This window comes from Neorhizobium sp. S3-V5DH (genome assembly GCF_004343065.1).
Taxonomy (GTDB): Bacteria; Pseudomonadota; Alphaproteobacteria; order Rhizobiales; family Rhizobiaceae; genus Neorhizobium; species Neorhizobium huautlense.
Map to the genome: position 1 here is coordinate 1 of NZ_SMCL01000007.1, position 54862 is coordinate 54862.

Here is a 54862-nt window from a genome sequence, read left to right on the forward strand (position 1 = left end):
CGCTTTGCCCTCAGCCATTGCGGTGTTGCGATCACCCCAATGACAAACGAGGCCGGAGCATCATAACAGACGCTCCGGCCTCTCAATGTATAAGGCGGCCCGGAGGCCGCCTTTTCGAAATCAACGAGCAGAAAGCTTATTCTGCCGAAGCTTCGGCAGCCTTTGCGGCTTCGGCGGCTTCTGCAGCTGCCTTTGCTTCGGCGGCATCCGCTGCCGCCTTTTCGGCGGCAAGAGCCTGGGCTGCTGCAACCTTTTCGGCTTCGATACGTGCCTTCTCGTCGGCGACTGCCTGACGCTCGGCTTCGTTCAGCTTGCGGGCGCGGGTGCCGGTGTTCTCGACGATACGAGCCGACTTGCCGCGGCGGTCGCGGAGGTAGTAGAGCTTCGCACGACGGACCTTACCGCGACGAACGACTTCGACGCTCTCGACCATCGGGGAGTAAACCGGGAACACACGCTCGACGCCTTCGCCGTAGGAGATCTTGCGGACCGTGAAGCTTTCGTTCAGACCGCCACCGGAACGGGCGATGCAAACGCCTTCATAGGCCTGTACGCGGGTACGGTTGCCTTCCGTCACGCGAACGTTGACGCGGACCGTGTCGCCCGGAGAAAATTCTGGAAGCGTACGCTTGGCTGCAATCTTGGCGGCCTGTTCGGCCTCGAGCTGCTGAATGATGTTCATCGTCTCAAACCTTTGGTTCTTCTGAAACAGCCAGAGCGCTCGATGAATATTCCTTGGTCACGCCTCGGAATTTGCTATTAGGCAGAGCGGGTTCGCCATTCTTTGTTGCTGGTCGACGGGAGTTTTCCCATTTCCGGCTGCGCCAATACACGAAAGAGTCCCGTTTGTCATCCCGTTGATTGCGATTTTGTGACGGAAATGCCGCCTGCTTGCCGCCCGGCACCTCTGCCGTTATGTGGGGCTACGGGATGAGGAAACATCAATGACAATCACAATGATCATATTGCTCGCTGCGGCGGGTTTTCTGTCAGGCGCGGTGAATGCGATCGCCGGCGGCGGTACGTTCTTGACCTTCGGGGCCATGACGCTTGCCGGGGTGCCGCCGATTTCCGCCAATGCGACCTCCTCGATCGTTCAATTCCCGGGCTATATTACCTCGACCATCGCCTATTGGGACGAGATATCTCACCGCTGGCGTAGCGCCCTAATACTCGCCATCATATCCGTCGTCGGCGCATTCGCCGGCTCCTTCCTGCTCCTGTCGCTCGATAATCCATCTTTCCGTGAGATTGTGCCCTGGCTGCTCGCGGCCGCGACGGCCGTCTTTGCCGCCGGTCCGTGGCTGAAGCCGAAGGCATCGGCGGAACGGTCGGCCAACTCGCCGGCCTGCATCATCGGTCAGTTCCTGACGTCGATCTATGGCGGTTTCTTCGGCGCCGGCATGGGCATCATGATGCTGGCTGTGCTCGGCATCACGACCGGCGGCAGCTATCATCATCTCAACGCGCTGAAGAATATGCTGGCGGTATTGATCGCCGCCGTCGCCATCGTGGTCTTCGTCGGCGGCGGGGTCATCGCGTGGCCGGAAGCACTGGTGATGATTCCTGCCGGCGCACTTGGCGGTTACGCCGGGGTCTGGATGGCGCGGCGTATCTCGCAAGCCGTCTTGCGCTGGTGCGTGGTAGCCGTCGGGGTCGGGCTGACGGTCTATTATTTCGCGACCGGCTGATCGGAAAGGAGATCGGGGCGGCGTTCGGCGGTCAGCTTCCGCGCTTCCTCCAGCCGCCATTTCTCGATCGCGGCGTGGTTTCCGGAGGTCAGCACCGAGGGGATCTCGCGTCCTTCGAAGACCTGCGGCCGCGTATATTGCGGATGCTCCAGCAGCCCGTCCTCGAAACTCTCATGGGTGCCGGAAAGCGCATTTCCCATGACGCCGGGAAGCATACGGATCACCGCATCGAGCAGCGTCAGCGCCGCGGGTTCTCCGCCGGAAAGAATATAGTCGCCGATCGAAACCTCTTCGAGATTGCGCGCATCGATCACCCGCTGGTCGACGCCTTCGAACCGGCCGCAGACGATCACCACGCCATCTCCGGAAGCGAGTTCTCGAACTCTTTGCTGTGTCAGCGGTTTTCCGCGCGGGCTCATCAGCAGGCGAGGGCGGTTGTCGCCTCCCGAAACATGGTCGATCGCTTTGGCGAGAATGTCCGGTTTCAGGACCATGCCCGCACCTCCCCCGGCCGGGGTGTCGTCCACCGTCCGGTGCCGATCCTCCGCAAAATCCCGGATCTGGACGGTTTCAATCGACCACTGGCTGCGCTCCATGGCCTTTCCCGCGAGCGAAAAGCCGAGATGTCCGGGAAACATTTCCGGGTAGAGCGTCAGGACCGTCGCGCGAAAGCTCATTTCTTGCCCTTGCGGGGAAGCCCAGGCGCTGAGCCTTCGTCGGGGTTCTCGATGAGGCCCGCCGCCTCCGGGTCGATAAGGATCTTGCCGCTTTCAAGATCGATCTCCAGCACCGCGGCTTCGGAGAACGGGATCAGGGCCGGGCGGAGGCCGGGCCCTTTCAGCTCCAGGAGATCGCCAGCGCCGAAGTCGTATACGCCGCTCACCGTACCATAGCTCTTGCCGTGCTGGTCGACCGCTTCGAGGCCTTCGAGATCGGCATAGTAGAACTCGTCTTCCTCCAGTTCCTCGTCCGGCAGATTGTCGCGCTCGATAAAGAGTTCGAGGCCGTTCAGGCTTTCCGCGGAGCTACGGTCGTTGACGCCGCGAAACCGCACGATTACGACGTTCTTGGCTTCGCGGACCTCGAGAATCTCGAAGGCCCGGCCGTCGGCGCTATGCAGCTTGCCATAATCTCCCAGCGCTGTCGGATCGGCCGTGTAGGAGCGCACGCGGACCTCTCCCCTCAGACCTTGGGCAGCGCCTATCGTCGCCATCAGAACGGGGTTTTCGAGCTTGGTCATGCGGGTCGTTCCGGTTCCATTTGCGTTTCATTTAATCTCTGGGAGGCCAAAAGCAAACAGCAAAAGGGCAGCGCGTTGCCGCGCTGCCCTTTTCACGAAAAAATGGCCCGGAAAAGCTTATGCTTCGGCAGAAGCAGCGGCTGCGTCGGCGGCCTTTTGGGCACGCTCGGCGGCGCGTTCCTGGGCCTTCTTGCCAGGCTTTGCCTTTTCCGGATTGCTGCGGGTGTCGCGCTTTGCAATGCCGGCTTCGGCGAGGAAGCGCAGGACGCGGTCGGTCGGCTGTGCGCCCTTTGCGATCCATTCCTGGATGCGCTCGGCGTTCAGTTCGACGCGCTTTGCGTCGTCCTTGGCGAGCATCGGGTTCCATGCGCCGAGCTTTTCGAGGAAACGGCCATCGCGGGGCGAGCGAGCATCAGCAACGACGATGTGGTAGTACGGGCGCTTCTTGGAGCCGCCGCGGGCGAGACGAATCTTCAGGGACATTTTCTTACTCCTTAGTCTTTCCGTTGTCCGCCGGTGTCAGGCGGATTGTTTGGTGCCGCCATGTTCGGCGGCGATGGCTTCATGATGCCGGATGACTTCCTTGATGACGAAGTTCAGGAACTTCTCGGCGAAATCCGGGTCCAGATGGGCTTCCTTCGCCAGCCGGCGGAGGCGTTCGATCTGAAATTCCTCGCGCGCCGGGTCAGCCGGCGGCAGATCGTATTGGGCCTTCAGAAGGCCCACTTCCTTGGTGCAGCGGAAACGCTCCGCCAGCATGTGCACCAGCGCCGCGTCGATGTTGTCGATCGACTGGCGGTAGCTCGAAAGCCTGGCTTTGACGTCGGGATCAACCACGAACTTCCTCCCTGTCACTTCTTTTTCGGCAAGCCGGGAAGACCCGGAAAACCGCCGCCGAGGCCGGGCAATCCGCCCATTCCGCCGCCTGGAAGACCCGGCATCGAGCCGGGCTTGATACCTGCGGCCTGCGCCTGCTTCTGCAGTGCTTCAAGTTGCTTCGGATCGAGCTTGGACAGATCGGGCATGCCGCCCATTCCACCCATTCCGCCGCCAAGCCCCATCTTGGAGGCAAGGCCGCCCATCATCTGCTTCATCATGCCGCCCTTGCCCTTGCCGCCCATCATTTTCATCATGTCGGCCATCTGGCGGTGCATCTTCAGAAGCTTGTTGATTTCGGCAGCGTCCGTGCCGGAGCCGGCTGCGATACGCTTCTTGCGGCTGTGCTTCAGCATATCAGGGTTGGCGCGCTCGGCCTTGGTCATCGACTGTATGATGGCGATCTGGCGATCGAACATCTTGTCGTTCATGCCCGACGCGGCGAGCTTGTCCTTCATGCCGGCCATGCCCGGCATCATGCCCATGATGCCGCCCATGCCGCCGAGCGATTTCATCTGGCGAAGCTGGTCGGCGAGGTCATTCAGGTCGAACTTGCCCTTGGCCATCTTCTCGGCCATGGCGCGCGCCTTTTCGGCGTCGATATTTTCCGCAGCCTTTTCGACCAGCGAGACGATGTCGCCCATGCCGAGGATGCGGTCGGCGATGCGGCGAGGATGGAATTCTTCCATCTCCGTCATCTTTTCGCCGGTACCGATGAGCTTGATCGGCTTGCCGGTCACGGCACGCATCGAAAGCGCCGCACCACCGCGGCCGTCGCCGTCCATGCGGGTCAGAACGAGGCCTGTGATGCCGACGCGTTCGTCGAAATTGCGGGCGAGATTGACGGCGTCCTGACCGGTGAGGCTATCGGCGACGAGCAGGATCTCGTGCGGATTGGACTTCCGCTTAATCTCCGCCATCTCCTGCATCAGCGGCTCATCGATATGGGTGCGGCCGGCGGTGTCGAGGATGACGACGTCATGACCGCCGAGTTTGGCTGCCTGCACGGCGCGTGCTGCAATATCGGTCGGCGACTGGCCGGCAATGATCGGCAGCGTGTCGACGCCCGTCTGCGTACCGAGCTGACGAAGCTGTTCCTGGGCTGCCGGGCGGCGCGTGTCGAGCGACGCCATCAGCACTTTCTTCTTTTCTCGATCGGTCAGCCGCTTGGCGATCTTGCCGGTCGTGGTGGTCTTGCCCGAGCCTTGGAGGCCGACCATCATGATGACGACGGGAGCTACCGCATGCAGGTCAATGCCCACACCTTCCGAACCGAGCATTTCAACAAGCTCGTCATGGACGATCTTGACGACCATCTGACCGGGCTTGATCGATTTCAGAACTTCGGCGCCGACGGCCTTTTCCCGCACCTTGTCGGTAAAGGAGCGGACGACTTCCAGCGCCACGTCCGCTTCGAGAAGCGCACGCCGAACCTCGCGCAAGGCGGCGGAGACGTCCGCTTCGCTCAATGCGCCACGGCCAGTCAGTCCACTCAAGATGGAGCCAAGACGGTCCTGGAGGCTTTCGAACATCGTTTCTTCCTTTTCCACGTTTCGGGAGTGCCCGAAACGTCGGGTTTCTCCGCGACAAAAACAAGGCGCCACAGGAGGCGCAAAGCCAAAAAGCACCCGAGGGCGCAACGCGCTGTCGGATGTTGACCTCCGGGCTCGGTAAAATCGGCCCCGGTCGGCGGCTCCAAGTTCTCGACTTGTCAGCAGATCGCCGGCTTAAACAGGAAAAGGCGGCGAAAGTCAAGCTACACAGGCGCTGTAACATTTCCGCGACCCGTTACTCGTCGCTTGAAGCCGGCCATTGCCAATCCTATAGCTTTGGCATGAACCGTCGAAAATTTCTCAAATGGTCCGGTATCGGAGCGATCGCAGCGCTTGCGGGCGGCTTTGCGGCAAGGGGAGCCATGGCTGCGAACAAGTATTACTCAGGCCCGATCTCCGATCATTTTGACGGAACGCATTTCTTCAATCCGAACGGGGAGGACCCCGAAGGATTGCTCAATCTCCTTCGCTGGCAGCTCGGTGGCGGCAGGGTCGATTGGCCGGCTGCGTTTGCAAGCCCGCTTCCGCAAGCCATGCCGGAAACGAGGATATCGGGCGAAAGGCTGGTGGTCACCATGGTCGGCCATGCGTCGCTGCTCATCCAGGTCGCCGGGCTGAACATCCTGACCGATCCCGTCTGGAGTGATCGCGCCAGCCCCGTCTCCTTTGCCGGCCCGAAGCGGGTCAATCCGCCCGGCATCCGCATCGGCGACCTGCCGCCGATCGATGTGGTGCTCGTCACGCATAATCATTACGACCATCTGGACCTGGAAACGCTTTGGGTGCTGCAGGGACGCGACAAGCCGCAGTTCATCACCCCGCTCGGCAATGATGCGATCATCCGGTCGCATGTGCCGGATGCGACGATCACTGTCATGGATTGGGATGGGCGTGAAAACATCACGCCTGACGTCACATTCCACTGCGAGCCCTGTCATCACTGGTCGGCGCGAGGCATGGGAGATCGGCGAATGGCACTCTGGGCCGCCTTCGTGATCGAAACGCCGGCAGGCAAGATTTATCACATCGGCGACACCGGCTTTCACCAGGGCATCAATTATCGGGCCGCCAAGGAAAAACATGGCGGATTCCGACTGGCCAACCTGCCTTTCGGGGCCTACGAGCCGCGCTGGTTCATGAAAGCGCAGCACCAAAATCCGGAAGAGGCGGTGGAGGGCATGCTTTTTTGTGGTGCAGCCTCGGTAGCCGGCCATCATTGGGGCACGTTCCAGCTCACCAATGAGGGCATAGAGGAGCCGGTCGCCGCGCTTTACGCCGCGCTTGATGCGCAACGCATTTCCCGCGACCGTTTCCGGCCTCTCCGGCCGGGCGAGGTGTTCGAAGTTCCTGCGGTTTCCGCCTGAGGCCTCGAGGAACGGTTTGACGGCATCTTCGAAAACGCCGATAGGGTCTGCTCATGAACATTCAGACGTCGACTGAACAGCAGACACGCATCCAGCGCCTCAAGGCGCTCACCGATGCCGCCCATCATGGGCTCGACCAGCGCATCATGGCGGCGGAGCCGTTCGCCAGCCGCGAGCGCTACGGATTGTTTCTGGAGGTACAGCATTGCTTTCATGCGGATGTATCGCCGCTTTATCACTCTCCCGAGCTTGGCTCGTTGCTGCCCGATCTCGCCAGCCGTTGCCGGCTCGATGCCCTGCGGCGGGACATAACCGATCTCGCCGGCAGCGCCCCGCCGATTCTGACCCCTCGGACCGGACCGCTCGGCGTACCGGCGGCGCTTGGCTGGCTCTATGTGGCGGAAGGTTCGAACCTCGGAGCCGCGTTCCTTCTGAAGGAAGCCGAAAAGCTCGACCTGTCGGAAAAATTCGGTGCGCGCCATCTCGCCGGCCATCCCGACGGACGCGGCCTGCACTGGCGAACCTTTGTCGCCGCTTTTAACGGCCTCACCCTCTCCGAGGCCGATGAGGCTGACGCGGCTGAAGGTGCCAGAGCAGCGTTTCGGCGCGTCCATGCGCTGGTGGAAGAGACTTTCGCCTGACGCCTGCTTCAGATCAGTGATCCCGTCGAGCTCCGGGTTTTGCGGGATCGGTGGCCGCGATCCAGATGACATGCCGGGCGCCGCCGCGTTTGCCATTGGCACGGATATTGACGACCTCGGTCGAAAAGCCGCTCTGTTTCAGGCGTCGGGTAAAGCCCTCGTCCGGCCCGGATGACCATACCGCCAGAACACCGCCTGGCCGCAAAGCGTCGCGTGCCGCCCGCAGGCCGTAAGCGTCATAGAGGCGGTCGTTCGATGCCCGGGTCAAGCCATCGGGACCATTGTCGACATCCAGGAGGATGGCGTCGAACCTGCCCTGCGCGCCGCGAATGACGTCGCCCACGTCCCCCTGATGGATAAGCGTGCGCGGATCGTCGAGACAGCCGTGGAAAACGCCGGCCATCGGTCCACGTGCCCAGCCGATGACCGCAGGCACAAGTTCGGCAACAGTCACGGAGGCGTCGGGAGGCAATACCGACAACGCGGCCCGCAAGGTGAAACCCATGCCGAGTCCACCAATGAGGATGGCCGGACGTGGGCGGCCTGCGATTTTCTGATGGGCCAGAGTAGCGAGCGCTTCTTCGGATCCGCTCAGCCGGCTGTTCATCAACTCGTTGGAGCCCAGCATGATCGAGAATTCCTGGCCACGCTGCTTGAGCCGCAGTTCGCCGCCATTGCCCGGTATCTCTGCGCGATCCAGCTGAATCCAAGGTAACATCGATCAAAGCCCTGTTTGTGACGGCTCCCCTATCATGAGGGGCGAGGCTGCGCCATCGCCGAGAACCAAGGGAGCATTCGGCATGGGATGAAATATGCAGCAGCACCGACATTCGCGATCCGAGGGCTGAAGGGCCGAACGCCAGAGCCGTCCTCAATGCCCGCCGGAGCCGTGAGCGTTGATGATGGCATCCGCCTCCTTCCCATAAAGTTCCTCGAAATGATCGAAGGTCTTGGAATAGTAGCCAATACCCTGGGTGGCCGACCGCAGCGACCGTGTCAGCTCTTCCAGCGCCCCGCCGGGCACAAGAGCCCTGAAAATGTCCCAGCCTTTGGCATTTTCGTCGCGATCGAAACCCAGGACCTGTCCTTTCAGGGACGACACGAGGGTTACTATGCCTCCCGAAAAGATCGAAGGGATGTGGATCTCGACCCGTGAAACCGGCTGCATCAGCACAGCCGACGCCTGGGACAGGGCCTGGCGTGTGCCCATTTTTGCGGCCGCCCGGAATGCGAAGTCGGAACTGTCCACGGAGTGATACTGTCCGTCGGTCAAGGTCACGCCGACGTCTATGACCTGAAAGCCTAAAGGTCCCTTCTCCATCGCCTCGCGCGCACCCATCTCCACCGCCGGTATATAGTTTCGCGGTACCGTGCCGCCTTTGACGGTTTCGGCGAAGGTGAAACCACCGCCCCGTTCGTTCGGCTTTACGTCCAGATGGACATCGGCGAACTGACCGGCTCCGCCGGTCTGCTTGCGGTGGCGATAGTGCACGGTCGAAGGCTTGGATATGGTCTCGCGGTAAATCGGGTTCGGAACCTCGTCGGTCACTTCCACGCGAAACACCTCCGAGAGAGTGTTGCGTAGCTCGCGCAGATGCACCGGCCCTTGCACGCAGACCAGCATTGCGCCGGTACCCTCTTCCTGCATGACCTTGAGCCCGCGATCCGTCTCGGCAAGTTTCGCCAACGTTGCCGAAAGCTTTGTTTCATCGCGCTCGTTGACGGGAACCAGGATACGCTCCAGCATCGGCGTGGGTGGCGTCGCCCAATTGGGCGGGACAGCGGCTTGTCCGGAAGTCAGCAGCGCCGGAATGGGAATATGGTCGGATTTGACTGCCGCGAAGATGGAGCCTGCCTTGCTGGCGGCGCCGGCCACCTTGCCGTTGCCGTTTTCCTGGATGGGTCCCAGACCGGCGCCGTTTAACGGCGAGCCCTGCTTCAGACCGTCGATCATCGACCGGACGACAATAGTCTTCCCGACATTGGCTCTATGAAATGCATGAAAGCTAACGGCAGAGAGTCTTTCATTCTCCAGTCCCGCTGCCGCGGCAAGCCGAGCCTGAAGGGCGGCGACCTGGGGTGCTTCGTGCCGCAGCGCCTTCATCAATCGCATGACGCCGTTCGTATGAGAGGCTGCACCGAACATGACCGGGATCACCCGGTTTTCCTTCAGGATACGGGAAGCGATGCTGAACAGGGTATCGCTGGCAGGCTCGCGATCCTCGACCAATTCTTCGAGCAACCAATCGTCGAATTCCGAAAACTGTTCCAGCATCTCGGCCCGCGCTTCGTGTTCCCGCTCGAGGATGTTTTGCGGCAGCTCGACCAGCGAGGACGGTTGGCCCTCGCGATAGCGCCAGGCCCGTTCCGAGATCAGGTCGCAGCTGCCGATGACCTTCTCACCTTCGCGTATAGGCACTTGCCGTAGAACGAGCGGATGGTTCGAATAAGCCTGGAGCGCCGCAATCACGTCACGCAGCCGCCCGCGGGGTTCGTCCATTCGGTTGACGAAGAGGATACAAGGCGTGGCCGAAGCCTCGATGGCGCGCAGATAAGGTGCGGCCAGTACAGCATCGTCGGGGGAGGGCGAAACGCAAAGAATGCAGGCGTCACTTGCCAGCAGTGAATCCTGCGCAATCGCGAGCGCCTCGTTGGCACCGGGCGTATCGATCGCGCACCATGGTTCGTTGATGAATTCAAATTCTGCCAGGCTTAGATGGTAAGGAGAGCTGTACTTTCGGGGGGAGCCTTCCAGTGAGGCGAGTTTGGCGACGAGCGTGGATTTGCCCGTCTGCGATGGTCCCAATACCGTAAAGCAGCGCATCGGCGATCCTCCATTGCCAAAGCATGCACCAGAACACCAAGAATGCCTTCAACCGGGATAGCGTTCTAGATGGTTGCATTCATTCTTAAATATGAAGGGCAGTGGCGAGGTCCATAGTCGATCGGTCGATGGTTGGCGCTTTTGGTTCCCACTGGTATTTCTAACGCGTTTCCGCCATATACAGCCCGAACAGAGATGGAACTGATCCAATGAGTGCAATGGTCGAATTCGCGAGGATGAACGGGCTTGGCAACAAGATCCTGGTTGTCGACATGCGCGGCCGCACCGACAAGGTTACGCCCGAGGCTGCGGTTGCGCTCAATGCTGATCCGGCGACCCAGTTCGACCAGATCATGGCGATCCACCATCCGAAGGCCCAGGGCACCGACGCCTGGATCGACATCCTTAATTCCGACGGATCTAAGGCGCAGGCCTGCGGCAACGGCACGCGCTGTGTCGTACAGGCGCTAGCCGCCGAGACCGGCCGCAAGGCCTTCACCTTCCAGACGGTCGCCGGCATCCTCAACGCCGTCGAACACGAGGACGGGACGGTTTCCGTCGACATGGGTCGCCCCGTTTTTGAGTGGAACAGGATCCCGCTCGCCGAAGAGTTCTTCGATACGAGCCGTATCGAGCTGCAGATCGGGCCGATCGACGCTCCGGTGCTGCATTCGCCTTCGGCCATGTCGATGGGCAATCCACACGCTATCTTCTGGGTGGATCGCGATCCGATGGAATTCGACCTGGAGCGTTTCGGGCCGCTTCTGGAAAACCATCCAATGTTTCCGGAAAAGGCCAATATTACGCTGGCTCAGGTCACGTCGAATTCCTCGCTGCGGACCCGCACCTGGGAACGCGGCGCAGGGCTGACGCTCGCCTGTGGCTCGGCCGCCTGCGCATCTGCCGTTTCCGCCGCTCGCACGGGCCGCACTGGCCGAACGGTGACGATCGACGTTGCTTCCAGCCCAATCCGCCAGCCGCTCATCATCGAATGGCGCGAGGACGATCATGTCGTCATGACCGGCCCGGCCGAATGGGAATGGTCGGGCAAGGTCGACCCGGAGACGGGTTCCTTCACGCGGGACGAAGAGCCGGGAGTCCTGGCAAAATGAGCGGCGTCGAGGTCATCACCTTCGGCTGTCGGCTCAACACCTATGAATCGGAAGTGATGCGGGCCGAGGCCGAAAAGGCTGGGCTCAACAACGCGATCCTCGTCAATACCTGCGCCGTCACCGGCGAGGCCGTTCGCCAGGCCCGCCAGGCGATCCGCCGCGCCCGGCGCGAAAATCCGCATGCCCGCATCATCGTCACCGGCTGCGCCGCCCAGACGGAAAAGCAGACCTTTGCTGACATGGCTGAAGTGGATGCCGTGCTCGGCAACGAGGAGAAGCTGAAAAGCACGTCCTATCGCAGCCTGCCGGACTTCGGTGTCTCGGCGGAAGAGAAGCTCCGCGTCAACGACATCATGAGCGTCAAGGCAACCGCACCGCAGATGGTGAAGCACATCGACGGGCATGTGCGCGCCTTCATTCAGGTACAGAACGGCTGCGACCACCGCTGCACCTTCTGCATCATCCCCTATGGCCGCGGCAATTCCCGCTCGGTGCCGATGGGCGCCGTCGTCGAACAGGCCCGCAAACTCACTGAAAGCGGCTACTGCGAGATCGTGCTCACCGGCGTCGATGCCACAAGTTATGGCACCGACCTGCCAGGCCAGCCGTCGCTCGGATATCTTGCGAAAACGCTATTGCGCCAGGTGCCGGAAATCCTCCGTCTGCGCCTGTCCTCCATCGACAGCATCGAGGCGGACAAGCATCTTTGGGATCTCATCGCCGACGAGCCGCGCTTCATGCCGCACCTGCATCTGTCGCTGCAGCACGGCGATGATCTGATCCTCAAGCGGATGAAGCGCCGCCATTCGCGCGCCGAGGCTCTGGCCTTCGCCGAGCAGGCGCGGCGCTTGAGACCTGAGATCGCGTTTGGTGCAGACATGATCGCGGGGTTCCCGACCGAGACGGAAGAAATGTTCGAGAACGCCGCGAGGCTGGCCGAGGAGGCGGGCATCTCCTTCCTGCATGTCTTCCCCTACAGTCCACGGCCCGGAACGCCGGCGGCCCGGATGTCGCAACTCGACCGGGGGTTGATCAAGGATCGTGCAGCGCGTCTGCGTGGACGCGGGGAGGCGCTGCACCGCGCTCATCTCGACCGTATGATCGGGACGGAGCAAGTCATTGTCGTCGAGAACAACGGCAAGGCGCATACGGAAAACTTTTCTCTGGTGGCAGCGCCCGGCCTTGTTCCCCGCGACCTCAAGCGCGTTATCATTACCGGGCACAACGGCAAGCACCTCGAAATGCAGGTCGCGCCGGCCCTTGCCTCATCTCGGGCAGCATAACGGAAGACGGATCTCTTATGGCATTAAGCTTCATCAAACGCGTCTTCACCTTCGGCAAACCAGGCGAAGAGCAGGCACCTGAAGCGGAACGTCCGGAGGATCTGCGTTCGGTTGAGGCCGAACTCGAGCCAAAGTCGCGGCATGAAGACCTGCCGGTTTCGCCCGTCGATCCGGTCGCGCCAACGGAGATCGAAACCGCGGGCGGTCCGTCTGCGGACCGGGCGAGCGAGAATATCACGGAGCCCGAAGCCGATGATGAAACAGCGGCCATTCTTCCGGGCGTCGAAGCGGCACCTGATATCGGCATGGTACCGTTATCTTTGCTGCAGGCGGAAGCCGAAGCTGAGGAAGAAGAGGGTGTCGCATCCGTGGAAACACCGTCCTCTGTCCTGCCGGACATCTCCCCTCCTGTGGGGGATATTGCATCGGAAGAGGTTCCCGCCGAACCCATCCTCCCCAAAGGCTTCTCCACTGCTCGCCACGAACTCCAGCCCGCTCCAGTCGCCCCCGCGCCAAAACTTACCTGGTTCCAGCGACTGCGCGCTGGCCTTGCCCGTACTTCCTCGCAGCTCACAGGCCAGATCACGGCGCTCTTCACCAAGCGCAAGCTTGATGAAGATACGTTGGAGGAGCTGGAAGATCTGCTGATCCAGGCGGACCTCGGCGTGGAGACGGCGATGCGTATTACCGGCGCGCTTTCGTCCGAACGCTACGGCAAGGATGTCACGGGCGAAGATGTGTCCCGTATCATGGCGGCCGAGATCACCAAGGTGTTGTCGCCGGTCGCCAAGCCGTTGCAGCTCGACCTCAACCACAAGCCGCATGTCGTCCTCGTTGTCGGTGTCAACGGAACCGGCAAGACCACGACGATCGGAAAGCTAGCGGCAAAACTCTCCGGCTCGGGGCTCAAGGTCATGCTCGCCGCCGGCGATACTTTTCGTGCAGCGGCCATCGAGCAGCTGAAAATCTGGGCAGACCGGACGGGGTCCGAATTCATCGGCACGAAACTCGGCGCGGACGCCGCCGGCCTTGCCTATGATGCCTACGAGCAGGCACGTGCGAAGAAAAGCGACGTGCTGATCATCGATACGGCCGGCCGGCTGCAAAATCGCGCGGAACTGATGGCGGAACTCGAAAAGATCGTCCGCGTTCTTGGGAAGCTCGATCCGGATGCACCGCATACCGTGCTGCAGACCCTCGATGCCACGACCGGGCAAAATGCCCTGCAGCAGGTCGAAATCTTCCGCAACGTCGCTGGCGTCAGCGGCCTGATCATGACGAAACTGGACGGCACGGCGCGCGGCGGCATTCTTGTGGCCATCGCCGCCAAGCACAAGCTGCCGGTTTATTTCATCGGTGTGGGTGAAGGCGTGGACGATCTGGAGCCTTTTGAGGCGGGAGATTTTGCGCAGGCCATTGCCGGTTTGACGCATTGATGACACAGAAAGACGATTTGGCTTCTCAAACGAAAGCCTCGAAGTTGGGACCCATGCAGAGTATCGAAAGCGACATCACGCCGACCAAGGAAGAAAAGCAGCATCCGATGCTGAAGCTGGCGCTCGAAATCGGTCCGCTACTCGTCTTCTTTTTCGGCAACCTTCGGGGCGAATGGCTGGTGTCGAAATTTCCGGCGCTTTCAGCGATCGGCGGCCCCTTGCTCGTCGCGACGGCGCTTTTCATGATTGCGACCGTTATCTCGCTGGTCATTTCGAAGATCGTCTTCCATCACCTGCCGGTCATGCCTTTCGTTTCCGGCATTGTGGTGCTGGTCTTCGGTTCGCTGTCGATCTGGCTGCAGGACGAGACCTTCATCAAGATGAAGCCGACGATCGTCAATTCGCTCTTCGGCGTGACGCTGCTCATCGGTCTTATGTTCGGCAAGTCATTGCTCGGTTATGTCTTCAACGCAGCCTTCCAGCTCGATGAAACGGGTTGGAAGAAGCTCACGTTTCGATGGGGCCTGTTCTTTCTGGTGCTTGCGGTCATGAACGAGGTGGTCTGGCGCAATTTTTCCGATGCCGTCTGGATCAATTTCAAGGTCTGGGGCACGATGCCCATCACCATCGCCTTCACACTCGCCCAGATGCCGCTCATCATGCGACACACCATTACCGAACCTGTCGCGGAAACCGAAAAGTGACGGCAGCCGATCTTTCCGATTCCGGGTCGTTCTCCAGGCGCTGGCTGTATGCTGCGCTTGCCCTTTTCCTGCTGCAGGTCGCCGTGCTCTATGCAATGGGCCGAATCCCGATTTGCGAATGCGGCTATGTGAAGCTCTGGGAAGGGGGCGTGAATTCCAGCGGGAACTCGCAGCATCTTTCGGACTGGTACACCCCGTCCCACATCATCCACGGATTCCTTTTTTACGGTCTCGGCTGGGTTCTTTTCCGGCGCGCGCCGCTTACCGCGCGGCTGTCGCTTGCCGTGCTGATCGAGGCCGCATGGGAAGTGCTGGAAAACACGCCGATGGTGATCGACCGCTATCGGACGGCGACCATGGCGCTCGGTTATACCGGCGACAGCATCCTGAATTCTGCAATGGACACGGTCTTCATGGCGCTCGGCTTTTTCGCCGCTGCGCGCCTGCCGGTCTGGCTAACGGTCGCGATCGCCATCTTCTTCGAGCTTGCGACCGGATATATCATCCGCGACAACCTGACGCTCAACGTGTTGATGCTCGTCTGGCCGATCGACGCGGTGCGGGAGTGGCAGGCGGCGATGCCCTGATCAGCTGCCGGCGGCGGCCTTCTCGATCGCCGGCATGAGATCCTGGGACATGCTGCGCTCGTCGAAGGGGCCGACCTTCTTGTAGAGGATCGTGCCGTCCGGCCCGACCAGATAACTTTCCGGAATGCCGTAGACGCCCCAGTCGATTGCCGCCTTGCCGTTCGGGTCGACACCGATCGCCTTATAGGGATTGCCGAGCTCACCGAGGAAACGCAGCGCGTTGTCGTTGCGGTCCTTGTAGTTAATGCCAACGATCGTCAGCCGCCCGTCCTTCGCCAGTTCCTTCAGGATGGGATGCTCCTGCCGGCAGGGTACGCACCAGGAAGCGAAGACGTTCACCAGCGTCAGTTTGCCGGCAATCGCGGCATTGGTGAGCGCTGCGGTGTTCGATCCTTCGAGCGGCGGCAGCGCAAGCGAGGGAGCCTTCTTTCCGATGAGCGCCGAAGGGATGGCAGAGATGTCGCGGCCGTTGACGTCCTGATCATAGAGCATCTTGCCGGCGACGGCCGCAAATCCCAAGAAAATTAAAAGCGGAAGAAGAGCGATTGCGTAACGTGTCAGACCCTTGCGCTGTGCCTGTCGGGTTTCGGTCTCGGTGCTCATGGTTTGTCACTCTGGGTCGCATCATCCCTGAGCTGTGAAGAGCGACGACGTATGCCGGAGGCTTCCAGTTCCGCCAGCTCGCCTCGCCGAGCGCGGCCGTCAAGCCAAACCCAGGCGATCAGACAGAGGGCCACCAGGGCCGTCAGGGCATAGGACAGGGCGATGTAGAATGTATGCGTCATCACCCTGTCATGCCTCCCGTCCGGCCGCGCGGGCGGCAAGCCGTCGCTGGGCGGCGACGCGGCGCCGCCAGATCTCGTTACGCATTGCCGCGATGTGCAGCGTGAAGAACAGCAGTGTGAAGGCGATGGCCATCACAAGCAGCGGCCAAAGGAATTCCCCGTCGATGGTGGGTCCGTCCAGACGAATGACGCTCGCCGGCTGGTGCAGCGTGTTCCACCAGTCGACCGAGAATTTGATGATCGGAATGTTGACGAAGCCGACAAGGATGAGGACGGCGGAAACGCGCGCTGCCTTGGACGGATCGTCCATCGCGCGGTTGAGCGCAATAAGGCCTAGATACATCAAAAAAAGCACAAAGACGGAGGTCAGCCGCGCGTCCCAGACCCACCAGGTGCCCCACATCGGCCTTCCCCAGAGCGAGCCTGTCGCAAGCGCAATCAGCGTGAAGGCAGCACCTAGCGGCGCGGCGGCCCGGTGGCTGACATCGGCAAGCGGATGTCGCCAAACCAGAGTCCCGATCGCCGAGAGCGCCATCACCGAGTAACACATCATCGACAGCCAGGCGGCCGGGACATGCACATACATGATGCGCACCGTCTGCCCCTGCTGATAGTCGCCTTCGGTTGCGAAGCTCAGATATAGGCCGATAGCAAACAGAACAGCGGTGACGGTTCCCATCCAGGGCAGGACGCGCGCGGCCAGTGCCAGGAAGCGCGTCGGGTTGGCAAGATCGCTCAGTTTGGTGATCGCGAGGCTTTGGGTCATGAGCGCTTTCTAATCTAAGTCGCGGGCAGCATATTGATTCTAGTCAATCGTTGGCGTTTCTCAAAGCCAGCGCCGCACCCAGCGGTCCTAGTACCGCAAAAAACATCGTGATCGCCACCAATATAAGAAAAGGCGGCATAAAGGGGGCGGGATCCTCGACGGCGGCGTAGGAGGCGCTGACACCGAAGATCAGCACTGGGATCGCCAAAGGAAGGACAAGGATCGAAACCAGCAATCCCCCACGGGGAAGAGCGACGGCAACTGCGGCGCCGACCGCACCGATGAAAGTCAGCGCCGGCGTGCCGATAAGGAGCGTCAGCATGGTTGCGCCGATCGCCGTCTCGTTCATGTTCATGAACAGCCCGAGCAGCGGCGAGGCGATCACCAGCGGCAGGCCGTTGCCCAGCCAGTGGGCCAGGCATTTGACGAGGACCGTCAGAACGAGCGGATGCTCCTGCATCAGGAGAAGATCGAGCGATCCGTCCTCGCGATCGGTCTGGAAAAGACGGTCCAGGCCGAGAAGGGCTGAGAGCAGCGCGCCGATCCAGACGATCGCCGGGCCGATGCGGGAGAGCAGGTTCAGATCCGGCCCGACGCCGAAGGGAATGACGGCGACGACGGTCATGAAGAACAAGACGCCGATCAACGCTCCGCCGCCGGCGCGGACTGAAAGCTTGAGATCGCGAAATAGGAGGGCGGTCACCATCTCTCTCCCATGATGCCGGAAAACCCTGTCATCCGTAACTCCTTCGCATTCTCCAGCCCGAGCGGCTGGTGAGTGGCTGCGAGCAGAATGCCACCTTTGGCGAGATGCGCCTTGATCAATGTCGTGAACACTCCCTCCGCATTCACGTCCAGCGCTGCTGTCGGTTCATCGAGAATCCAGACGGGGCGATAGGCGACGAGGAGCTTTGCGAAGGCCATGCGCCGTTGCTGGCCGGCCGACAGATAACCGAACGGCAGGTGGACGATGCTTCCGAGGCCCACCAGTTCGGCGGCTTCGTGTACCGGCAGGCCATGGCCGCCTTTGACGTCGCCGAAGAAATCTTTCCAGAATGCGAGGTTCTCGGTGACGGAGAGTTCCGCCTTCATGGCGTTGCGGTGGCCGAGGTAGTGACAGGCTTCCGCGGCGCGCATTCCCGATTCGGCTGATTCGGAATGCCACTCCACCCGTCCGCTCTCCGGACGAAGCAATCCGGCCACGACGCGCAGCAGGGTCGATTTTCCCGAACCATTGCGGCCGGTGAGCACGAGGCTTTCGCCCGTTTCCAGAGCAAAGGAGACGTCTTTGAAAATCAGGTCTTCACCGCGTCGTGCGGCCAAACCGTCGGCCGTCAGCCGCATACTCGATGCCTTTGTTAAGATTTTAACCACCCGACTGAAAAATTTTGCGCGATTGCCACTTTAGCAGTCTGGAACCCTTCTTAGAAATTATCTATAAGCACTGCAACCACGCCAGCGGCCGGCGTGATTTCCATCTTGCGCCGAACCTGAAGACCTAAAAGATCTTCTCGTGCGGACAGCGGAAATGGTCGCACCCGCATCCTGATGTGCATGAAGTGCATAGGCGTCCGCACGCGCGTGTTGGCTCTATATCAGCGGGGTTACTATCCGTGGCTAAATCTCTCGACAGTTTCAATTGTCGTTCTGTCCTCACCGTAGGCGGCAAGGACTATGTCTATTACAGCCTTCCCAAAGCCGAACAGAACGGCTTGGCCGGCGTCTCGAAACTCCCCTTCTCCATGAAGGTGCTGCTCGAGAACCTGCTCCGCTTTGAAGACGGTCAGTCGGTGACGAAGGAGCAGATTCTTGCGGTTGCCGAATGGCTGAACAACAAGGGTCTGGCTGAGGCGGAAATCGCCTACCGCCCGGCCCGCGTGCTGATGCAGGACTTCACCGGCGTTCCGGCCGTCGTCGACCTCGCGGCCATGCGCGACGGCATCAAGGCGCTCGGCGGCGATGCGGAAAAAATCAACCCGCTCGTTCCGGTCGATCTCGTCATCGACCATTCGGTCATCGTCGACGAATTCGGCACGCCGCAGGCGTTTGCCAGGAACGTCGAGCTGGAATACGAGCGCAACGGCGAGCGTTACCGCTTCCTGAAGTGGGGTCAGCAGGCGTTCAAGAATTTCCGCGTCGTTCCTCCGGGTACCGGCATCTGTCACCAGGTTAATCTCGAATATCTCGGCCAGACGGTCTGGACCAAGGACGAGGACGGCGAAACGATCGCCTATCCGGACACCTGCGTCGGCACCGACTCCCATACCACGATGATCAACGGCCTTGGCGTCTTGGGCTGGGGCGTTGGCGGGATCGAAGCCGAAGCGTCCATGCTCGGCCAGCCGGTCTCCATGCTGCTGCCTGAAGTGATCGGCTTCAAGCTCACCGGCAAGCTCAAGGAAGGCGTCACCGCGACCGACCTCGTGCTGACCGTCGTGCAGATGCTGCGCAAGAAGGGCGTGGTTTCCAAGTTCGTCGAATTCTTCGGTCCGGGCATGGACAACATGCCGCTCGCAGACCGCGCAACGATCGGCAACATGGGCCCGGAATACGGCGCGACCTGCGGCTTCTTCCCGGTCGACGGCGAAACCATCAACTACCTCACCATGTCCGGCCGCACGCATGAGCGTATTGCGCTGGTAGAGGCCTATTCCAAGGCTCAGGGCATGTGGCGCGAAGGCGACGGTTCCGACCTGGTCTTCACCGACACGCTGGAACTCGATCTCGGCGACGTCGTGCCGTCGATGGCAGGCCCGAAGCGTCCGGAAGGCCGCATCCCGCTTGAAAACATCGCGTCCGGCTTCGCCACTTCGCTCGAAGGCGAGTACAAGAAGCCGGGCCAGCTCAGCAACCGTTACGCTGTCGAGGGTACGGATTTCGATCTCGGCCATGGCGACGTGGCGATTGCCGCAATCACGTCCTGCACCAATACGTCCAACCCGTCGGTACTGATCGCTGCCGGCCTTCTCGCCCGCAATGCAGTCGCCAAGGGCCTTAAGTCCAAGCCATGGGTCAAGACCTCGCTCGCACCGGGATCCCAGGTTGTCGGCGAATATCTTGCCAAGTCGGGCCTGCAGGCAGATCTCGACAAGCTCGGCTTCAATCTCGTCGGCTTCGGCTGCACCACCTGCATCGGCAACTCCGGTCCCCTGCCGGCGCCGATCTCCAAGACGATCAACGACAAGGGTCTCATCGTTTCGGGCGTGCTTTCGGGCAACCGTAACTTCGAAGGCCGCATCTCGCCTGATGTCCAGGCCAACTACCTCGCTTCGCCGCCGCTCGTCGTTGCCTACGCGCTCGCCGGCACGGTGCAGAAGGACCTGACCAAGGAGCCGATCGGCGAAGACCAGAACGGCAACCCGGTCTATCTCAAGGACATCTGGCCGACCTCGCACGAAGTGCAGGAATTCATCCAGAAATACGTCACCCGCGAACTCTACGAAACCAAATATGCCGACGTCTTCAAGGGCGATGCGAACTGGCAGGCGGTCAAGGTTCCCCCGGGCGATACCTATGCATGGGACGACAAGTCGACCTACGTGCAGAACCCGCCCTATTTCGTAGGCATGGGCAAAAAAGGCGCTGGTCTCAAGGATATCAAGGGCGCCCGCGTCCTCGGTCTCTTCGGCGACAAGATCACCACCGACCATATTTCTCCGGCCGGTTCGATCAAGGCGGCATCGCCCGCCGGTGCCTATCTCACGGAAAACGGCGTCGCCGTTGCGGACTTCAACCAGTACGGCACGCGTCGCGGCAATCATGAAGTGATGATGCGCGGCACGTTCGCCAACATCCGCATCCGTAACCACATGCTCGGTCCGAACGGCAAGGAAGGTGGATACACCATCCACTATCCGTCGAAGGAAGAGATGTCGATCTACGATGCGGCCATGAAGTACAAGGAAGAGGGCGTTCCGCTCGTCATCTTCGCCGGTGTCGAATACGGCAACGGTTCATCGCGCGACTGGGCGGCAAAGGGCACTAATCTGCTTGGGGTCAAGGCCGTCATCGCCCAGTCCTTCGAACGTATCCATCGCTCAAACCTGGTCGGCATGGGCGTCGTCCCGTTCGTCTTCGAAGAAGGCACGACCTGGGCTTCGCTCGGCCTCAAGGGTGACGAGACTGTCACCATCGAAGGCCTGGAAGGCGACATCAAGCCGCGCGAGTGGAAGACCGCCAAGATCACCTATGGCGACGGCACGGTGAAGGAGATCAACATCCTTTGCCGTATCGATACGCTTGATGAGGTCGTCTACATGAACAACGGCGGCATTCTGCAGACCGTTCTGCGGGATCTTGCCGCTTAAAGGCGATTGATCTGCACCCGCCGGAGGTTTTCCGGCGGGTGCATTCCGCTCCTGAACTTTCCCGCGTTACCTTCCGAAGGTCCGGCTACCTTGGCCATCGTCATCTTCATCGGAATGGCCGTCACAGTTTTCCTGACATCCCTGCTTTCGGGAATTTTCGGGATGGCGGGCGGGCTGATCTTGCTCTGGGTCCTGCTTTTTCTCTATCCGGTCGGGACCGCGATCGCCATTCATGGCGTTATCCAGATGGTATCGAACGGGTCCCGCGCCTGGTTCTCGCGCGCCTATATCGACTACAAAATCCTTGGCATTCTCGGCTTGGGGCTGATCATCTCAAGCATTTTCCTGTTGATCGTCGACTACCAGCCGAACATCGTCGTCGTGCTGATCGCAATCGGCCTGATGCCGATCCTGGTGTGGCTGCCGGTCTCGAAGCTCCAGCTCGATGCCTCGAAACCGTCCCATGCGCTTTTCTGCGGCCTGATCGCCGGAGCCTTGACGGTCGGCGTCGGCGTTTCCGGACCGACTATCGACATCTTCTTCATCCGCACCATGATGGACCGGCGCAAGGTTATCGCCACCAAGGCGGCGATCCAGGTCGCCTCGCATGCCACCAAGGTCGTCTTCTACTGGAATGCGGCTTCGGTTCTGCCGCCGACCGATTGGATAGCTATTCTGGTCGCGGCGCCGATCGCAATTTTCGGGGCGCGCGCCGGCAATGGCATCCTGCAGCGGATAACGGATGCGAACTTCAGGGCCTGGACGCGCTGGATTGTGACGGGCGTGGGCGCGGTCTATTTCACCCAAGGCCTTTTGAAGCTGATCTGATCGCGGCTGACGGCCGAAAGAAGATCGGATTGGATTGGCGAAACAATGGCGATCAAATATCCGGTCTTCACCCCTTCGTGACTTTCTCTTGACGGGAGGGGGTGGTTACCTTCCGCCGTCCCACGCGTTAGGCTCTTGATCGCCGCGAGCAATAGTGGATAACAGATGCCCTGATAAGGAGGTCCACCGCCGATGCCGTTCCGCTCCATTTCTCTGGTCCTTCTTGCGAGCCTGGTCTCCGCCGGCGCTGCGTTTGGGGGCGAGGTGAGGGCTCCCAAGGGCGTCGTCGAGCTATTTACCTCGCAAGGTTGCTCCTCCTGTCCGCCGGCGGATGGGACGCTGCGCGATCTGGTCGTGCAGGGGGATGTGGTCGCGCTTTCCTATCACGTGGACTATTGGAATTATCTCGGCTGGACCGACACCTTGAGTTCCAGGGAAAATACCGAGCGTCAATATGGCTATGCGAAGACGTTGGGGCGAAGCGGCGTCTACACGCCGCAAGCGATCATCAACGGCCGCGAGCATGTAAAAGGCACCGATCTTGCCCTTATCAACGATAAGGTGAAGGGTCTGAACGACAGCGGCAACGGGCTGAACGTACCGGTGACTGCCGCCATGCGGGGAGACGAGATTGAGATCGAGATCGGTGAAGGCAAGGGTCAGGCGGACGTCGTCGTCGCTTACTTCACCAAGCGTCAGCAGGTGGATGTCACCAAGGGTGAGAACAGCGGCAAGACCATGGAATACTGGCACAGCGTCTACGACGTGCAATCCGTCGGCACCTGGAACGGCCAGAGCATGAAGCTCAATCTCCCGGGTAAACTGATGGGTAAATCGAAGAAGGACGGCTGCGCGATCCTCTTGCAGACTTCGGGTGCCGGAGGGGAGCCCGCGGCCATTCTCGGAGCTACAATTCTCATGGCTGGCCGCAAGAAATACTGATCCGCCGCAGCCGGGCTTCGTCCGTTCAGGGAGAATCGGTCGGCGGCCCGATCCAGGAACATTGGGGGGCTGGGGGTAAGGGTCAATGCACCGGATCGGGCCATATGGCGCTAGGAACGCGCCAACCGATAGGCGCCAATCTCGCTTTGAAATCTGGCGCTGTTTTGTCCGAAATAGGGCGAGAATAAAAAACGCCAAGTCCTCTCCACAGCTCGGCGATCCCCGGGGTTGCATTTTTCGGGCTCTCGGGCAGACTGTCACATCTCCGACATTTGTGATTTGGGAGCCTTGATGACCGATCAGCCGGAATTGCCGGGGGGCGAAAGAACGCAGGAAACCACCGTCGTCAATCTCCACGAATACCGGCAGAACCGCGATCCCGTTCCTGTTACCTTTCACAGACGCGAACTCGACGCGATTCTGAGGATCTACGGGCGCATGGTAGGCGAAGGAGAATGGAAGGACTACGCGATCGATCATCTCAGGGATCGGGCGGTTTTTTCCATCTTCAAGCGGGCGGGCGAGATGCCGCTTTACCGGATCGAAAAGAATCCCAAGCTAGCCGGGAAGCAGGGCGCCTATTGCGTGCTCAACACCCACGGAATGATCCTGAAGCGTGGCCATGAACTGCCGCAGGTGCTCAAGGTCTTCGACAAGGTTTTGAAACTGATTGACTGAGCCTTATCCGGCAAACAGAGTGCCGGGATAGGCACTTGGGTCTGGATCGGTTTCCTTGCCCTCACCGAGAGAGATCTGCATCAGAACCGTATCCAGCCATTTCCCATGCTTGAAGCCGGTGCCCTTGAGCGTGCCGGTCATTTCGAAGCCGAGACTGGCATGCACCGCTACGGAAGCCGGGCTCGCCCCGCCGATGACGGCGATCATCTGCCGGAAGCCGAGCGCCTCGCAGCGGATAAGGAGCTCCTTCAGAAGCGCCTTGCCCACTCCTCTGCCGCGCGCTTCCGGAGCGAGATAAATGGAATCCTCCACCAGCCACCTGTAGGCCGGCCGGGTCCGGAAGGCCGAGGCATAGGCATAACCGAGCAAGGCCCCGTTCTCGCCTTCTGCGGCGATGTAAGGATAGCCCTTCGCTTTGATCGCTTCGAAGCGGCTCGTCATCTCGACTTGGTCCGGCGGGACGATTTCGTAGCTGGCCGTACCGTTGAGGACGCTGTCGCAGTAAATTTCAGTAATGACTGGGAGATCGAAGGGAGAAGCATCGCGAATGCGGAAAGTCATGGAGGGAAATCACTGGCAGGTGAAAGAATGTCGTATCGCCCAGCCTATGCGGCGGCTTCCAGCGGGGCAACAAAAAAGGCGGCTGAGGAGCCGCCTTTTTCTATTCATGCCCTGCAGGCTTATTCGTCGCGGTTGCCCATGAACTGCAGCAGGAACGTGAAGAGGTTGATGAAGTCGAGGTAAAGCGTCAGTGCGCCCATGATTGCCTTGCGACCCATAACGGCAACGTCGTCGCCATCATAGTACATTTCCTTGATCTTCTGCGTATCGTAGGCGGTGAGGCCCGCGAAGATCAGCACGCCGATCACGGAGATCGCGAAGCCCATCGCAGAAGACTGCAGGAAGATGTTGACGATTGAGGCGATGATCAGGCCGAACAGACCCATGATCAGGAACGTGCCGAAGCCCGACAGATCCTTCTTGGTCGTGTAACCGTAGAGCGACAACGCGCCGAAGGAGGCGGCGGTCACGAAGAAGGTCTGCACGATGCTCTCGCCGGTGAAGACCAGGAAGATCGAGGACAGAGACAGGCCCATCAGCGCGGCATAGACCCAGAAGGTTGTCTGCGCGGCCGCGACGCTCATCGAATTGATGCGGAAGCTCAGGAAGAAGACCATCGCCAGCGGAGCCAGCATGACAACCCATTTCAGCGGGCTGGTATAAAGGAGCTGGCCGAAAGCCGTAAGCTGGCCGTCGGCAACCGCCATCTGCCATGTCAGGAAGGCCGCTACACCGGTGATCGCAAGCCCGAGCGCCATCAGGTTGTAAACCTTGAGCATATAGGCGCGAAGGCCTTCATCGATCATCGCGCCCGACTGGGCGCCAGCGCGCGCCATTCGGTTCTGGTAGTTGTTAAAGTCAGCCATTGTTTCCTCTTTAAGCTCCGGAATTATTCACGGTGTCGGGCCCCCTTATCTTCAGACCCAGGCGCCGCTGCGGAGCTCCAGCAAGCCTACCGGCAAATATGATGTGATATTGCTTTACATACAAGAGGTGTGGCGAGCGAAAACGCAAACCACTACGGCAATTTAGCAACCTGAAGACGTTATGACGGCAAGTTTATCGGCGAACATGGGCGTGCAATCATCCCAAGGTTGAATCACAGTTCGCGGAGCACAGGCGCAGCTTTCTGCCCAAGGATACGCCAGGTTCCTGCGAGGCCGATTCCGACCGTCAGAACGAGAGATACAGCGAGCGTAAGGACCGCGACATCCGGGAGGAACGTCGACGGCAGCCTCATGATGCGGCTGACGACGAACCAGGCGGAGATGCCGCCGGCAAGCAGCGCGAAGACGGCGGTTGCTGCGCCGAGCATCATATATTCGTAACTGAAGGCGCGCATCAGCATGCTGCGGGTTCCGCCCAGAGTCTTGAGGATGACGGCGTCGTGGGTTCGCGCCCGATTGCCCGCGGCGAGGGCGCCGGCAAGTACCAGAACGGAAGCGATGAGGGCTACAGCGGCCGCGGCGCGAATGGCTGTGGCGAGCTGGCCGATCAGCTGATCGACAATATCGATCGCATCCTTGACGCGAACGCTGGTGATTGTCGGATAGGCGTTTGTGACGGAGCGAAGGGTCGCGGCTTCCTGCCCAGGTGTCGCAGAAGGGTCGGTAAGGGTGGCAAGCCAGGCGTGCGGCGCGCCGCGGAACGTGTTGGGCGAGAAGACCATCACGAAATTGATGGCAAGCGATTCCCACTCGACGTTTCGGAAATTGGCGATGCGGGCGGTAATGTTGCGGCCGAGCACGTTGACGGTGACGGTGTCGCCGAGTTTCAGTCCCAGTTCGCTCGCCTCTTCGGCGGAAAACGAGACCAGCGGCTCTCCGCTATAGTCGGATGGCCACCACTGGCCGGCGGTCAATGTCGAGTTGGCAGGCAGCTTTTCCTCGTAGGTGATGCCGCGGTCGCCGCGCAACACCCAGCGACCGGCTGGGGGCACGTTCATTTGCGTGACGTCCTGGCCGTTGAAGGCCAGAATCCTGCCGCGAAGCATGGGCACCTGCGTGACGGAACCCTCTGGCGAATGCTGGTTGAGAATGTCCAGGAAGCCTTCGCGCTCGGAGCTCTGGATGTCGACGAAGAAGAAATTCGGAGCCTGCCTGGCGATCTGGCCCGTGAGCTGCCGGCGCATATTGCCGTCAATCAGGGCAAGCGTCACAAGGAGAGCGAGGCCAAGGCCCAGAGAGAGTACAACGGAAGGCGTCAGCGCACCGGGCCGATGGATATTGCCGATCGCAAGCCTCAATGCCGGCGAATTCATGCGCGGGCTCCGGCGCGCAAGGCCGGCAATCAGGACGGCGACGAGGCGAAGCAGAACGAAGGCTGCGGCGACGGCGGCAAGGAACACCGCTGCGACGAACCGGTCTTCGGCGGTGACGATCGACAAGGCTGCAAGAGCTGTCAGCGCAGCCGCCGCTGCTACGAGATAGGGCCAGGAAGGTAGCCGGACGTTGTCGAAGCTCTGCTCGCGAAAAAGCGCTGTTGCCGGTACTTCGCGAGCGTGGCCGAGCGGCAGGATTGCAAAGGCGAAGGTGATCAGCAGTCCGAAGAAGGCAGCATAGAGGAGAGCGGAGGGATAGAATGTCACCTCTTTCGGAACCGGAAGAACGCCCTCGAGAAACTGCAAGGCTATAAAAGGCGCGGCTGCGCCGATCGCCAGCCCGATCGCAATGCCGACGGTGGTCAGCATCAGGATCTGGATGAGGTATATCAGCGTCACCACCGAAGCCGGTGAGCCGAGGCATTTGAACGTGGCGATTGTCGTCCGCTTTGCATCGAGGAAAGCCCGCACGGCATTGGCGACACCGACGCCGCCGACGATGAGCGCGGTCAGGCCGACAAGCGTCAGGAACTGCGAGAAACGTTCGACATTTTCCGTCAGCGACGGTGCTGCGCGGTCGCTCGAACGGATCGACCAGCCGGCGCTCGGGAATTCGCGATTGGCACGGCCGGTCAGTGTCGCGCGAATTGACGGGTCGTTGAGTTTGACTTTGTAGGCATGCTCGACAAGGCTGCCGGTGGTGATGAGGCCGGACGCCAGGAGCGCCTCCCTTCCGATCAGCAGGCGGGGTGCAAATCCGAAACCGTCGGACAATGCATCGGGCTCGGCGGCGATCGTCCCGCGCAGCGTCAGCTTCACATTGCCGAGCAAGATCTGGTTGCCCTGGCGGAGTCCGAGGCGTTCCAGCAGCAAGGGGGCGGCCAATGCACCAAAACCATCGCCGTCTTTGGCGAGCAGATCGGGAAGCGGCGCCGAAGGTTCAGAGCGGAAGGTTCCGTAAAGCGGATAGAGGTCGTCAACCGCCTTGACCTCTGCAAGCGCCTGTTCCGAACCGTCCGGCTTGCGGGCCATCGAGCGCAGGCTGGTTGAAAGGCTTACCTCGCCCAAGCTGTCGAGGAAGGCACGCTCCGCTTGCGTCGCTTCCCGATTGTTGAGTTCGAAGCGAACGTCGCCCGCGAGGATTTCCTGCCCCTGGCTGGCAATGGCGCCCGTGATGGCGCGCGAAACCGAGTTTACCGCAGCAATCGCCCCCGTACCGAGCGCGATACAGGCGAGGAAAATATGAAACCCTGCCAGGCCGCCGCGCATTTCGCGCAGTGCCAGGCGGAAAGAAATGGAAAGGCGGGGGAAGACGCGGTTCATGCAAGAACCGCCTGAACCGGAGGATGGATCGCACTGTCGCCGACGATTTCACCGGAGCGGACCCGGATCTGCCTGGAGCAGCGGGCAGCGAGCGCATTGTCGTGGGTGACGAGCAGCATGGTCATGCCGCGCTCGGCCTGCTTGGCAAACAAAAGGTCGGCAATCTGCCGCCCGGTTTCCGCGTCGAGATTGCCGGTCGGCTCGTCGGCGATCAGCACGGAAGGCGACGGCGCGAGCGCGCGCGCTATTGCCACGCGTTGTTGCTCGCCGCCGGAAAGCTGACCGGGATAATGGCTGAGGCGTTCGCCGAGGCCGACGGCGGCAAGTTCCCGTTTGGCGATGTCGAACGGGTTCTTCACGTTCGCAAGCTCCAGCGGTACGGCGACGTTTTCCAGCGCAGTCATGTTGGCGATCAGGTGGAAGGACTGAAATACGATGCCGATCTTTCGGCCGCGAAATTCGGCGAGGGCGTCTTCGGAAAGCGCATGAAGAGGCGCGCCGTCGATGACGATCTCTCCGCTGTCCAGACGCTCCAGACCGGCGAGCACCATCAAAAGGGTGGATTTTCCCGAACCGGAGGGCCCAACGATGCCGACCGCCTCATTGGCCCGGATCTCCAGGTCGATGTTCTTCAACACATGCACGGAAGCCGCCGCGCTGCCGAGGGTGAGATCAGCCTTCTTCAGCGTGATGATGGTTTTAGTCAAAGCAAAGCTTCCTATATTGGCCTTGAAACGGGCATTCCGTGCCGCATGACAGTGGCGTTCAATCTAGGAGACGAACCGTGAGTTTTAAAGCAAGCGCCCTTCACTTCATCGTCATGTCGGCGCTTTGGCTTATCGGATTGCCGGCGGTCGCTGAGGACCGGTCGATTCAGCTCATCGGCTTCGGTGACAGCCTGATGGCGGGCTATCAGCTTGCGCCTTCGGAATCCTATACCGCCCAGCTCGAGGCGGCGCTCAGGGCAAAAGGCCACAATGTGGCGATAACCAATGCAGGCGTCTCGGGCGATACGACCTCCGGTGGCCTTTCGCGCATCGACTGGTCGGTGCCGGACGGGACAGACGGCGTCATCCTGGAACTCGGCGCCAACGATGCGCTTCGCGGCATCTCCCCGGAACAGTCGGAGCGAAACCTCGATCTCATGCTCGCCCGCCTGAAAGAACGGGGGATTGCGGTTTTTCTGGTCGGCATCCTTGCCCCTCCGAATATGGGCGGCGACTACGCCCAACGCTTCAATCCGATCTACCAGCGGCTTGCCGACAAATATGGCGTGCCGCTCTATCCATTTTTCCTCGACGGGGTGACGACAGTGGAGGGAATGCAGCTCGAAGATGGCATGCATCCCAACGCCAAGGGGGTTGCAGTAATGGTCGAGAAGACGATCCAGCCTGTCGAAAGCTTCCTGGGGGAGATTAAGGATAACGGCAAATAACATCTTGCACGGAACCCCGTTGCATGATTCGCTGTTAACATCTGCAAAGATTCGAGGAGGTCCCTATGCCGAGACTATTCACCGCCCTCGAAATTCCACGCAATGTAGCAATGAGCCTATCACTGCTGCGCGGCGGGCTTCCCGGAGCCCGATGGATCGATGTGGAGAATTATCACATCACCCTGCGCTTCATCGGAGATGTCGATGGCCGCACGGCCGATGAGATCGTCGACCGGCTGGACCGTATCGACCGACCGGAATTCCAGATGACCTTGACCGGGATCGGTTCGTTCGGGTCCAAGAAGCCTCATTCGGTGTGGGCCGGGGTTGCTCCATCGCCGGACATCTACGCACTTCAGGCGGAAATCGAACGGATCTGCCAGCGCATCGGCCTGCCGCCGGATCCGCGCAAGTTCACTCCGCACGTTACTCTGGCGCGGCTCAAGAACTGCCGGCTGGACGACATGGTGCAATATCTTTCCGGCCGCGGCAATTTCTACACCGCGCCATTTACCGTCTCACGCTTCGTGCTGCTGTCATCGAAGGAATCCGTCGGCGGTGGGCCGTATCTGACGGAAGAGGTCTTCCCGTTGCAGGATATCAGCTACGGCAACGCCCATGCCGCAGATCTGGAACCGGTGAAGGGCCTCCTTTAAGGAGCGCTTTCGCATGCACTACGAAAAGCTGGATACGGCCGCTGCTGAACGCGAGCTCGCCTCACTGGATGGATGGGAGCTGAAGGCGGAAGGTGACGCCATCTTCAGGAGCTTCAAGTTCAAGAACTTCATAGAGGCCTTCGGCTTCATGACGGAATGCGCCATGCGCGCCGAGAAGCTCAATCACCATCCGGAGTGGGCGAACGTTTATTCCCGGGTGGATGTGCTGCTGACGACGCACGACGCCGAAGGCCTGACGGACCTTGATTTCAAGCTGGCCAGAGCCATGGACAAGGCATTCTCCCGCCGCAATTGAACTGCATTTTCCGGGCGCCCATATTGGGTACACGCGGCAAATGCCGAGCGAAGGGAGAAACCATGGACAATGTGAAGATTGGTGAGATCCTCCTGCCGGGTGACGAGGAAACGCAAGAACGCCAGGAGCGGCAGGTGCGTGCGAAGTTCTGGCCGACGCTGAAGCGCGCCGTCAGGCAGGTTCCTTTCAGCCGCGACCTGGTTGCCGCCTATTACTGCGCCGTCGACCGTCGTACGCCGGCGCGGGTGCGCGGCGTATTACTTGCAGCTCTTGCCTATTTTGTCCTGCCACTCGATTTCGTGCCCGACGTCTTCGCGCTTGTCGGCTTTACGGACGATGTCGCCGTATTGGCCGTCGCTTTTCGGATGATCCAGGGACATATCGCCGATCGCCACTACGACGCCGCCGACGAGGCTCTCGCGGACAATCCGGAGACGACAGCCGGTGCGGGCGCGAAATAACGGCTCTACCCTCAAACCAGCGAGGCCGGCTCTTCGAGCGCTTTGCGGAGCCGTTCGAAAGCAAGCCTGATGCGCGATTTCACGGTACCAAGAGGGATGCCTGTCGAAGAGGCTATCTCCGAATGGGTCTGGCCGAGGAAAAAAGCCGCGCGCACGAGCTGCATCTGTTCATCGGGAATGTTCTCGAGCGCGGCCCGCACCCTTGCATCACTTTCTGCCCGTTCGAGCAGGATATCCGCACTCGGCACTTCGGGGGGGCAAAACCAGTATTCGCTGATCTCTATCTGCCGATGTTTAGCCCGGCGGTCCCTGTCGATGCGGCGGTTGCGTGCGATCCGATAAAGCCAGGTTGAAAGGGAGGACTGGCTGGGGTCATAAAGATGCGCTCGATGCCAAAGAACAGCCATGACCTCCTGCACCAGTTCCTCCGCCTCGTCCGGCTTCATCGAGCGTTTGACGAGCCATGACTTCAGACGAGGAGCGAAATGGTCGAACAGCGTTGCAAAAGCCGTCTGATCGCGGTTGTCGGCCACCGCCTTGGCCAAATTGGCGAAGTGGTCTTTCTCATCCAGGTCCATCTAATTTACGCAAACTTTCCCATAGGAGGCCCCGTCATATTCGCCCATTCTAATGTCATATAGGGACCGAGGAAAAGGACAAACTCTTGCCCCAATCCTTGTGTCACTGATTGACAAACCACATGAAAAATTCCCCGCCAGATGAGACTTGGAGATAGTTGCGAGGAGGATGTCCACGCAGGGGCGTGGCGGTGGATGGGACATTTACAGTATTTCAACGGTGCGATTGACGCTTTGGTAACCAGGATTAAGTCAAAATGAACCGAATCAGGATCATGCCTGGCAAAGGCTTGCCCGCTCGGGCCGTTGCAAGAAGACAAAACCGGCAGGAGACCATGTCTGTAAGAACAATCGCAACCGCACTGGCACTCACGCTGGCGAGCGCCAGCGTCGTTTTCGCTCAAACCCCAACGCGCATCCAGCAATTCAAGGCGTGGGGTGCCTATTCCTATAAATCGGGCAATAGTACCGTCTGCTATGTACTGTCGGTTCCGACCGCCAAGGAGCCAGCAAGCGTCGACCACGGCGATATCTTCTTCATCGTGACGCAGCGCCCGGGCCAGAACATCTCCTACGAGCCGCAGGTGATGGTGGGCTATCCGCTGCAGTCGAATTCCAAGGTCACCGTCACGATCGACAACAAGAACTTCGTGATGTTCACCAAGGACAAGGCCGCCTGGGTGGAGAATGCTGCCGAAGAGCCGGCGCTGGTCGCAGCCATGAAGACCGGTCAGAACATGAGCGTCAGCGCGGTCTCAGGCCGCGGTACCAAGACCTCCTACGCCTATTCGCTCTCGGGCATTTCCGCTGCGCTGAAGCAGATCGAAGCCTGCAAGTAAGCTCTGTTGCACCGATGGTTGAAGAAAGGCCGGCCTCTCGCCGGCCTTTCGCGTTTCAGCAAGAATGGACGCGGCGGCAATTTAATGATAAAGGCCCTGACAACGAAGGTCAGGCGCCAAAGCGCCCCTATGACCGAGATTGGTTTCACATACAGACATGCGCTCGCCGCTCCGCTTCAGAACCGGGGGCAAGGCCATGTGTTCGATGGGATAAGAGAATGTCGGTATCCGAGGCCGTTATGGCCCCCCTCAAGACGCCGCTCGTGGCGCGTCCGGACCTGATGTCAGGTAAGCCCTCCCTGATCGGGCTGACGCGCGAGATGATGGCGGATGCGCTGAAGGAGAAGGGCGTGCCGGAAAAGCAGGTGCGCATGCGCGTCAGCCAGCTCTGGCATTGGCTCTATATCCGCGGCGTTTCCGATTTCGACGCCATGACTAATGTGGCGAAGGACATGCGGGAGATGCTGAAGACGCATTTCACCATCTCCCGCCCCGAGATCGTCGAGGAGCAGATCTCAAGCGACGGCACCCGCAAATGGCTGCTGCGGTTTCCTCCGCGCGGCGCTGGTCGTCCGGTGGAGGTCGAGACGGTCTATATACCGGAGGAAGGCCGCGGGACGCTCTGCATTTCGAGCCAGGTCGGCTGTTCGCTTACCTGTTCATTCTGCCATACCGGCACACAGCGGCTGGTGCGCAACTTGACGGCAGAAGAGATATTGGCCCAGCTGCTGCTGGCGCGGGACCGTCTCGGCGATTTCCCGGGCACGGACACGCCGCCCGGCGCTTTCGTGCCGACCGGCGAGCGCAAGATCACCAATATCGTCATGATGGGTATGGGCGAGCCGCTCTATAATTTCGGGAGCGTCAAGACCGCATTGCTGATTGCGACCGACGGGGACGGCCTGTCACTGTCGAAACGGCGCGTCACGCTGTCGACCTCCGGCGTCGTTCCGGAAATCTACCGGACGGGCGAAGAGATCGGCGTCATGCTGGCGATCTCGCTGCATGCGGTGCGTGACGAACTGCGCGACATGCTGGTGCCGATCAACAAGAAGTATCCGCTAAAGGAACTCCTGGAAGCCTGCCGTAAATATCCGAGCCTGTCGAACGCCCGCCGCATCACCTTCGAATATGTGATGTTGAAGGACGTCAACGACAGCCTTGAGGACGCCAAGCTGCTGGTGCAGCTCCTGAAGGGCATTCCTGCCAAGATTAACCTGATCCCGTTCAATCCCTGGCCCGGAACAAACTACCAATGTTCCGATTGGGCCCAGATCGAGAAATTTGCCGATTTTATCAACCAGGCGGGTTACGCCTCGCCTATCCGCACGCCGCGCGGCCGAGATATCCTCGCAGCCTGCGGCCAGTTGAAGTCGGAATCGGAGCGGATGCGCAAGACCGAGCGGCTGGCCTTCGAGGCGATGATGATCGCCGGCCACGGCGAGGACGACTGAGAAAAGGCCGGTTCGACCGGCCTTTTTCTCTATCTGGCTTGGGTAAAAAAGATTTTTGCCGCGAAGATCGAAAAGACCCCGGCGAAGGTATAGTCGATGCCGCGCAGCACCTTGGGGTTGGCCTGCAGCCAGCCCGAAAGCCAGTCGGCGGCCAGGACCACGATCAGGTTCACCGGCATACCGATGACGATGAAATAGAAGCCGAAGAAGATCAGCTTGCCGGTGACGTGCGGATCACCCGCGGTGACGAACTGCGGCAGGAAGGTCATGAAGAATATGATGACCTTGGGATTGAGGATGTTGACCCAGAACCCGGTGGAGATATTGGCAAGCGGGCTGCTCATCGTCTGCTCGATCTTGTCCACCTTGAAATTGGAGCCGAAGCGGATCGCCTGGATCGCCAACCAGAGCAGGTAGGCAGCCCCGCCTGTCTTGAGAATGAAGAACGCGGTGGGCGAGGCGGTAATCAGCGCCGAGATGCCGAAGGCGACCAGCAGGGTGTGGCAGACGACGCCGAGGCTGGTACCGAACACGACGAAGAGCGCCGGCCGCCGTCCCTGCGCCAGCGCGCGGCTTATGGACAGCGTCATGTCCGGGCCGGGCGTCAAAGCGAGCAGGAGACCCGCAGCGGTGAAGGCGAGAAGGGTTGCGATGCTCGGTAGAAAATCCATAATGCGCTCGATAGCCGGACAGAGGGAGTTCCCATTTATCCGGCTTTCGAGGTGATGCCAAATCAATCAAGGCCTGGAGATGAAATCTTTCGCGGCGTCGGCGAAATCCGGATGCCAGCGGGAGAGCGGAGGACGGTTTTCGATGATGTCACCGACCGCCCAGGCCATGCGTCGCTCATCGGTGGCCCGGTCGACGTCGTTGTCCGGGCAGAGGATGTAGAAATCGCCGCGCTCCAGGCTCGTCAGCATGAACTCGACCGTTTGTTCCGGCGTCCAGGCGCCGTCGGGTTTTTCGGTGCGGTCGCCTTTCGTCAGACCGGTAAACACGAAGCCGGGGATCAGCAGATGCGCCGAGAGCTTGCAGTTGGGCGTGTTGCGCAATTCGTGCTGGAGCGCTTCGGTGAAGGCTTTGACGCCGGCCTTGGCGACATTGTAGGCCGGGTTGCCGGGCGGCGTGGTAATACCTTGTTTTGAGCCGGTATTGATGATGAGCGATGGTTCGCCATGGGCGATCATGGCCCGACCGAATGTCCGCGTGCCGTGGATCACCCCGAGCAGGTTGACGGCGAAAATGCTGTCCCAGTTTGCCTGTGGCCCGAATATCGTGCTTCCGGGGCTGATTCCGGCATTGTTCATCAGCACATGCACGCGGCCGAAGCGTTGCAGGACGGCCCGTTCGAGAGCCTCGATCTCGGCCGGTTTCGAGACGTCTGTACCGATCGCAGCGACATCTGTCTCGCCGTCCTCGGCAAGGGCGGCGACCTCGCGGCAGGCCTCCGCCAGTTTGTCTCCTTCCAGATCTGCAAGCACGACGGAGAGACCCATGCGGGCAAACTCTTTGGCGGCAGCCAGACCGATGCCGGATGCGGCTCCAGTGACGACGGCGACATTATCCTTTTTCAGAGCGGGATGAGTGATGGTCATTGCAGATCTCCTCTATGGCGCTGCTGTTCAAAGGTCCGGCGGGATATGGAGCCCGCAGCAAAGCGCGTCAACATGACACCATCGTTATGATTGCCCGGTTTTTCTTGCGTGCCCCAAGAAACTCGCTAAAAGTGCCGCAATTCCCGACCTGGCGGTTTTCCGAAAACCGCCACCACCCGCAGACGGACCTGAAATCGACATGGCACTTCCGAAAGACGTTAAGAAAGTCGTTCTCGCCTATTCCGGCGGTCTCGACACCTCGATCATCCTGAAATGGCTGCAGACCGAACTCGGCGCCGAAGTGGTGACGTTCACCGCCGACCTCGGCCAGGGCGAGGAGCTGGAGCCGGCCCGCAAGAAGGCCGAGATGCTGGGCATCAAGGAGATCTATATCGAGGACGTCCGGGAAGAATTCGTTCGCGACTTCGTCTTCCCGATGTTCCGTGCCAATGCCGTCTACGAGGGCGTCTACCTGCTTGGCACTTCGATCGCCCGTCCGCTGATCTCCAAGCATCTGATCGAGATCGCCAAGAAGACCGGTGCTGATGCGATCGCCCATGGCGCCACCGGCAAGGGTAACGACCAGGTCCGTTTCGAACTCTCGGCCTATGCGCTAAACCCGGATATCAAGGTGATCGCGCCTTGGCGCGACTGGGCCTTCAAGAGCCGCACGGACCTTCTCGAATTCGCCGAGAAGAACCAGATTCCCGTCGCCAAGGACAAGAAGGGCGAAGCGCCGTTCTCCGTCGACGCGAACCTTCTGCACTCGTCTTCCGAAGGCAAGGTTCTGGAGGACCCGGCCCAGGAAGCACCCGAATACGTGCATATGCGCACGATTTCCCCGGAAGCGGCGCCGGACAAGGCGACCGTCATCAAGGTCGGCTTCAAGCGCGGCGACGCAGTCTCGATCAACGGTGTCGAGATGTCTCCCGCAACGCTCTTGGCGACCCTCAACAACTACGGCCGGGACAACGGCATCGGCCGTCTCGACCTCGTCGAGAACCGCTTTGTCGGCATGAAATCGCGTGGCGTCTACGAAACGCCCGGCGGCACGATCCTCCTCGCGGCGCATCGGGCAATGGAGAGCATCACGCTCGACCGCGGTGCGGCACACCTCAAAGACGAGCTGATGCCGAAATATGCCGAGCTGATCTATTACGGCTTCTGGTTCTCGCCGGAGCGCGAAATGCTGCAGGCGCTGATCGACAAGAGTCAGGAGCATGTGGAAGGCGAAGTGACGCTGAAGCTCTACAAGGGCAATGTCATGGTCACCGGCCGCGAGAGCGAAAAGTCGCTCTATTCAGACCAATTGGTCACCTTCGAGGACGATCAGGGTGCTTACGACCAGAAGGATGCGGCAGGCTTCATCAAGCTCAATGCGCTGCGCCTCAGAACACTCGCCAAGCGCAATCTCCGTAAGTAGCGATACCGCACAATTCATCAAAGCCGGCCCGCCTCCGCCTGAGGCGGGCTTTTTTATTCGTTCCGGCTGGCCGCGAGGAAGCCCAAATATCCGAGCACCGCGATGATGTGCATGGCCGGGATGACGCTGCCAAACGCTACCAAGGGTGCACCGATCCAGGCGATGAGAACGCCTCCGACAAACCCCGCCCCCATCTGGATGAAGCCCATCAGCGCGGATGCCGAGCCGGCAATGTGCGGAAACGGGGCAAGGCCGGCGGTAGTGATATACGGCGAGATGAAAGCCGTGCCAAAGGTGCAGATTGCAACCGGTCCCATGATCGATAGAAAAGACGGTGGCAGGAAATAAACGGAAAGCGCCATGATGATGCCGCCCCCGCCGCTGAAAGCAAGACCGAAAACCGGCGCTCTGCGACCGGGCAGCCATTTCGACGTCAGGCGCAGGCAGAGCGACCCGATCAGATAGAACCCGGACTGCATCAGCATGCTCATCCCGTATTGGGTAGGGGTGAGCCCCACGTCATCAATCAGGATGAAAGGCAGGGCAGTCGCCTGCGCATAGAGCGCGCCTATACAACCTGCCAGGACGATCGCAGCAAAAAGAAATCTTACCTGCACGGCGATTTCGCAATAGGCGGAGATCAGCCGGAGCGGTCGAAGCCTGCTGCGGTCAGGGACCGTCGTCTCTTTCAGATAGACGGTTGAAAGAAAGACGAGGATTGCACCGAAGCCGACCATCAGCAGGAAAACGGATTTCCAGCCGAAGGCAGCGAGCGTGAGGCCGCCGATGGTCGGCCCTGCGGCGGGACCGATCGCCAGGATGATGCCCATCGTGTTCATGATGCGCGCTGCTTCCGCGCCAGTGAACTGGTCGCGAACGATGGCGCGCGAGACCGTAATGCCAACCGAGGCTCCAATGCCCTGGATCAGGCGGCCCGCGAGAATCCATTCGACCGTCGGAGCAAAGACGGCAAGCAATGAACCGCCGAGATAGATGGCCAGGAAGCTGAGCGCGGCGGATTTGCGGCCGAACGCATCCGATACCGGGCCGGCGACAAGCTGCGCCAGCGCAAAGCCTGCGAAATAGAGCGACAGCGACATCTTGATGGCGGCTTCGGTCGTGTCGAATGCCCGCACCAGCTCCGGCATGGCAGGCGTATAGATGGCCATGGAGATCGGCCCGATTGCCGTCAGCAGGGCGCCAATGACGGTCGTGCGGCGCTCGCTCATAAGCGCAGGCATGGGGGGCATGCTACCGGCTTTCATCGGACGAAAACTGCGGCGGCTGGGAAATGTTGATCGCCTGGAGCTTGGCATTGAAGACTGCCAGGGTGTCCCGTAGGACGCGGTTCTCCTCGCTGCTCAGGCCGTCGGTCGCCTGCGTCAAGATGATATTGAGTTCCTTGCGGATCGCGCAGATCATCCCATCGGAGGCGGGCGTCAGGTTTATCCGTTTCGCCCGGCGATCAGAGGAGCACTGCTGCCTTTCGATGAGGCCGCGCTCCTGCAGTTTATCGAGATAGGAGCAGACCGTCATCGGCTCGATACCCATGCGGGTTGCGATGTCGAGCTGCCGGCTGCCATCGGCGGCAGCGATGCTCATGAGAACCCGTGCTTCGCCGGGTGTGAGACCAAGACCCGCCTCGGCGATGCGACGCTCGAAGGCTGCTCGGAGAAGGCGGGCGCTGTCGACGATCAGAAAACCCAAGGGATCCATCTCAGGGCCAGCCTCCGCAATTGCATCGGAGAATTTCATAAGGCCCCCTTACTATCTTTTAGAGGGAAGGCAAATGAAAAACCCGTGTCCGCTCGCATTGACAGCGGCAAAGGGCGCGGCAAGACTGCGTAGAGCCATTGCATTGGAGCCCGCCATGTCCTCTTCGCTGCTTGCCGGCGCGTTTCTCGCGGCTCTGGCCTACACACTCATTCCCGGCCCTGCATTCCTGGCGCTTCTCGGCATCGGTGCCGGACAAGGACGTCAGGCGGGTGCCTTTTTCATGGGAGGACATCTGGCGGGAGATATCCTGTGGTCTGCCCTGGCGCTGGTGGCTATCATTGGAGCAAAGACTGTTGGCACCGCCGTCTTCGACATCCTCGGCGTTGTTTGCGGCCTCTATCTCGGCTGGATTGGCTGGAGTGCATTGCGGGCAAAGCCGAAAGAAGATGGCGGCGCTTTAATGGCTGTCGAGCGCCCCTTGAGGCGTGGCCTGATCTTCGGGCTGACCAATCCCAAGGGGTATCCAGTGGCTCTGGCGACGTTTACGGCACTGCTTGCCGGGTCGTCAGACGCGCTGGATTTTGCAGGGCTGCCGATCCTGCTGGCCGTCTCCCTTGTCGGATTCCTGACCGCAGACCTCGTGCTGATTGCTATTATCGGTGCAGGTTTCGTGCGGCGCTTCTACCGCAGGCATGAAAGGGTGATCGTGCGGCTTTCCGGGCTGCTGTTCATCGGATTTGCGCTGCAGGCACTCTGGCACTCGGCGCCAAATCTTTTCGGCTTTCGCAGGGCATGAGGCTGCCCCGAGCCGTTCAGATTTCGAGGAAGGCCATGACGGAGCGCAGGACGTCGGCACGGTGCGCATCTCCGAGCGATATCGCGATCTCGAGCTGGTTTCGGTAAAAGTCGTGGAAGTCGAACCCTGTCTCGTCGGTTACTTCAGACAGATCGACAACTTGCCCCTGGGCATCGACGGCATGCGTCGGAAGCTCCTCGGAAAGCGTGATATAGGTATCCTGGTCGATCTTGCCGGCCTGGTAGTTCTCCAGGGCCAAGGCACGCAAATCCCGTGGGGTGATAGCCGAGAAATTGATCGGCAAGTCACCCGCTTCGGGCACCTGAAAGATGATCTGGCCGTGCCGGCTTTCCTGCTGTGAAGGCTTCTCGATCTTGGCGTTTCGAGAATTCTCCCTTTGAAGAAAATGGGTAGACCAGCGCAAGGAACTGATTTCCATGGCTATATCCCGAGTCACCGGATATTGCGTTGAAGGTAGCCGTCCGCGCTGCACTGCGTCAAATAGTTAATATACGTTAATTATTGGGTGTGATTTTTTGCCGGCGGTCAAAAACGTCGGCGCGGATACCCAATTCGGCAAGCTTCTCCTATATGAATGGCGACCCATCTTTCGAAGGATATGCGCATGTCTTCAAATCCTCCCGTGAACCCTGCTTTGGTGGAATGGAACGGCCATTTTGGCCTGCCTCGTTTCGATCTGGTGAAAGATGAGGATTTCGCCCCGGCCTTCGATGCCGCGCTTTCGGCCCATGAGGGCGAGATCGAGGCCATCGCGAACAATCCCGAAGCCCCGAGCTTTGCCAATACCGTGGTTGCGCTGGAAACAGCGGGCGACGAACTCTCGCGGGTTTCGGCGCTTTTCTGGGGTAAGGCCGGCGCACATACCAACGAGACCATTCAGGGGCTCGAACGGGAAATGGCACCGAAGCTTTCCCGCCACTATTCGAAGATCGGCATGAACGCTGCCCTCTTTTCCCGCATCGACACGCTTTGGGAAAAACGCGGGGATCTGGGCTTGACCCTTGAGCAGGAGCGCGTGCTTGAGCGCCATTGGAAAGGGTTTGTCCGGGCTGGCGCCAAGCTGCCGAAGCCGCAGCAAGAGCGGCTGGCGGACATCAACGAGAAACTCGCCGGTCTTGGCGCGAAGTTCGGCCAGAACGTGCTGGCGGACGAAAAGAACTGGTCGCTGAAGCTCTCGGACGAAGCGGAACTCGAAGGGCTGCCCGAGATGTTGCGAGATGCCATGGCGGCAGCGGCCCGCGAGCGGGGGGAGGCTGACGGTTATGCGGTGACCCTGTCGCGTTCGATCATCGAGCCCTTCCTGACATTTTCGACGCGCCGGGATCTGCGGGAACAGGCCTTCAAGGCCTGGCTTGCGCGCGGCGCAAACGAAGGCGAAACGAACAATCTCGGCGTCGTGCGCGAGACATTGGCGCTGAGGGCCGAAAAAGCCAATCTTCTCGGATATGACAGTTTCGCGGCTCTCAAGCTGGACAACACCATGGCTAAAACGCCGAATGCGGTCAACACGCTGCTTCGCCAGGTCTGGGAAAAAGCACGAGCCAAAGCGCTGGAGGAAGAAGCGAGCCTCGGCCGCCTGATTGCAGAAGAAGGCAAGAACCATGAGGTGATGCCCTGGGACTGGCGTCATTACGCGGAAAAGCTTCGGCAGCGGATGTTCGATTTTTCCGAGACCGAACTGAAGCCGTATCTCCAGCTCGAAAAGATCATCGAGGCATGTTTCGACGTCGCGGAACGGCTCTTCGGCATCAAGGCAACAGAGGTAAAGGGCGTCGCTGCCTATCATACCGACGTGCGGGTCTTCGAGATCCGCGCCAAGGATGGCGCGCTGAAGGCGCTTTTCCTGGGTGACTATTTCGCCCGCGCCTCTAAACGATCCGGTGCCTGGATGAATTCGTTCCAGTCGCAGCACAAGCTGACGCTGAAAAACGGTAAGCAGGGCGAGTTGCCGATCATCTATAACGTCTGCAACTTCGCCAAACCTGCGGAGGGCAAGCCGGCCTTGCTGTCGCTGGACGATGCGAAAACCCTCTTCCATGAATTCGGCCATGCGTTGCACGGCATGCTGTCGGATGTGACCTATCCGTCCGTTTCCGGCACCGGCGTTGCGCGGGATTTCGTCGAACTGCCGTCGCAGCTTTACGAACACTGGCTGACCGTGCCCGAAATCCTCGAAAGATATGCCGTTCATTACGAAACCGGCCAACCGATGCCGAAGGCCCTGCTCGACAAGGTGCTGGCAGCCCGCACCTTCAACGCCGGCTTTGCCACCGTCGAGTTCACGTCCTCGGCCCTGGTCGACATGGCCTTCCATACGCGTGATGCCGTGGAAGACCCGATGGCGGTGCAGAAGCAGGTGCTGGACGAAATTGGCATGCCGGCTTCGATCGTCATGCGCCACGCTACGCCGCATTTCCAGCACGTCTTTGCAGGCGATGGTTATTCGGCCGGCTACTATTCCTACATGTGGTCGGAAGTGCTCGATGCGGACGCCTTCTCGGCTTTCGAGGAAACGGGCAACGTCTTCGACCCTGTGATGGCGCGCAAGCTGAAGAACAATATCTATTCGGTGGGCGGCTCGATCGACCCGGAGGATACCTACAAGGCGTTTCGCGGCAAGCTTCCCGACCCGCAGGCCATGCTGAAGAAAAAGGGTCTTGCGATGGTCGAGGAATTGGCCGGCAGCGACGCCTGAGCGTCTTTGCATAGCTGCCATCGACGCGGCCCCCTTTCGCAAATGCGAAAAAGCATGTAATAGCGCGCCAACGAAATTTGGCGCGCCTTGTCATTTTGCCGCGCCGCAGCCTCAGAGATACACCATATGGCAATTCGCAACATCGCGATTATCGCGCACGTTGACCATGGGAAAACGACCCTTGTCGACGAACTTCTGAAACAGTCCGGCTCGTTCCGCGACAACCAGCGCGTTGCAGAACGCGTCATGGACTCGAACGATCTGGAAAAGGAACGCGGCATCACCATCCTTGCCAAGGCGACCTCGGTCGAGTGGAAGGGCGTGCGCATCAACATCGTCGACACTCCCGGCCACGCCGATTTCGGCGGTGAGGTGGAACGTATCCTCTCGATGGTGGACGGCGCGATCGTTCTCGTCGACTCGTCCGAAGGACCGATGCCGCAGACCAAATTTGTGGTCGGCAAAGCGCTGAAGGTCGGACTTCGCCCGATCGTCGCGATCAACAAGATCGACCGTCCGGACGGCCGCCACGAGGAAGTCATCAACGAAGTCTTCGACCTGTTTGCCAATCTCGATGCAACGGACGAGCAGCTCGACTTCCCGATCCTTTACGGTTCCGGCCGCGACGGCTGGATGAACGTCAATCCGGAAGGCCCGAAGGACGAAGGCCTCGCGCCGTTGCTCGACCTCGTGCTCAAGCACGTTCCGGAGCCGACCGTCGAAGAAGGTCCGTTCCGTCTGATCGGTACGATCCTTGAAGCCAATCCGTTCCTTGGCCGCATCATCACCGGCCGCATCGCCTCGGGCTCGATCAAGCCGAACCAGGCTGTGAAGGTGCTTGGCCAGGATGGCAAGCTGATCGAAACTGGCCGTATTTCGAAGATCCTCGCATTCCGCGGCATCGAACGCCAGCCGATCGAGGAAGCGCATGCGGGCGACATCGTGGCGATCGCCGGTCTCTCCAAGGGCACCGTTGCCGATACCTTCTGCGATCCGTCCGTCACGGAAGCCATGAAGGCGCAGCCGATCGATCCGCCGACCGTCACCATGTCCTTCATCGTCAACGACAGCCCGCTTGCCGGCACCGAAGGCGACAAGGTTACCTCGCGCGTCATCCGCGACCGTCTCTTCAAGGAAGCGGAAGGCAATGTTGCGCTGAAGATCGAAGAAGCGGAAGGCAAGGATTCCTTCTACGTTTCGGGCCGCGGCGAATTGCAGCTTGCCGTTCTCATCGAGACCATGCGTCGCGAAGGCTTCGAGCTTGCCGTTTCGCGTCCGCGCGTCGTCATGCACAAGGATGAAAACGGCACCCTCATGGAGCCGATCGAAGAAGTCGTGATCGACGTCGACGAGGAGCATTCGGGCGTCGTCGTGCAGAAGATGTCGGAGCGCAAGGCCGAAATGGTCGAACTGCGCCCGTCCGGCGGCAATCGTATCCGCCTGCGGTTCTATGCGCCGACGCGCGGCCTGATCGGTTACCAGTCGGAGCTTCTGACCGACACGCGCGGCACGGCGATCATGAACCGCCTGTTCCACGATTATCAGCCCTTCAAGGGCCAGATCGGCGGCCGCGTCAACGGCGTGCTGCTCGCCAACGCCGCCGGCGAAGCCGTGGCCTATGCGATGTTCAACCTGGAAGACCGCGGTCCGATGATCATCGAGCCGGGCGAAAAGGTCTACCAGGGCATGATTATCGGCATTCACAGCCGCGACAACGACCTTGAGGTCAACGTGCTGAAGGGCAAGCAGCTCACTAACATCCGGGCTGCCGGCAAGGACGAAGCTGTCAAGCTTACGCCTCCGATCCGCATGACGCTCGACCGTGCGCTTTCCTGGATCCAGGACGACGAGCTGATGGAAGTGACGCCGAAGAACATCCGGCTTCGCAAGATGTATCTCGATCCGAACGACCGCAAGCGCTACGAAAAGTCGAAGCTCGCGGGGTGATCTCCTAACCTCACTTTGCAGACTTGAAACCCCGGTAGAGATACCGGGGTTTTTTCTGTGCCTTCGCACTGCGCAGGCTTGTCGCAAAGGTTAAAAACACGTTAACGTCTGCCTGTCGTCCACATCAGAAGCCTGTGGGCAATCCGTCCTACTCACAAAGGTGGAATAGCGGATTGCCTGCGTGAGGACCTAAAGTAGCGTTATGAAGACGTTGTCGATCGATGTCCGGCGAGCGGAACCGGAAGATGCGCGTGCCATCTCGGATGCACACCGGGAAGCATGGAAGCAGGCCTATGCCGGGCTCATTCCGCACAAGCCGTTGACGCAGATGCTGGAACGCCGGGGAGAAACCTGGTGGCGGAAGGCCGCGCGCGGACCGGCGACGCTTCTGGTTCTCGACGTCGCGGGCGATATTGCTGGTTATGCCACGATCGGCCTGAACCGGGCGCGGGCCTTGCCGCAGGACGGCGAAGTCTACGAAATCTATCTGCGCCCGGAGTTCCAGGGGATCGGCCTCGGCAGGCGGCTGTTCGGCGAGAGTCGCCGGCTTTTGCGCTCCCTCGGCTGCGAGGGATTGGTCGTCTGGTGCCTCGAAGACAGCGAGCACGCGACGCGATTCTTCCGCCGCCACGGCGGTGTCGACGTGGCCGAAGGCATGGAAGACTTCGGCGGGACCCAGCTCAGGAAGATCGGCTTCGTCTGGTCCTGAACCGCAGCCATGCGGTTCGAAAACCCTTCGCTTCGAACGCCCACGCTATCTAATATTCCTCCAATGTCTTGTTGCCTTGCAGCATGATTCCCGCTATCGACGCGTGACTTTGTCCACCTGATCGAGGAAAAAGAATGCGTATCGATGCGATTTCCGTTGGTAAAAATCCGCCTGAAGACGTCAACGTCATTGTTGAAGTGCCTGTCGGCGGCCATCCGATCAAGTATGAGATGGACAAGGAAGCCGGTGCGCTGGTGGTCGATCGCTTCCTCTACACGCCGATGACCTATCCGGGCAATTACGGCTTCGTGCCACATACGCTTTCGGAAGACGGCGACCCGATCGACGTCCTCATCTGCAATACCCGCCCGCTGGTTCCGGGCTGCGTCATCAATGTCCGGCCGATTGGCGTCATGGTCATGGAAGACGATGGCGGCAAGGACGAGAAGATCATCGCCGTGCCGGTGCCGAAGCTGACCCAGCGCTATGACAAGGTCAAGAACTACACCGACCTGCCTGAGATCACGCTGAAGCAGATCGAGCATTTCTTCGAGCACTACAAGGATCTGGAGCCCGGCAAGTGGGTGAAGATCGGCGGCTGGCAGGATGTCGAGGTCGCCAAGAAGCTAATCGTCGAAGCCATCGACCGTTACAAGGCGCAGAAGTAATTCTTACGGCTCAAGTAATTTCTTGAGCTTCTTTTCCAAATCCTCCGGGTCGCCATCGATCCGGAGGATTTTTTTGCGCGCCGTTTCGCCCGACACGATCGAAATGGAGGATTTCGGAAGCCGGAGCGTATCGGCAAGCAACAGGATCAGCGCCTTATTGGCTTTGCCGTCTTCGGGCACTGCAGTGACGCGGGCCTTGAGGTAAGCCTCGCCGGCGGCAGACGTTTCGATCCCCTCGACGCCATTGCGGCCAGCGTTCGGTGTCAGCCGGACTGCGAGCCGCATATGATCAGTATGCCTGCTGTAGGGGAAGCTCACGCAAACAGGGGGTAGATCGACGTCCACATCAGTGAACGGATGAAGAAGATGATCAGAAGCAGGATCACCGGAGAGATGTCGATGCCGCCTAGGTCCGGCATGATACGGCGGATCGGACGTAGTACCGGATCGGTGACATTGAAGAGGAAGCGGCCGACCGCATCGACGAACTGGTTCCTCGAATTGATGACATTGAAGGCATAGAGCCACGAGAATATGGCGCTGAAAATCAGCACCCAGGTATAAAGGTTCAAGGCCAAATCGATGGTCTGAAACAGGGCGAGCATCCACGTCTCCATTTCGTTGTTGACAGACATGTAGACATTGGCGAACTAACGAGCAAGTGCTGCGCCCGTACCTCGTCGGAATCATGTTTAATGGGCGGCGGGTGCAATGCCGGTTTCCGGTTTCGCTGAAAGTGCTGCTTCATGTCCATTCCCGCCTCCGGCGATCGGTTCGCCGCCTTCCGGCATTCCTCTTACTCGCGCTTCTTCTTTTCCCGGTTTCTCTCGGCTTTTGCGATCCAGATCATCAGCGTCGCCGTCGGCTGGCAGATGTATGACGAGACCGGCAACGCGCTCTATCTCGGCCTGATCGGGCTATTCCAGTTCCTGCCTTCTCTGTTGTTGATCCTGGTGACGGGATCGGTTGCCGACCGCTATAACCGGCGTGCGATCATGGCCATCTGCATGGTGGTGGGTGCGCTGTGTGCAGCGGCGCTTCTGGGGCTGACGATCGCGAATTCCTTTTCTCCCTGGCCGGTATTTGCGATCCTGATCCTGTTTGGTATCGAGCGCGCCTTCATGGGACCTGCCGTGCAGTCGCTCGGGCCCAACCTCGTGCCGGAGCAGGATCTGCCGAACGCCATTGCCTGGAATTCTTCGTCCTGGCAGACCGCATCCATCCTTGGTCCGGTAGTGGGCGGTCTGCTCTACGGCGCAAGCGCGGTCGTGGCCTATACCGTTGCCGTGATCTTTCTGATACTTGCCGCCATTCTCGTTTTCATGATCCCGAAGCCGGTCCAGAAAAACCCTGCCAACAAGGTGAGCTGGGGCGAGATCGTGGCCGGCTTCCGCTTCATCTTCGGGGAGAAGGTGGTGCTTGGAGCAATCTCGCTCGATCTCTTTGCGGTGCTGCTCGGCGGGGCCGTGGCGCTGATGCCGATCTTCGCGCGTGATATTCTGGAACTCGGTCCGTGGGGCCTCGGTATGCTGCGTGCCGCCCCGGGTGTCGGCGCCATCATCGTGGCCATCTGGCTGGCCTTTTATCCCATCCGCCATCACGCCGGCCTTGCCATGTTCGTCGGTGTCGCCCTGTTCGGCGCCGGGACGCTCGTGTTCGGGATTTCCGCGACCCCATGGCTTTCCATCTCGGCGCTGATGCTGATGGGGGCATCCGACATGATTTCGGTCTACGTGCGCGAGACGCTGATCGCGCTCTGGACGCCGGACGAGGTGCGAGGCCGCGTCAACGCTGTCAACATGGTCTTTGTCGGCGCGTCCAACGAGCTCGGTGAATTCCGGGCCGGCACCATGGCGTCGATCTTCGGAGCGGTACCGGCCGTAGTCATCGGCGGCGTCGGCACGCTCGCAGTGGCGGTCATCTGGTCACTTGGCTTCCCGAAGCTTCGGAAGATCGACAGCCTCGAGGCGCCGGACCGGTAGGTTCAATCGCCTCGCGAGGCAGGCTGGCGGCGGGCATCTGCCGCTGCGGCCCCTTTATCGGCAAGTTTGCCTTCGAATACCGTACCGAGGAAATTCCACAGCCACTCCTTGAGCGGCGCGTCGAAGATCATCCGCCCTTCCAGATGCTCGCGGCCTTTCTGGGCATTCGGCATGATGAAGCGGTGCTCACCATGCACCACCCACCGCTGCATCATGGCGCGTGTAAGCTCCGCATGGAACTGCAGGCCCCAGGCATTGTCGCCGTAACGAATTGCCTGGTTCGGATAGGCATCGCCCTGTGCAAGCAGTTGCGCACCATGCGGCAGTTCGAAACCCTCGCGGTGGAAATGGTAGACCATTTTCGGCCAATGCATCAGCAGGCGGCCGTGCTCGGTGGCCCGCAAGGGATACCAGCCGATCTCTGTCAGCCCCTCCTTGTCGGGTGCTACCGTGCCGCCGAGATGACGCACCATCATCTGCGCCCCCAGGCAGATGCCGAGATAAGGCTTGTTCTCTTTCAGCGGAACGCCAATCCAGTCTATCTCCGTCCTGATGTAGGGCTCGGGATCGTTGACGCTCATCGGCCCGCCGAAAATGACGGCGCCGGCGTGTCCGACAAGCGTTGAAGGCAGCGGGTCACCGAGCACGGGACGACGGATGTCGAGCGGAAAGCCCTTGTCGATCAGCATCTGCCCGACGCGGCCAGGGGAAGAGCGCTCCTGATGCAGGACGATGAGCACGGGAAGCTTTTTGGTATGGCGGGAAGGCTGCATCAACATGTCGGTACGTCCCTACTGCTCTCCCTCATCTCCTCCCGTTGAACGTGCCGCAGCTTGCTGACGCTGCAGAACCCTGTCGCGCGATGAAACCCCGAGAAGATCTGCGATTCTCCAGATCACGTGATCCTCGATCTCGCTGCGCTGGCCGTCCGCATAGACGATATCCCAGAGGATGCCGAGAAGTTCGACGCGGTCGTCTTCGTCGACAAGGTGTTTTTTAAGATCGGAAGTGAAACGGTAATAGTCAACTGCCTCGCGGCCGGCGTCGTGCCCGGCCTCGATCAGCGCCTTGAGGCGAGCTTCGCTCAGGTCGTAGCGTTCGCGCAGGAGATCGCGAAACGTCTGCTGCTCCTGTTCGGAGACGTTGCCGTCCGCCTCCATGACCTGGAAACAGAGGGCGACGAAAGCCACTCTCGGATCGTCGGGCGCGAATTCCCGGGCAGAATTGGATGATGTGAGAGTTTGGAGAAAGGCCTGAATTCGGTCCAACATTCTTTTTTCAGGCCTCGCCTTCTCTAGAAAAGCCGGAGCCTCGTCGCGGGCTGCCCGGCGTCCGGATCCTTCACGCCGGGATCATCCGGCGGCCGCCCGAAAAATGGAACTGGCTCCTCCTCGGTTTCGGTCAGTTTTTCATCCTTTGGCTTCACATTGGCAGGTGCTGGTGTTTTTGCTGCAACAGCTAACTCGCTTTTTTGTGTTTCCGGAGCAGGGGCTGGTTGAATGACGATCTGTTTCGGCGGCTCTTCCTCCTTTGGCGTCTCCACGGGCGGCAGGCTTGCAATCGCTTTGTCGGCCGCGAGTGTGCCCTCCTCGATCGGGCCTTGGAGCTGGCCGAAGGGCGCCTTCCATTCGAAGGCGTCGAGGCGGCCTGTCACGGGCGAGATGGGCAACCACTTCTCCGAAACGAAGCCATCGGCAACCCAAGCCGGATCCCGCGGAGCCCGCAGTGCCTGTGCCATCCAATGACGAACGCGGCCCTGGTCATTGGTTTCGGCTTCCTCGATGTCGGCGAGAAGGAGATAGACCTCCTCCCGCGGTTCCATGCGGGCTGCAGCTTCCGCTTTTGCCCGGGCCTTCCTGAATTCCTGAGCGTCGAGGGCGGCCTGGGCCACGGCGATGAGGGATTCGATATTGTTGGGCCGCAAGGCCTCCAGCTTTTCGGCGCGCTTCAGCCGGTCGGTGGTGCTGTCGCCGCTACGGGCGCGAACATAGGTCTGGGCGATCTCCGGATGAGGCTCGAGCTTCCAAACGGTTTCGAGAGTGGATGCCGCCTTGCGGATATTGTCCTCGCGCAGCCAAGCTTTTGCTGCAATGACGGCGGCTGGTACAAGATCCTTGGCGAGCTTCAACGCCGCCATAGCGTCGTCCCGGGCGCCTTTCGGGTCCCCTTCAAGCCGGTCGCCGGCTCTCGCGGTCAAGAGCACGGCCTTCCAGCGATCGGCCTGCGCCTTTTCCAGGATGTTGGCCATGCGCTGTTGGTCGAGAAGGCGGAGCGCGTCATCCCAGCGGCCCGACTGGCTGTGGGCCTCGAGCGTCGCTTGTGCCGCCCAGGGCAGATATGGCGCATGCTCCGCAGCCTTTTCCGCGTATTGGCGGGCTGCTTCGTTGGCGCCAAGCCGGCGGGCCTCCATGTAAAGACCCCGCAGGCCGAGTTCCCGCGTTTCCGGATCCTCGACCATCTCCTCGAATTTCTTGCGGGCGTCGTCGTGCCTGCCTTCGATCAGCGCCGTCTGCGCTTCGAGGAGGTGGATCAGCGGCTCCTGGTCCGAGCTGAGCAGGCCACGGGTGCGAAGGCTCATCTTGCGGGCGAGCAGCGCATTGCCGGCGCCAGCCGCGATCAAGCCGGTGGAGAGCGCCTGGTAACCGCGATCGCGCTTGCGGGCGCGGAAATAACGGCGGACGGAATAGGGCGAGGTCCAGATTACGCCGACGATCCACCAGAGGATCATGGCGGCGGCAACAAGCGCGACCACCATTGTGGCCGCGACCATGATGCTGGTCTCGATCAGGTGATCCTGCCAGGTGATGGAGATGAGGCCGGGCCGGTCGGCGAGCCAGGAGAAGCCCCAACCGAGAGCCAGAACGACGAGGAGGAAAATGAAAAGTCTGATCATTCGGGTCTTCGTCCTCAGCCTTGGGTACCGGTCACGGCGCGCGTCAGCGTGCCGCCAACGAGATCTTCCACCTGAATGCGAGCATCAAGCTTCTGCCTGAAGTCGCGGGAGGTGGCCTTTGCCGGCTCCGGCAGGGCCTCCCACTCCCGCACTGAAGCCTTGAGATCGCCGTTGCGAAGAGCTTCCTCGATGCGGGCGACGATAGCCTCGGGTGTGTCGCCCTCGACATTGCCCACCCGCCGCACTTTCACCACCGACATTGCGGAAGAGAGAAGCCGACCAGCAATTCCCTGATCGGGATCTGGCTGGATGGTGGCTTCCAGCATGGCGTCGGCCGCCTTTGGAAACTCCCGCTGCAGCTCGGCGCGCGACGGTACGCCCGTAGCGGCGAATTTCTGCAGGTCGGCAATCGCCGGATCGTCACCGGCAACACTTCCAAATGTCTGGAGCTCGGTTTCAAACGAGCCGCCCCTATCGATCGCGGCTTTGAGCGCTGCCGCCGCAATTGCCCGGGCCACCTGCTGCTCCGGTCCCCGATCGTTCACTTTGGCTTCGACGCCCTCAATCCGATCCTCGAGATGAACATTGTTGCCGGCTGTCGATTCCACGGCGGAACGAAGCAGTGCTATGTCCTCTTTTAGGGCGACAATTGCCTGCTCCGATGCGGCACCGTTCGAATTGCCTGTCGCAGCTTCAAGGGCCGCAACACGATTGGCGAGTCCTTCGTCTGCAGTTGGCGCAGGCCGGGATTGCAGCGCGGCGATCTCCTGGCGGAGTTGGTCGATTTGCGAAGATAGGGCAGTCGTGTCAGTTGCAGGTGCGGCTGGAGAGGCGCCTGGAAGATAGCCGGCATATTGCATGCTGCTCGCAAGCGCCAGTGCGACGATACCGCCGAAAATCCCTGCCGCGACGAGTGTGGATGCCGCAGGGCTCCTTTTCGCTGGCGGGGCGGGGACCGGCTCAGGTTCGGGAGCAACGGTGGCGGATTGCGGTTGTCTTGCATCGTCCGGTTCGGCGTCGGCAAGTGGTGCCTCGTCCTCGATGCCTGACGTTGTCGACACAGGTTCGTCAGCGATATCGGCTTCCACCGGCTTGTCGGTGTCGACGGATGTTTCCGCCTCCAGTTCCGCCGGTGTCACCGGCTCGTCGGAATCGATGCTGCGCACCGGCTCGGCGACGGCCTCCTCTGCCGTGAGGTCGATGGTCACGGGTTCTTTTTCTGCCTTTGACCGGCGCGGCGGTTTTTCCGATACCATCTCGACCTCTTTTTGCATGTGCTCTGGGGAAACTAGTCAGCGGGCGGGCGGAAGAAAAGGGGCGGGCGGGAATTTGCCGCCTCTCCTCGACTAAAGGAGAGCCAGAAGCCCGTTCTCGTCAGCATGCGCGGCGATCTTGATCTTTCTGTGAAATTCGGGAGGCACTGCGGCGGCGACATTGTCGCTGAGACAGATTATCTGCGCATTCGAGAGCGCGTCTGCAAATGGCGCCATAAGCTCAAAGAACAGCCGCGCATTTTCCCGTGAATAGAGAAGGACCGCGTCGACCGGCGGGTCCAGCACAGCGTCGCGGACAGATTCCCGATCATAAGGCAGAGGGGTCATCTCGTAGATTTCCGCTACGGCGAGAGGCATTTTCGCCGTTCGAAGCCCTTTCTCGAAACTGGCCGAACGCGGCCGACCGGCAAGATAGAGCAGGGGAGCGTCGAAGATCGGGGCGTCGGCTAGAACCAGCCGGGCAAGTTCAGAACCGGTCCCAGGTCCCTTCCGGATTTTTCGGAAGCCGGCTTCTTCCGCCGCCCTGGCCGTCGCTTCCCCGACAGCATAAAGCACCTCATCCAGATAGGGCGAGAGGCAGTCCACAGACGAGAGAACTCTGGCCGCTTCCGCACTCGTCAGCGCAAGGGCGGCGTGAGGTTTCTTCAGTGCAGTTTCGGCAATGTCCGGACGACGCAGCGCTCGCGTCAGCGGCAGCAGGATCGGCTGGTGTCCCAGGTTCACCAGCCGATCGGCAGTGCGTCCGGCCGATGGTTCAGGGCGGGTAACGACGACCCGCATGGGGTTAGGACCAGTCTTCGAAGAAATCACTGCCGGCGGTCGCCCGCACCGCCTCGCCGGCCTTGCGGCCAAGCGCTTCCGCATGCGCGCGTTTTCCCTCAACCGCGATCGAATGCTCCCGTTGTCCGTCCGGGGTGAGAATGAGGCCTGAAAATTTCAGGTGGTCTCCGTCGCAGACGGCATAACCGCCGATCGGCGTGCGGCAGGAGCCGTCGAGAGCGGCGAGGAAGGCGCGTTCGCAGGAGACAGCATCATAAGTCGGCCGGTCGTTGATCGGCTCCAGCAATTCATCGATGCGGCTGTCGCCGATGCGGCTTTCGACACAGATCGCGCCCTGCGCAGGAGCCGGCGGAAAATCAGCCGGATCGAGAAGTTCGGTGACGACCTCCTCCTTGGCAAGGCGCTTCAGGCCGGCGAAGGCCAAAAGTGTCGCATCCACCTGGCCTTCATCCAGCTTGCGCAGCCGCGTTTCGACAAGACCGCGGAAGGTTATGACATTGATGTCCGGCCGGATACGCTTGATCAGGGCCTGTCGGCGCAGCGAGGAGGAGCCGATAGTCGCATGGTCGGGCAATGCGGTGAGTGTCGGCGCGGTCCGGCCGATGAAGGCGTCACGAAAATCCTCGCGCGGCAGATAGGCCGACAAGCGGAGACCGTCCGGCAGTTTGGTCGGCATGTCCTTAGACGAATGCACGGCGAAGTCGAGGTCGCCGGAAAGCAGCTGTTCTTCCAGTTCCTGTGTGAAGAGCCCTTTGCCGCCGAGCTCGGTCAAAGCGCGGTCGGTGATGCGGTCGCCCTTGGTGGACAGCACGACGATCTCGAACATTTCCTCCGGAAGACCGTGTGCCGTCATCAGCCGGGCACGTGTTTCGGAGGCCTGGGCGAGCGCCAGCGGGCTGCCCCGCGTTCCGATCCGGAAAGGTTTTGTTTGCATCCGCGTCATTCCATTGTTACCGGAGGCTTTCGTAGACCGGATTATCCGGCATCGCAATCAACGATAGACCCATGGCGACCTTTCTTCGCATCCTCGGCATAGAAACAAGCTGCGACGAAACGGCGGCGGCGGTCGTTGCGCGCCATGAGGACGGACGTGGTGAAATCCTGTCCGATGTCGTTCTGTCTCAACTCGACGAGCATAGTGCCTACGGCGGCGTGGTGCCGGAAATCGCCGCACGGGCGCATGTCGAGGCGCTGGACGGGCTGGTGGAAGAAGCGCTCGACCGGGCAGGCGTTTCGCTCGATGAAATCGACGCCGTGGCCGCGACCTCGGGTCCGGGCCTGATCGGCGGGCTGATCGTCGGGCTCATGACCGCGAAGGCGATCGCGCGTGCGTCGGGCAAGCCGCTGCTGGCGATCAATCACCTCGAAGGCCATGCACTAACGGCGCGGCTGACGGACGGGCTTTCGTTTCCCTACCTGATGCTGCTCGTTTCGGGAGGACACACCCAACTGGTCCTGGTGCGAGGCGTGGGGGAATACGAGCGCTGGGGCACGACCATCGACGACGCGCTCGGTGAAGCTTTCGACAAGACGGCGAAACTGCTCGGCCTGCCCTACCCGGGTGGCCCAGCGGTGGAAAAGGCCGCACAAGCGGGCAATCCGGACCGTTTTTCGCTTCCGCGCCCTTTGGTCGGTGAAGCTCGGCTCGATTTTTCCTTTTCCGGCCTCAAGACTGCGGTGCGACAGGCGGCCACCGAAATCGCGCCTTTGAGCGATGAGGATATCGCCGATATCTGCGCCTCCTTCCAAAAGGCAATCTCGCGCACGCTGCGCGACCGGATCGGCAGGGGGCTGGCGCGCTTCAAGCAGGAGTTCGCAGCGCTCGATGTCGATCCGGCACTGGTGGTCGCTGGCGGCGTCGCCGCCAACCAGGAAATCCGCCGTACCCTGCAGGCTCTTTGCATCGAGAACGGGTTCCGGTTTATCGCGCCGCCGCTCAGGCTCTGCACGGACAACGCGGCTATGATCGCCTGGGCCGGACTTGAGCGGCTTGCGGGAGAGTTTCCGGCAGACGCGCTGGACGTGGCGCCGCGCTCGCGCTGGCCGCTCGACAAGCAGGCGCAGGCCGTTCTCGGTTCCGGAAAGCGGGGCGCCAAGGCATGAGCGGCAGAGAGCGGATCGTCGTCATCGGTGCCGGCGCCTTTGGTACTGCGCTCGCGGCCGTGGTCACTCTGGAAGGTCGCTATCCCGTCACCCTTATCGGCCGCGATCCCTCGCTGATGAGCGACCTTCGCGAGGATCGCGTGCATGACGCGGCATTGCCCGGGGTGCCGCTGCCGGATGCACTGGAATTTTCCGTCGAGCCGGACGCCATCGGTGAAGCGAGCATTGTCCTGTTTGCGATGCCTTCGCAGGCGCAGGCGGATGCGGCGCGGCATTATGGGCCTTATCTGACGAAGGACGCCGTTGTCGTCACCTGCGCCAAGGGGATCGACAGATCGTCCGGCAGTCTGCTCACCGACGTGCTCGAGCGGGAATTGCCTCGCTCTCGAATTGCGGTGCTTTCCGGCCCAGGTTTTGCCGCCGATATCGCGCGAGGCCTGCCGACCGCGATGGTGATTGCCGCTGAAGGCCATGATCTGGCGGACCGGCTTGCGAATGTCCTGTCGGGCCGCGCCTTTCGGCTCTATGCATCGACTGACCGCATCGGAGTCCAGCTCGGCGGTGCGCTGAAGAACGTGCTGGCAATCGCTTGCGGCATTGTCGAGGGTGCCGGGCTTGGCGAATCCGCCCGGGCCGCGCTGATTTCCCGTGGGCTGGCGGAAATGTCGCGGCTGGTCGAGGCCATGGGTGGCCGGGCGGA

Annotated in this window: 58 protein-coding genes (1 of these 58 cut by a window edge); 27 read left to right on the top strand and 31 right to left on the bottom strand. The window is 60.7% G+C overall.

Translation table 11 applies throughout. The features are described from left to right. Positions 1-136: 136 nt before the first annotated feature. Complete coding sequence (gene rplS, locus EDE09_RS12500) at positions 137-682, bottom strand: 50S ribosomal protein L19 (protein WP_105374467.1); 546 nt, start codon at positions 680-682, stop codon at positions 137-139. 262 nt (positions 683-944) lie between these two features. On the opposite strand from rplS, the gene EDE09_RS12505 reads away from it, so the two are divergent. After that, a complete protein-coding gene (locus EDE09_RS12505; protein ID WP_105374466.1) occupies positions 945-1691 on the top strand; it encodes a sulfite exporter TauE/SafE family protein in 747 nt (248 codons plus the stop codon). Here EDE09_RS12505 and trmD read toward each other — a convergent pair. The 5 genes from trmD to ffh all read right to left on the bottom strand — a co-directional run bounded on the left by trmD (position 1673) and on the right by ffh (position 5339). Continuing rightward, positions 1673-2368: a tRNA (guanosine(37)-N1)-methyltransferase TrmD gene (gene trmD, locus EDE09_RS12510; RefSeq protein ID WP_132410739.1), complete on the bottom strand. Its 696-nt coding sequence runs from the start codon at positions 2366-2368 to the stop codon at positions 1673-1675. The genes EDE09_RS12505 and trmD overlap by 19 nt on opposite strands. Beyond that, a complete protein-coding gene (rimM, locus tag EDE09_RS12515) occupies positions 2365-2931 on the bottom strand; it encodes a ribosome maturation factor RimM (protein ID WP_132410741.1) in 567 nt (188 codons plus the stop codon). Before rimM ends, trmD begins: the two co-directional genes overlap by 4 nt. A gap of 117 nt (positions 2932-3048) precedes the next feature. Next, a complete protein-coding gene (gene rpsP, locus EDE09_RS12520; RefSeq protein WP_112803462.1) occupies positions 3049-3414 on the bottom strand; it encodes a 30S ribosomal protein S16 in 366 nt (121 codons plus the stop codon). A gap of 36 nt (positions 3415-3450) precedes the next feature. Then, a complete protein-coding gene (locus EDE09_RS12525; RefSeq protein ID WP_132410743.1) occupies positions 3451-3768 on the bottom strand; it encodes a chorismate mutase in 318 nt (105 codons plus the stop codon). Between the two features lie 14 nt (positions 3769-3782). Beyond that, a complete protein-coding gene (ffh, locus tag EDE09_RS12530; protein WP_132410745.1) occupies positions 3783-5339 on the bottom strand; it encodes a signal recognition particle protein in 1557 nt (518 codons plus the stop codon). 302 nt (positions 5340-5641) lie between these two features. On the opposite strand from ffh, the gene EDE09_RS12535 reads away from it, so the two are divergent. Continuing rightward, positions 5642-6724: an MBL fold metallo-hydrolase gene (locus EDE09_RS12535; RefSeq protein ID WP_132410747.1), complete on the top strand. Its 1083-nt coding sequence runs from the start codon at positions 5642-5644 to the stop codon at positions 6722-6724. A gap of 53 nt (positions 6725-6777) precedes the next feature. After that, on the top strand, positions 6778-7365 hold the full coding sequence (locus EDE09_RS12540; RefSeq protein ID WP_132410749.1) for a biliverdin-producing heme oxygenase: 588 nt from the start codon (positions 6778-6780) through the stop codon (positions 7363-7365). A 13-nt stretch (positions 7366-7378) separates the two neighbouring features. On the opposite strand, the gene EDE09_RS12545 is transcribed toward EDE09_RS12540, so the two are convergent. Both EDE09_RS12545 and EDE09_RS12550 read right to left on the bottom strand, forming a co-directional pair. After that, complete coding sequence (locus EDE09_RS12545) at positions 7379-8083, bottom strand: hypothetical protein (RefSeq protein WP_132410751.1); 705 nt, start codon at positions 8081-8083, stop codon at positions 7379-7381. A 153-nt stretch (positions 8084-8236) separates the two neighbouring features. After that, positions 8237-10189: an elongation factor G gene (locus tag EDE09_RS12550; RefSeq protein WP_132410753.1), complete on the bottom strand. Its 1953-nt coding sequence runs from the start codon at positions 10187-10189 to the stop codon at positions 8237-8239. Between the two features lie 209 nt (positions 10190-10398). Here EDE09_RS12550 and dapF point away from each other — a divergent pair, with 209 nt between their 5' ends. The 5 genes from dapF to EDE09_RS12575 are packed head-to-tail and all read left to right on the top strand — an operon-like array spanning position 10399 to position 15311. Continuing rightward, a complete protein-coding gene (dapF, locus tag EDE09_RS12555; protein ID WP_132410755.1) occupies positions 10399-11301 on the top strand; it encodes a diaminopimelate epimerase in 903 nt (300 codons plus the stop codon). Next, positions 11298-12584 carry a tRNA (N(6)-L-threonylcarbamoyladenosine(37)-C(2))-methylthiotransferase MtaB gene (mtaB, locus tag EDE09_RS12560; RefSeq protein ID WP_132410757.1) on the top strand — a complete coding sequence of 429 codons (1287 nt, stop codon included), beginning with the start codon at positions 11298-11300 and terminating at the stop codon, positions 12582-12584. The genes dapF and mtaB overlap by 4 nt, the downstream gene beginning before the upstream one ends. A gap of 17 nt (positions 12585-12601) precedes the next feature. After that, a complete protein-coding gene (ftsY, locus tag EDE09_RS12565) occupies positions 12602-14020 on the top strand; it encodes a signal recognition particle-docking protein FtsY (RefSeq protein ID WP_132410759.1) in 1419 nt (472 codons plus the stop codon). 53 nt (positions 14021-14073) lie between these two features. After that, on the top strand, positions 14074-14724 hold the full coding sequence (locus EDE09_RS12570) for a septation protein A (protein WP_132410761.1): 651 nt from the start codon (positions 14074-14076) through the stop codon (positions 14722-14724). Continuing rightward, positions 14721-15311, top strand: a complete 591-nt coding sequence (locus EDE09_RS12575; RefSeq protein ID WP_132410763.1) for a DUF2585 domain-containing protein — start codon at positions 14721-14723, stop codon at positions 15309-15311. The genes EDE09_RS12570 and EDE09_RS12575 overlap by 4 nt, the downstream gene beginning before the upstream one ends. Here the strand turns inward: EDE09_RS12575 and EDE09_RS12580 are convergent, their stop codons facing one another. The 5 genes from EDE09_RS12580 to ccmA are packed head-to-tail and all read right to left on the bottom strand — an operon-like array spanning position 15312 to position 18206. Beyond that, positions 15312-15914, bottom strand: coding sequence for a DsbE family thiol:disulfide interchange protein (locus EDE09_RS12580; RefSeq protein WP_132410765.1), 603 nt, complete (start codon positions 15912-15914; stop codon positions 15312-15314). After that, the gene (gene ccmD / locus EDE09_RS12585; RefSeq protein ID WP_132410767.1) at positions 15911-16096 is read right to left on the bottom strand and encodes a heme exporter protein CcmD; all 186 of its coding nucleotides are present in this window, start codon (positions 16094-16096) and stop codon (positions 15911-15913) included. Before ccmD ends, EDE09_RS12580 begins: the two co-directional genes overlap by 4 nt. Before the next feature lie 7 nt (positions 16097-16103). Beyond that, on the bottom strand, positions 16104-16862 hold the full coding sequence (locus tag EDE09_RS12590) for a heme ABC transporter permease (protein ID WP_105374452.1): 759 nt from the start codon (positions 16860-16862) through the stop codon (positions 16104-16106). 43 nt (positions 16863-16905) lie between these two features. Continuing rightward, positions 16906-17565: a heme exporter protein CcmB gene (gene ccmB / locus EDE09_RS12595; RefSeq protein WP_132410769.1), complete on the bottom strand. Its 660-nt coding sequence runs from the start codon at positions 17563-17565 to the stop codon at positions 16906-16908. Next, complete coding sequence (gene ccmA / locus EDE09_RS12600; RefSeq protein WP_132410771.1) at positions 17562-18206, bottom strand: heme ABC exporter ATP-binding protein CcmA; 645 nt, start codon at positions 18204-18206, stop codon at positions 17562-17564. The genes ccmB and ccmA overlap by 4 nt, the downstream gene beginning before the upstream one ends. Before the next feature lie 269 nt (positions 18207-18475). Between ccmA and acnA the strand changes: the two genes are divergently transcribed. The 4 genes from acnA (at position 18476) to EDE09_RS12620 (ending at position 23617) form a co-directional block, all read left to right on the top strand. Continuing rightward, complete coding sequence (gene acnA, locus EDE09_RS12605) at positions 18476-21169, top strand: aconitate hydratase AcnA (RefSeq protein ID WP_132410773.1); 2694 nt, start codon at positions 18476-18478, stop codon at positions 21167-21169. A 90-nt stretch (positions 21170-21259) separates the two neighbouring features. Continuing rightward, a complete protein-coding gene (locus EDE09_RS12610; RefSeq protein WP_207914841.1) occupies positions 21260-21997 on the top strand; it encodes a TSUP family transporter in 738 nt (245 codons plus the stop codon). Between the two features lie 192 nt (positions 21998-22189). Beyond that, positions 22190-22939 carry a thioredoxin family protein gene (locus EDE09_RS12615; protein WP_105374449.1) on the top strand — a complete coding sequence of 250 codons (750 nt, stop codon included), beginning with the start codon at positions 22190-22192 and terminating at the stop codon, positions 22937-22939. 291 nt (positions 22940-23230) lie between these two features. Next, on the top strand, positions 23231-23617 hold the full coding sequence (locus tag EDE09_RS12620) for a DUF2794 domain-containing protein (protein WP_112803533.1): 387 nt from the start codon (positions 23231-23233) through the stop codon (positions 23615-23617). Positions 23618-23620: 3 nt separating this feature from the next. Here the strand turns inward: EDE09_RS12620 and EDE09_RS12625 are convergent, their stop codons facing one another. The 4 genes from EDE09_RS12625 to EDE09_RS12640 all read right to left on the bottom strand — a co-directional run bounded on the left by EDE09_RS12625 (position 23621) and on the right by EDE09_RS12640 (position 28528). Next, the gene (locus EDE09_RS12625; protein WP_132410775.1) at positions 23621-24178 is read right to left on the bottom strand and encodes a GNAT family N-acetyltransferase; all 558 of its coding nucleotides are present in this window, start codon (positions 24176-24178) and stop codon (positions 23621-23623) included. Between the two features lie 119 nt (positions 24179-24297). Then, positions 24298-25044 (bottom strand): Bax inhibitor-1/YccA family protein, encoded by a 747-nt coding sequence (locus EDE09_RS12630; protein WP_132410777.1) that lies wholly within the window; start codon positions 25042-25044, stop codon positions 24298-24300. 233 nt (positions 25045-25277) lie between these two features. Then, positions 25278-27821 (bottom strand): ABC transporter permease, encoded by a 2544-nt coding sequence (locus EDE09_RS12635; protein WP_132410779.1) that lies wholly within the window; start codon positions 27819-27821, stop codon positions 25278-25280. Beyond that, positions 27818-28528 carry an ABC transporter ATP-binding protein gene (locus EDE09_RS12640; protein ID WP_112803492.1) on the bottom strand — a complete coding sequence of 237 codons (711 nt, stop codon included), beginning with the start codon at positions 28526-28528 and terminating at the stop codon, positions 27818-27820. Before EDE09_RS12640 ends, EDE09_RS12635 begins: the two co-directional genes overlap by 4 nt. A gap of 77 nt (positions 28529-28605) precedes the next feature. Here EDE09_RS12640 and EDE09_RS12645 point away from each other — a divergent pair, with 77 nt between their 5' ends. From EDE09_RS12645 to EDE09_RS12660, 4 genes are all read left to right on the top strand, one after another. Beyond that, on the top strand, positions 28606-29256 hold the full coding sequence (locus EDE09_RS12645) for an arylesterase (protein ID WP_132410781.1): 651 nt from the start codon (positions 28606-28608) through the stop codon (positions 29254-29256). Positions 29257-29321: 65 nt separating this feature from the next. Beyond that, positions 29322-29912 (top strand): RNA 2',3'-cyclic phosphodiesterase, encoded by a 591-nt coding sequence (gene thpR, locus EDE09_RS12650; RefSeq protein WP_105374443.1) that lies wholly within the window; start codon positions 29322-29324, stop codon positions 29910-29912. A 13-nt stretch (positions 29913-29925) separates the two neighbouring features. Beyond that, entirely contained in the window at positions 29926-30228 is a 303-nt protein-coding gene (locus EDE09_RS12655) for a 4a-hydroxytetrahydrobiopterin dehydratase (protein WP_112803496.1), read from the top strand. A gap of 62 nt (positions 30229-30290) precedes the next feature. Next, positions 30291-30689, top strand: coding sequence for a YkvA family protein (locus tag EDE09_RS12660; RefSeq protein WP_132410783.1), 399 nt, complete (start codon positions 30291-30293; stop codon positions 30687-30689). A gap of 11 nt (positions 30690-30700) precedes the next feature. Here the strand turns inward: EDE09_RS12660 and EDE09_RS12665 are convergent, their stop codons facing one another. Beyond that, positions 30701-31267, bottom strand: coding sequence for a sigma-70 family RNA polymerase sigma factor (locus EDE09_RS12665; protein ID WP_105374440.1), 567 nt, complete (start codon positions 31265-31267; stop codon positions 30701-30703). Between the two features lie 335 nt (positions 31268-31602). Between EDE09_RS12665 and EDE09_RS12670 the strand changes: the two genes are divergently transcribed. Beyond that, the gene (locus EDE09_RS12670) at positions 31603-32106 is read left to right on the top strand and encodes an invasion associated locus B family protein (protein WP_132410785.1); all 504 of its coding nucleotides are present in this window, start codon (positions 31603-31605) and stop codon (positions 32104-32106) included. A 239-nt stretch (positions 32107-32345) separates the two neighbouring features. Continuing rightward, complete coding sequence (rlmN, locus tag EDE09_RS12675; protein WP_132410977.1) at positions 32346-33560, top strand: 23S rRNA (adenine(2503)-C(2))-methyltransferase RlmN; 1215 nt, start codon at positions 32346-32348, stop codon at positions 33558-33560. Between the two features lie 29 nt (positions 33561-33589). Here rlmN and EDE09_RS12680 read toward each other — a convergent pair whose 3' ends face one another. Next, positions 33590-34231: a LysE family translocator gene (locus EDE09_RS12680; protein WP_132410787.1), complete on the bottom strand. Its 642-nt coding sequence runs from the start codon at positions 34229-34231 to the stop codon at positions 33590-33592. Between the two features lie 66 nt (positions 34232-34297). Beyond that, positions 34298-35155: an SDR family NAD(P)-dependent oxidoreductase gene (locus EDE09_RS12685; RefSeq protein WP_132410789.1), complete on the bottom strand. Its 858-nt coding sequence runs from the start codon at positions 35153-35155 to the stop codon at positions 34298-34300. A 199-nt stretch (positions 35156-35354) separates the two neighbouring features. On the opposite strand from EDE09_RS12685, the gene EDE09_RS12690 reads away from it, so the two are divergent. Further along, on the top strand, positions 35355-36578 hold the full coding sequence (locus tag EDE09_RS12690) for an argininosuccinate synthase (protein ID WP_132410791.1): 1224 nt from the start codon (positions 35355-35357) through the stop codon (positions 36576-36578). A 53-nt stretch (positions 36579-36631) separates the two neighbouring features. Here the strand turns inward: EDE09_RS12690 and EDE09_RS12695 are convergent, their stop codons facing one another. Together EDE09_RS12695 and EDE09_RS12700 are read right to left on the bottom strand one after the other, a co-directional pair. Then, positions 36632-37828 (bottom strand): multidrug effflux MFS transporter, encoded by a 1197-nt coding sequence (locus tag EDE09_RS12695; protein ID WP_245505132.1) that lies wholly within the window; start codon positions 37826-37828, stop codon positions 36632-36634. 1 nt (position 37829) lies between these two features. Beyond that, positions 37830-38333, bottom strand: a complete 504-nt coding sequence (locus EDE09_RS12700; RefSeq protein ID WP_245505133.1) for a MarR family winged helix-turn-helix transcriptional regulator — start codon at positions 38331-38333, stop codon at positions 37830-37832. Positions 38334-38448: 115 nt separating this feature from the next. Between EDE09_RS12700 and EDE09_RS12705 the strand changes: the two genes are divergently transcribed. Further along, positions 38449-39090, top strand: coding sequence for a LysE family translocator (locus EDE09_RS12705; protein WP_132410983.1), 642 nt, complete (start codon positions 38449-38451; stop codon positions 39088-39090). Between the two features lie 16 nt (positions 39091-39106). On the opposite strand, the gene EDE09_RS12710 is transcribed toward EDE09_RS12705, so the two are convergent. After that, positions 39107-39529 carry a hypothetical protein gene (locus EDE09_RS12710; protein WP_132410793.1) on the bottom strand — a complete coding sequence of 141 codons (423 nt, stop codon included), beginning with the start codon at positions 39527-39529 and terminating at the stop codon, positions 39107-39109. 186 nt (positions 39530-39715) lie between these two features. Between EDE09_RS12710 and EDE09_RS12715 the strand changes: the two genes are divergently transcribed. The 4 genes from EDE09_RS12715 to ppa all read left to right on the top strand — a co-directional run bounded on the left by EDE09_RS12715 (position 39716) and on the right by ppa (position 45130). After that, entirely contained in the window at positions 39716-41806 is a 2091-nt protein-coding gene (locus EDE09_RS12715) for a M3 family metallopeptidase (RefSeq protein WP_132410795.1), read from the top strand. 126 nt (positions 41807-41932) lie between these two features. Continuing rightward, the gene (typA, locus tag EDE09_RS12720) at positions 41933-43753 is read left to right on the top strand and encodes a translational GTPase TypA (RefSeq protein ID WP_112803511.1); all 1821 of its coding nucleotides are present in this window, start codon (positions 41933-41935) and stop codon (positions 43751-43753) included. A gap of 202 nt (positions 43754-43955) precedes the next feature. Further along, positions 43956-44462 carry a GNAT family N-acetyltransferase gene (locus EDE09_RS12725; RefSeq protein WP_105372769.1) on the top strand — a complete coding sequence of 169 codons (507 nt, stop codon included), beginning with the start codon at positions 43956-43958 and terminating at the stop codon, positions 44460-44462. Between the two features lie 134 nt (positions 44463-44596). Next, positions 44597-45130 (top strand): inorganic diphosphatase, encoded by a 534-nt coding sequence (gene ppa / locus EDE09_RS12730; RefSeq protein WP_132410797.1) that lies wholly within the window; start codon positions 44597-44599, stop codon positions 45128-45130. A gap of 3 nt (positions 45131-45133) precedes the next feature. Here the strand turns inward: ppa and EDE09_RS12735 are convergent, their stop codons facing one another. Beyond that, the gene (locus EDE09_RS12735) at positions 45134-45448 is read right to left on the bottom strand and encodes a DUF167 domain-containing protein (protein WP_132410799.1); all 315 of its coding nucleotides are present in this window, start codon (positions 45446-45448) and stop codon (positions 45134-45136) included. Continuing rightward, complete coding sequence (locus EDE09_RS12740) at positions 45445-45735, bottom strand: YggT family protein (protein WP_245422905.1); 291 nt, start codon at positions 45733-45735, stop codon at positions 45445-45447. Before EDE09_RS12740 ends, EDE09_RS12735 begins: the two co-directional genes overlap by 4 nt. A 141-nt stretch (positions 45736-45876) precedes the next feature. On the opposite strand from EDE09_RS12740, the gene EDE09_RS12745 reads away from it, so the two are divergent. Continuing rightward, positions 45877-47112, top strand: coding sequence for an MFS transporter (locus tag EDE09_RS12745; protein ID WP_112803517.1), 1236 nt, complete (start codon positions 45877-45879; stop codon positions 47110-47112). Positions 47113-47114: 2 nt separating this feature from the next. Here the strand turns inward: EDE09_RS12745 and EDE09_RS12750 are convergent, their stop codons facing one another. From EDE09_RS12750 to hemC, 6 genes are all read right to left on the bottom strand, one after another. Then, on the bottom strand, positions 47115-47885 hold the full coding sequence (locus EDE09_RS12750; protein WP_132410985.1) for a glutamine amidotransferase: 771 nt from the start codon (positions 47883-47885) through the stop codon (positions 47115-47117). Positions 47886-47903: 18 nt separating this feature from the next. Continuing rightward, positions 47904-48383 carry a TerB family tellurite resistance protein gene (locus tag EDE09_RS12755; protein WP_105372764.1) on the bottom strand — a complete coding sequence of 160 codons (480 nt, stop codon included), beginning with the start codon at positions 48381-48383 and terminating at the stop codon, positions 47904-47906. A gap of 23 nt (positions 48384-48406) precedes the next feature. Beyond that, positions 48407-50005, bottom strand: a complete 1599-nt coding sequence (locus tag EDE09_RS12760) for a heme biosynthesis protein HemY (protein ID WP_132410801.1) — start codon at positions 50003-50005, stop codon at positions 48407-48409. 14 nt (positions 50006-50019) lie between these two features. After that, a complete protein-coding gene (locus EDE09_RS12765; protein WP_245505134.1) occupies positions 50020-51213 on the bottom strand; it encodes a mitofilin family membrane protein in 1194 nt (397 codons plus the stop codon). 138 nt (positions 51214-51351) lie between these two features. Next, complete coding sequence (locus EDE09_RS12770) at positions 51352-52059, bottom strand: uroporphyrinogen-III synthase (protein ID WP_165924168.1); 708 nt, start codon at positions 52057-52059, stop codon at positions 51352-51354. Between the two features lie 4 nt (positions 52060-52063). Further along, positions 52064-52993, bottom strand: a complete 930-nt coding sequence (gene hemC / locus EDE09_RS12775) for a hydroxymethylbilane synthase (RefSeq protein WP_105372788.1) — start codon at positions 52991-52993, stop codon at positions 52064-52066. Positions 52994-53064: 71 nt separating this feature from the next. Here hemC and tsaD point away from each other — a divergent pair, with 71 nt between their 5' ends. Together tsaD and EDE09_RS12785 are read left to right on the top strand one after the other, a co-directional pair. After that, complete coding sequence (gene tsaD / locus EDE09_RS12780) at positions 53065-54162, top strand: tRNA (adenosine(37)-N6)-threonylcarbamoyltransferase complex transferase subunit TsaD (RefSeq protein WP_105372760.1); 1098 nt, start codon at positions 53065-53067, stop codon at positions 54160-54162. After that, positions 54159-54862 carry the 5' portion of an NAD(P)H-dependent glycerol-3-phosphate dehydrogenase gene (locus EDE09_RS12785; protein WP_132410807.1) on the top strand. Its footprint extends 289 nt past the window's final position, so only the first 704 of its 993 coding nucleotides appear in the window; it begins with the start codon at positions 54159-54161; its stop codon lies off the right edge, out of view. Before tsaD ends, EDE09_RS12785 begins: the two co-directional genes overlap by 4 nt.

Excerpts from the sequence above, each read along its gene's own strand:
- rplS (WP_105374467.1), bottom strand. The coding sequence starts at position 682 with ATGAACATCATTCAGCAGCTCGAGGCCGAACAGGCCGCCAAGATTGCA.
- EDE09_RS12505 (WP_105374466.1), top strand. The coding sequence starts at position 945 with ATGACAATCACAATGATCATATTGCTCGCTGCGGCGGGTTTTCTGTCA.
- trmD (WP_132410739.1), bottom strand. The coding sequence starts at position 2,368 with ATGAGCTTTCGCGCGACGGTCCTGACGCTCTACCCGGAAATGTTTCCC.
- rimM (WP_132410741.1), bottom strand. The coding sequence starts at position 2,931 with ATGACCAAGCTCGAAAACCCCGTTCTGATGGCGACGATAGGCGCTGCC.
- rpsP (WP_112803462.1), bottom strand. The coding sequence starts at position 3,414 with ATGTCCCTGAAGATTCGTCTCGCCCGCGGCGGCTCCAAGAAGCGCCCG.
- ffh (WP_132410745.1), bottom strand. The coding sequence starts at position 5,339 with ATGTTCGAAAGCCTCCAGGACCGTCTTGGCTCCATCTTGAGTGGACTG.
- EDE09_RS12535 (WP_132410747.1), top strand. The coding sequence starts at position 5,642 with ATGAACCGTCGAAAATTTCTCAAATGGTCCGGTATCGGAGCGATCGCA.
- EDE09_RS12540 (WP_132410749.1), top strand. The coding sequence starts at position 6,778 with ATGAACATTCAGACGTCGACTGAACAGCAGACACGCATCCAGCGCCTC.
- EDE09_RS12545 (WP_132410751.1), bottom strand. The coding sequence starts at position 8,083 with ATGTTACCTTGGATTCAGCTGGATCGCGCAGAGATACCGGGCAATGGC.
- EDE09_RS12550 (WP_132410753.1), bottom strand. The coding sequence starts at position 10,189 with ATGCGCTGCTTTACGGTATTGGGACCATCGCAGACGGGCAAATCCACG.
- dapF (WP_132410755.1), top strand. The coding sequence starts at position 10,399 with ATGAGTGCAATGGTCGAATTCGCGAGGATGAACGGGCTTGGCAACAAG.
- mtaB (WP_132410757.1), top strand. The coding sequence starts at position 11,298 with ATGAGCGGCGTCGAGGTCATCACCTTCGGCTGTCGGCTCAACACCTAT.
- ftsY (WP_132410759.1), top strand. The coding sequence starts at position 12,602 with ATGGCATTAAGCTTCATCAAACGCGTCTTCACCTTCGGCAAACCAGGC.
- EDE09_RS12570 (WP_132410761.1), top strand. The coding sequence starts at position 14,074 with ATGCAGAGTATCGAAAGCGACATCACGCCGACCAAGGAAGAAAAGCAG.
- EDE09_RS12580 (WP_132410765.1), bottom strand. The coding sequence starts at position 15,914 with ATGAGCACCGAGACCGAAACCCGACAGGCACAGCGCAAGGGTCTGACA.
- ccmD (WP_132410767.1), bottom strand. The coding sequence starts at position 16,096 with ATGACGCATACATTCTACATCGCCCTGTCCTATGCCCTGACGGCCCTG.
- EDE09_RS12590 (WP_105374452.1), bottom strand. The coding sequence starts at position 16,862 with ATGACCCAAAGCCTCGCGATCACCAAACTGAGCGATCTTGCCAACCCG.
- ccmA (WP_132410771.1), bottom strand. The coding sequence starts at position 18,206 with ATGCGGCTGACGGCCGACGGTTTGGCCGCACGACGCGGTGAAGACCTG.
- EDE09_RS12615 (WP_105374449.1), top strand. The coding sequence starts at position 22,190 with ATGCCGTTCCGCTCCATTTCTCTGGTCCTTCTTGCGAGCCTGGTCTCC.
- EDE09_RS12620 (WP_112803533.1), top strand. The coding sequence starts at position 23,231 with ATGACCGATCAGCCGGAATTGCCGGGGGGCGAAAGAACGCAGGAAACC.
- EDE09_RS12625 (WP_132410775.1), bottom strand. The coding sequence starts at position 24,178 with ATGACTTTCCGCATTCGCGATGCTTCTCCCTTCGATCTCCCAGTCATT.
- EDE09_RS12630 (WP_132410777.1), bottom strand. The coding sequence starts at position 25,044 with ATGGCTGACTTTAACAACTACCAGAACCGAATGGCGCGCGCTGGCGCC.
- EDE09_RS12635 (WP_132410779.1), bottom strand. The coding sequence starts at position 27,821 with ATGAACCGCGTCTTCCCCCGCCTTTCCATTTCTTTCCGCCTGGCACTG.
- thpR (WP_105374443.1), top strand. The coding sequence starts at position 29,322 with ATGCCGAGACTATTCACCGCCCTCGAAATTCCACGCAATGTAGCAATG.
- EDE09_RS12655 (WP_112803496.1), top strand. The coding sequence starts at position 29,926 with ATGCACTACGAAAAGCTGGATACGGCCGCTGCTGAACGCGAGCTCGCC.
- EDE09_RS12660 (WP_132410783.1), top strand. The coding sequence starts at position 30,291 with ATGGACAATGTGAAGATTGGTGAGATCCTCCTGCCGGGTGACGAGGAA.
- EDE09_RS12665 (WP_105374440.1), bottom strand. The coding sequence starts at position 31,267 with ATGGACCTGGATGAGAAAGACCACTTCGCCAATTTGGCCAAGGCGGTG.
- EDE09_RS12670 (WP_132410785.1), top strand. The coding sequence starts at position 31,603 with ATGTCTGTAAGAACAATCGCAACCGCACTGGCACTCACGCTGGCGAGC.
- rlmN (WP_132410977.1), top strand. The coding sequence starts at position 32,346 with ATGGCCCCCCTCAAGACGCCGCTCGTGGCGCGTCCGGACCTGATGTCA.
- EDE09_RS12680 (WP_132410787.1), bottom strand. The coding sequence starts at position 34,231 with ATGGATTTTCTACCGAGCATCGCAACCCTTCTCGCCTTCACCGCTGCG.
- EDE09_RS12685 (WP_132410789.1), bottom strand. The coding sequence starts at position 35,155 with ATGACCATCACTCATCCCGCTCTGAAAAAGGATAATGTCGCCGTCGTC.
- EDE09_RS12690 (WP_132410791.1), top strand. The coding sequence starts at position 35,355 with ATGGCACTTCCGAAAGACGTTAAGAAAGTCGTTCTCGCCTATTCCGGC.
- EDE09_RS12695 (WP_245505132.1), bottom strand. The coding sequence starts at position 37,828 with ATGCCCCCCATGCCTGCGCTTATGAGCGAGCGCCGCACGACCGTCATT.
- EDE09_RS12700 (WP_245505133.1), bottom strand. The coding sequence starts at position 38,333 with ATGAAATTCTCCGATGCAATTGCGGAGGCTGGCCCTGAGATGGATCCC.
- EDE09_RS12705 (WP_132410983.1), top strand. The coding sequence starts at position 38,449 with ATGTCCTCTTCGCTGCTTGCCGGCGCGTTTCTCGCGGCTCTGGCCTAC.
- EDE09_RS12710 (WP_132410793.1), bottom strand. The coding sequence starts at position 39,529 with ATGGAAATCAGTTCCTTGCGCTGGTCTACCCATTTTCTTCAAAGGGAG.
- EDE09_RS12715 (WP_132410795.1), top strand. The coding sequence starts at position 39,716 with ATGTCTTCAAATCCTCCCGTGAACCCTGCTTTGGTGGAATGGAACGGC.
- typA (WP_112803511.1), top strand. The coding sequence starts at position 41,933 with ATGGCAATTCGCAACATCGCGATTATCGCGCACGTTGACCATGGGAAA.
- EDE09_RS12725 (WP_105372769.1), top strand. The coding sequence starts at position 43,956 with ATGAAGACGTTGTCGATCGATGTCCGGCGAGCGGAACCGGAAGATGCG.
- ppa (WP_132410797.1), top strand. The coding sequence starts at position 44,597 with ATGCGTATCGATGCGATTTCCGTTGGTAAAAATCCGCCTGAAGACGTC.
- EDE09_RS12740 (WP_245422905.1), bottom strand. The coding sequence starts at position 45,735 with ATGCTCGCCCTGTTTCAGACCATCGATTTGGCCTTGAACCTTTATACC.
- EDE09_RS12745 (WP_112803517.1), top strand. The coding sequence starts at position 45,877 with ATGTCCATTCCCGCCTCCGGCGATCGGTTCGCCGCCTTCCGGCATTCC.
- EDE09_RS12750 (WP_132410985.1), bottom strand. The coding sequence starts at position 47,885 with ATGCAGCCTTCCCGCCATACCAAAAAGCTTCCCGTGCTCATCGTCCTG.
- EDE09_RS12755 (WP_105372764.1), bottom strand. The coding sequence starts at position 48,383 with ATGTTGGACCGAATTCAGGCCTTTCTCCAAACTCTCACATCATCCAAT.
- EDE09_RS12760 (WP_132410801.1), bottom strand. The coding sequence starts at position 50,005 with ATGATCAGACTTTTCATTTTCCTCCTCGTCGTTCTGGCTCTCGGTTGG.
- EDE09_RS12770 (WP_165924168.1), bottom strand. The coding sequence starts at position 52,059 with ATGCGGGTCGTCGTTACCCGCCCTGAACCATCGGCCGGACGCACTGCC.
- hemC (WP_105372788.1), bottom strand. The coding sequence starts at position 52,993 with ATGCAAACAAAACCTTTCCGGATCGGAACGCGGGGCAGCCCGCTGGCG.
- tsaD (WP_105372760.1), top strand. The coding sequence starts at position 53,065 with ATGGCGACCTTTCTTCGCATCCTCGGCATAGAAACAAGCTGCGACGAA.